Source organism: Sporosarcina sp. G11-34 (genome assembly GCF_026931025.1).
The window spans coordinates 1-50,555 of the sequence record NZ_JAHNZW010000019.1 but is presented as its reverse complement, the minus strand read 5'-3'; the positions used below and the strand labels follow the sequence as shown (position 1 = coordinate 50,555).

Genomic DNA, 50,555 nt, shown 5'->3' with positions numbered 1-50,555 from the left:
TTAAAGGAGCAAGCTCCTTTAAAGATTCGCTCGACTTGCATGTATTAGGCATGCCGCCAGCGTTCGTCCTGAGCCAGGATCAAACTCTCCATAATAGAAGAAAATGAATAGCTCATTTCTTGCTAGCAAAGAGGAATTGAATTCCTCTTCTTTGTTTCTGTTCGTTCGACGGAAATCGACTTACTTGGAAACGTTTATACTCTGTTCACCGAAGTGTTCCGAGTTGTAAGCTATTTAAGTGGAAACCACTCAAACGCTTTGTTGACGTTTTGCTGTTCAGTTTTCAAGGTTCATAAGATTCATTATAGTAAGGAACCGAACTGCATTCCTTCTCTATTTCGTTACTGGTTTTCCACAGCAACCTTTACATCATATCAAGTTACATTCAACTTGTCAAGAACAATTTAAAATTTCTTTTTCATCGTTTGTTTCAGATGTTTGTTTCGGTTGATCGGACAACTTCTTAAATATAACAGCTTTCATTTCATAATGCAAGCTTATTTTTAAAATTAGTTTCAACTTGCATACTAATAAAAGAGAAACCACTATGCGAAGCCCATACAAGTCGCTTCACATAGCGGTTCTGGTCATTATTCTTTCGGGCGCATTTGTGGAAACAGCAAGATATCACGAATTGATTGTGCGTTCGTCAACAGCATAACAAGACGATCTACACCAATTCCAAGACCGCCAGTTGGTGGCAAGCCATATTCCAATGCTTCAATAAAGTCGTTATCCATATCATGTGCTTCATCATTACCTTGTTCCTTCTCAACAAGCTGCGCTTCAAAACGTTCGCGCTGATCGATTGGATCATTCAGTTCAGTGAATGCATTGGCATGTTCACGGCGTACAATGAATAATTCAAAGCGGTCTGTGAAACGACCGTCTTCCGGATTCTTTTTCGCTAGTGGTGAGATCTCCACTGGATGTCCGAAGATAAATGTAGGTTGTACAAGCTCTTCTTCTACCTTCTGCTCAAAGAACTCATTCAAAACATGTCCGACTTCCATCATTGATGTTACTTCTACATTATGTTCTTTCGCAAGAGCGTGCGCTTCTTCTTTCGTCATCTCTTTCCAGAAGTCGACGCCGGTATATTCTTTTACTGCATCGACCATGTGAAGTCGTTTCCAACCTGGAGCCAAGTTAATGATATCATCCCCGTACGTTACTTCAGTTGTCCCAAGCACGTCTTGTGCAATGTGAGCAACTAGATTTTCAGTTAGCTTCATTATATCGTTATAATCCGCATACGCTTCATATAGTTCAATCATCGTAAACTCTGGGTTATGACGCGTTGATGTTCCTTCGTTACGAAATACACGTCCGATTTCATATACCTTCTCGAGTCCACCTACTATTAACCGTTTCAAATGAAGTTCAATCGCAATCCGCAAATAAAGTTCCATATCTAACGCATTATGATGAGTGATGAACGGGCGTGCAGATGCTCCGCCAGCAATTGCGTGTAGCATCGGCGTCTCCACTTCGAGGAATCCTTGATCATCGAGGTAGCGTCGCATTGATTGGATGATTTTACTTCTTAAAATAAACGTCTCTTTACTACCCTCTGTTGCGATCAAGTCCAGATAACGTTGGCGATAGCGCTGTTCAATATCTTTCAACCCGTGAAACTTCTCTGGTAATGGACGGAGTGCTTTTGTAAGGAACGTGAATTCTTCCGCCTTAACAGACAATTCACCGACGTTTGTTTTGAATACTGTTCCTGAAATCCCAACAATATCGCCCAAGTCTGCGCTCGTGAATAGCTTGTATGCTTCTTCACCAATTGCATCTTTTCTTATGTAAATTTGGATTTGACCATCAAGGTCTTGGATATGCGCAAAGCCGGCTTTTCCTTTTCCGCGCTTCGTCATGATTCGTCCTGCGATACTTACTTTGTGTGAAGCTGCTTCAAGTTCTTCTTTCGTGAACTCTTCATAACCTTTATGGATCTCTCCGGAAAGATGCGTACGTTCATATCTTGAACCAAACGGATCAAGTCCACCTTCCCTTATATCTAACATCTTCTGACGCCTCACCAGAAGTTGATCATTTAATTCGTCGATATTGGACATTTCTTTCACTCCTTCATAATAATAAGTTTGTTAATATTTTTTATATGTTCCTATTGTACACAATTTACATTGTTCAAACACACTTTACTTACTTCTTTCATAATAAAAAGGACTACCACATTGTGCGGCAGCCCATCTTTCTTCTTAATTAGACTGCACTTACTTTCAACCGTCCCCCGTTGCGCGCAAGTACATCTTCAACAAAACCATTAAGGAGACCTGTTAATTCCGCAGCAGTTTCCGTTCCATTAATTAACTTACAGACATGCGCATTGCGGGAGGCATCCCCCCTAGCGCCGAAAGGGAGAGGAAGTTCACTCTCTTCTTATTGTAAGGAGGATTCTTTAGTTCAACCTATATATATTTAAGGTGGTCTTCCTTCTTAAGAAAGAAGCCCAATGCCGTCAACTGTCTTCCAAAGTATTACACCACGATCACGAACTGCCTCTTCCTCCGAATAGAACTTCTCAGTTACCGGATTCCTAATTGCAGGTGCGATTTCAAGTAGCGGAATAAGAACAAACGCCCGTTCACTCATACGTGGATGGGGAACAATCAAGTTCTCCGATTCAATATTGTCGTTATTATAGAGCAAAATGTCAAGGTCCACAGTCCGCGGGCCCCACCTAACTTTTCGGACACGCCCCAGTTCATTTTCGATTGCTTGACAAACACTAAGCAATTCCGGGGCATCCAACACCGTTTCAAGGCATACGACTAGATTCAAAAAGTCGGCTTGGTCTGTATATCCGACAGGCACCGTTTCATAAATTGACGACACTTCTACAACGTTAATCGATTCGTACGCATGAAGTGCACGCACCGCCCCTAGCAAATGGTCTTGTCTGTCCTCAATATTCGACCCAATGGAGAGGTACGCCCGGTTCAAACGAAGCGCCCTCTCGTAACATCAACCGACACGGACGCATAATGACCTGGGATTGGTGGATCTGGCTTCACAAGGACCACCCGAATCCCCGATACTTTTTCTGGGTAACTCTCCAAAATGGCAGTCGCAATAATCTCCGCAACGGTTTCGATTAACTTTACAGGTTCCCCTTCGACAACCATTTTGCAAAGATCATACACTTCTGCATAGTTCACCGTCTTGTCGAGATCATCTGACAGACCCGCGTCTTCTAAACTTGTTGCAAGCGACACCGTCAATCGGAAGCGTTGCCCCAATTTCTTTTCTTCCGGAAGCGCTCCGTGGTATCCGTAAAACTCCATTTCATTTAAATGAATATAATCCATACTTCATCCCTCCAACTTTTCAAAGACTGATTTACCTACTAGCACATCCATCATTTTTACCATTCGCGTAATTTCTTTCACGTCGTGAACGCGCATCATATGACTTCCGTTTTCAATTCCGTAACAAACGGTCGCACCTGTACCTTCAAGTCGCTCTTCCACAGGCAGGCCAAGGACGTTCCCTATAAGCGACTTTCGTGAAGTTCCTAGTAAAATGGGATGCCCCATTCGCGCAATTTCTTTCAGACCTTGCATAACTAAAATATTTTGAGTTGTGTTTTTCGCAAAGCCAACACCCGGATCAAGCCAAATGTTCTCCTTGGCAACACCTGCCGCCTTCGCAATTCTAACGCTCTCTGCTAAATCAGCAAGCACTTCATCCATAAACGATCCTTCATACACCGCCGGTTCTCGGTTATGCATAAGGATAATGGGCACACCGTGACGTGCTGCAACATCCGCAATCCTCGGTTCACGCTTTGCACCCCAGACGTCATTGATAATATGTGCGCCTGCTTGAATCGCCGCTTCCGCAACATCTGCTTTATATGTATCGATTGACACCGCACAACCGAATTCTTTCGTTATCGCTTCAATAATCGGTACGGTCCGCTTCAATTCTTCTTCCAATGATACCGGGGCGTGTCCAGGTCTGGTCGATTCCCCGCCAACGTCAATCATCTTCGCACCGTCACGGATCATTTCTTCCGCGTGTTTCAACGCTGCGTCAACCCGGCCATATTTACCACCGTCTGAAAATGAATCCGGCGTGACATTCAAAATGCCCATAATAACCGTTTCTTTTCGGAAGTCAATTACAGTTTCCCCGAAACGATAGACATCCTTTGCATATGCCAATTCCATTACCTATGACCTTCTTTCATTTCGCTTATTGCTCGCACATACAAATCATGCAATCGGTTATAGTAAATTCCCGAATTTCCCGGGAACACGCGATTCCCTACTCTGTGTATCGGCACCACTTCTTGTACCGCATTCGTTACAAATAACTCATCGGCATTTTCTATATCTGATTTCAAATAAAATCCTTCTTGCACATCTATTTTGACCTGTTCTGCAAGTTTCATGACAAATGCACGAGTTGTTCCCGGTAGAATTCCGGTTGCAATGTCTGGAGTGTACAAACTTCCGTCTTTCACCCAAAAAATATTAGACGTGACTCCTTCGGCTACAAAACCTTCCTCCGTCACAAAAATCCCTTCAGTGTCTTTTAACGATGGTAGTTCCAGTCTTCCCCGAACATTGTTCAAAAAGTTATGCGATTTGTGACGCACCGCACTTTCAGGGCGATTACGCGGTGTTTCAAGCCAAACCGCTTCTTTTTCCGCACCCCGAGTCGATTGTGGTAAAGCTTTTCGAAATAAAATAACGTTCGGCGTTGCATACGAAGAAGGCGCAAGACCGATATCTTGAACGCCGGCAGATACGTTTAATCTAAAATAACCGTCGGCGTTACCGGACAAGTCGTCTAATTTACGAACAACGGCTAAAATCTCCTCTTCATTATACGGCATTGCAATCCGATATTCAGCAAGCGCTTCGTTTAACCTGTCCATATGTTCTTTAAACAACAAAACGTTTCCAGCGTACGTTCGAAATGTTTCAAAAAAACCGACACCGTATAAAAACCCATGATCATATGGCGATATTTTCAAATCCTCATCCCGTATGTATTCATCGTTCATCCAACACCACATATTATCGACTCGCTTTCCCTTCCGCCATTTCTTTCGCTTGCCAAAGCGCTTTTGCTTTCGCAAGGGATTCAATATATTCTTCTGTTGGTTCTGAATCCGCGACAAGTCCGGCACCCGCTTGAATGTACACAATTCCTTTTTGGATGAAAGCCGTTCGGATGACGATATTCAACTCAAAATCACCATTAAAACCGAACCACCCAATCGACCCTGTATATAACCCTCTACGTGCCGGCTCCAACTCTTCTATAATTTCCATCGTTCGAAGTTTTGGGGCACCCGTAATCGTTCCGCCCGGGAAGACACCTCGCACAATATCCGCGTTTGAAATCCCTTCGGTCGCTGTCCCACGGACGTTTGAAACGAGATGCATGACGTGTGAATATTTCTCTACGATCATAAACTCATCTGTTTCTACTGTTCCAGATACACAAACACGCCCCAAGTCCTCACGTTCAAGGTCAACAAGCATAATGTGCTCGCCTTTTTCTTTTTCATCCGATAACAAGTCTAATTCGAAGGCTGCATCGGTTTGTTCGTCTAATCCTCTTGGTCTTGTTCCCCCAATTGGACGAGTACTTAACTCACTTCCCCGCTTTTTCAAAAGCAACTCAGGTGATCCCGAAACTACATTGAATTCCGGGGAACCAATTGACGCCATATAAGGTGATGGGTTAAACGAACGAAGTGCCTCATACATATGTAAAGCATTCGCCGACAGCGGTTTCGATTGTCGGACAGATAGATTGACTTGAACAACGTCACCTTGTGAAATATAACTTTGCACATCACGTACCATTTCTTCGAATTGCGGCCCCGTCACCGAAACTTCAAGATCCCCTGTTTCTTCTGAAGTATCGGTCGCTTCACCAGGTGTAAATAACTGTTCTTCCAATCCGATTACCGCAGCGGCCATCCACTCATTTTTCATATCCATTAGGTCTAGCTGGCTTTCTGGAAGTGCGATAAAATACACATTTTCCGTTTCTATATCAAGTACGGCCCATTGATCGAAATGATAGAAAAACAAATCTGGTGTCCCTAGATCATCTATCGTGTCAGAAGTAATATCTTCATAGCGCCTTACGTAATCGTAACTTATAAACCCAGCAACCCCACCTTGGAACTCAGGTAATTCTGGAATGGTTTTGAATTCATACGAACGAACAAAATCCGTTAACAAATTGAGCGGTTCGCCTTCTCGGATTTCTTCTGTTCCATTACGCCATTGGATGAGTAGTGCATCTTCCTTCATCGCACGCAGTGTAGCTAACGGATGAATCCCCGCTATACAAAGGTTGCCCCCTCGACCACTCTCCAAAAGGAGATGACTTTTATCGTTTTGCGCTAATTGTTTATATGCATAAAAAAACTGCTCTTTCGTCATTTTAGCTCTTGTGTAGGATAGTTCCCTTTCCTTCATCGACCGTACCCCCGTAACTATTAATAACTACATCTTACCGCGAATCCATCGTTTTATGCTACCCGGAAAAGCACACATAAAAAAAGAAGGAGCGTCGATGCCCCCTCTCCTTAAATATTATTCTTCGTCGTAGTTGTAAAGTGGTGTACTTAAATATCGTTCACCGTTCGAAGGAAGAATTGCAACGACTTTCTTCCCTTTACCTAGTTTTTTCGCAAGTTGAAGCGCTGCAAAAATGGCAGCTCCAGATGAAACCCCGCCAAGAATTCCTTCTTCACGCGCTGCGCGTCTTGCCGTATCATATGACTCGTCGTTTGTGACTTGAATGATTTCATCGTAAATCTTCGTATCAAGAACTTCTGGAATAAATCCAGCACCGATTCCTTGAATTTTATGCGGTCCTGGCTTGCCACCCGAAAGAACAGCCGAATCCGTCGGTTCAACCGCAATAATTTTCACATCTGGAAAACGTTCTTTCAATACCGTACCTGCACCCGTAATCGTGCCACCTGTACCAATGCCCGAAACGAATGCATCGACACGGTCCAGTGCATCTGCAATTTCAGGTCCTGTTGTTAACCGATGGATTTCTGGATTTGCTGCGTTATTAAATTGTTGCGGCATAAACCAACCATTTTCTTCGGCCAACGCACCCGCTTTTGCAATCGCACCTTTCATCCCTTCAGCCCCGGGAGTAAGAACAAGTTTAGCTCCATATGCACGCAACAACGTACGTCGTTCTGTACTCATCGTATCCGGCATGACAAGAACTGATTTGTACCCTTTAGCCGCAGCAATCATCGCAAGGCCGATTCCCGTATTTCCACTCGTCGGCTCTATAATTGTACTGCCTTCTGTTAAATCACCAGACTTTTCTGCTGCTTCAATCATTGCAAGCGCGATTCTATCTTTGACACTAGAACCTGGGTTAAAATATTCTAATTTCAAATAAACTTCCGCATCTTCTGCACCTGTCATTCGATTTAACTTAACAAGGGGTGTACGTCCAACAAGATCTGCAATAGAATTTCCAACTAAACTCATATGATCCACTCCCAATCCCTAGTATTTTGATATGCTTTATTGTATTGATAATACTATTAATATGTGCGGGATGTCAACAATAATGTCCAATGCTTTTATTCTTTTTCCTTACCTAAGTTCGATTATTCCTGAAGATACGAAAAAACTGTCTAGAACCCCGATTTACGTCGGCTACTAGACAGTTTCGATTCATTTACCGTAAAACCATTTCGCGTCGAACTCTTTCCAAAATGCCTCTGGGTTTATCGACTCAGGAAGTTGTTCGAGAGCCAGTTCGCGGCGAATATGCTCGGATACTTCTTTAAACTTGAAAGATCGCCCTTTTACAATATCGCTCACACGGATAATTGCGAAGGTGCCATCTTCAAGTTCTATAACTCCACTCACTTTTCCCGCTTTCGTCTCGGCAGCGGTTTTTACAATTGCTTGGTCAATACTTTGCGTCGTATCATTTATGTAACCAATATCTCCGCTAAGGTTTGCCGAACCAACATCTACAGAGCGCTCTTTAGCTAACACGTCAAAGCTTGAACCTCCGGATAATTCACCAAGTGCCTGCTCCGCTTCATCTTTTGACGGGAGAACAATAATAGCTGTGCGATAAGATGTTGGCAAATTATAAAGCGATTTATTTTCATCATAATTCGATTTAATCGCCTTGTCTTTAATGACTACATCTTTCGTTAATACTTTCTCAAGTATTAAATCGGAACGAATCATCTTCCGCACTTTCTCTTCATCTACATCCGTATACGAAAGACCGTCAACGGATCGAATAAGCGCAAGTTCAAGATCTATTTCCTTATCCTTCACATTAATCTTGTACTTTTTTGCGGCTGCTTCCATTACATTCTCGTTGACGAGGTCAAGGAGTACTTCGCGGCCGACTTCTTTTTCCATCGCCGTCATCCACTGCCCTCTAGTAATGGCGACTTTTCCTACTGATGCAACCTTTTCACCGTCTTGCTCCATCTTATTAGGAATAAGCCAAGCAATAAACCAGATCACGTTGCAAAGAAGTAAAATCCCAACCAAAATGAGAAGTGGCTCTGCCTTCAACTTTCGTTTTAGCATACTTTCTTTTTCAGGATTACGACCGCGTACGGATTTCATGGATAAAGCCTTCCAATTCACTCTTAGGATAAACATAGGTCTCTAGGCAAAAGTGGCAATGTGCCTCAGCCTGTCCATCTTCATCTATCATATTTTGAATTTCCTGCTCGCCAAGACCAATAATTGCATTTCCAAAACGTTCTCTTGAACAATTACATTTAAACGAAACATCCATTTGACCTAAAATCTCAACATTTTCGGATCCAAGAACTTCATTCAAAATCCCCTCGGGTGTTAAACCACGGGCAATCATCGACGAGATCGGTTCCATTTTTGATATTCGATCTTCTAGCGCGGTAATCGTTTCGTCTGTCGCACCCGGCATCACTTGGATAATAAAACCACCCGACGCCTGAACTGTATTATCCGGATTGACAAGGACACCTAGTCCCACCGCTGAAGGGGTTTGTTCCGATACGGCAAAGTACTCCGTAAAGTCTTCCGCAATTTCACCGGAAACAAGAGCTATGTGACCCGTAAAGAAATCTCTTAAACCGAGGTCTTTCACAACTGTTAAGGCACCTTCCGTTCCGACCGCACGACGGACATCCAGTTTACCCCGTTCCTTCGCCTCAAAATCTGTCTGTGGATTTGCTGCATACCCGCGAACTTCTCCATTCGCATTTGCATCAATGACCATCGAACCGAGCGGACCGTTCCCCTCAACCTTTACTGTTAACTTGTCTTCGCCCTTCATCATTGCACCCATCATTACTGTCGCTGTCATTGCTCTACCAAGTGCAGCAGTTGCTGTTCGCCACATATCATGTCTACGCTGCACTTCCGATACCGTTTCTGTTGAACGTACTGCGTACGCTCGAATCGTTCCGTCAAATGCTAGTGCTTTTATTAAATAATCATTCATTTTTTTCCTGACTCCTTCTAAACGTTATACTTTTACATATTTCTTTCATAAATTAAGTGAAGCCCTTTTAGCGTAAGAAAATTATCGACAACATCAATGATTGTTGTTTCACTGGCGATTAAATCTGCTAATCCTCCGGTTGCAATAACAGTCGGTTCTTTCTTACTTTGCGCTTTCATCCTTGTAACTATTCCTTCAACTTGTCCAACGTAGCCGTAAACAATTCCGGACTGCATTGCGACAACTGTATTTTTACCGACGACATGCTCTGGACGAGCGATTTCAATACGCGGTAATTTCGAAGCCCGGTCGAACAATGCTTCCATCGAGATTCCGATACCTGGTGCAATTGCACCGCCCATATATTCACCGTTCTCATTTACATAACAAAACGTTGTTGCAGTTCCAAAATCAACAATAATTAGCGGACTATCATAATCATGAATAGCAGCAACCGCATTGACGATTCGGTCTGCGCCTACTTCGTGCGGGTTTTCGTATTTAATATCCAACCCTGTTTGAATGCCAGGACCGACAATAAGTGGTTTTTGATTGAAGTATTTTCTGCACATTTGTTCCAGCGGGAACATCACCGGTGGCACAACGGATGAAATGATAATGCCATCTATCTCATCAAATGAAAGACCGACATGAGTAAAAAACGATTTCACTTGCATCGCATATTCATCTTCCGTTTTTTGACGATATGTTTCCATACGCCAGTGATACTTTAGTTCACCTTGATCATATACACCTAGGACAATATTTGTATTGCCAGTATCCATTACTAAGATCATTTAAGTACCTCGCTAACATCAATATTTTCATCACATCATACCATATTTTACTTAAAAAAAGCTGACTGCTTCAAAAAGAAACAGTCAGCTTTTATTTGTATTTTACCCTTTTCGGTCCTCTTGAATCGAGTTGTTCGGAACGTCTGGAGTAGACTCTTCCGGCAAGTCACCAATTGATGGATCCGAAGGTGCCCCTGTTACATCGGCGATGACAGTTCCGTTGTCTTCAACAACAACTTCTTCAGCTTCAACAGTTATAATTTCTTTGTTGCCATTATTATCATATGGACGATCAGGTAATGTACCATGATCTTTCAAATGGTTAATTTGTTCTGCATCGAGCGTTTCAACTTCTAGAAGCGTCGTTGCGATCAAGTTAAGAAGATCGCGGTGCTCCGTAAGAATTTGGTGCGTCCTAGCATACTGTTCTTTAATAATACGTTGCATTTCTGAGTCGATTTCATAAGCAATTGCTTCAGAATAGTTTTGTTCAGAGTTAAAGTCCCTACCAAGGAACACTTCACCTTGTGATTGACCAAATTGTAAAGGACCGAGTTTGTCGCTCATTCCATATTCGGTCACCATCGAACGCGCAATACCTGTAGCACGTTGGAAGTCATTATGTGCCCCAGTCGATACTTCACCAAGAGCAATTTCCTCGGCGACACGCCCTCCAAGAAGTCCAGAGATTTTGTCAAGAAGTTCAGGTTTCGTCATGAAGTAGCGATCCTCTTTCGGAAGCATAACTGCATAACCGCCAGCTTGCCCACGAGGAACAATCGTTACTTTGTGAACAATATCCGCTTCGTCAAGCATAAGCCCAACGACAACATGACCCGCTTCGTGGAATGACACAATATCTCTTTCTTTCTTCGAAATGACGCGGCTTGTTTTCGCAGGACCCGCAATTACCCGGTCCGTCGCTTCGTCAATATCAGCCATATCAATTTTCAACTTATCACGTCTTGCCGCTACAAGTGCAGCCTCGTTTAACAAGTTCTCAAGATCCGCACCAGAAAAACCTGGTGTACGTTGAGCAAGAGCTTTCAAATTGACCGTATCGTCTAATGGTTTGTTACGAGCATGCACAGCAAGAACTGCTTCCCTACCTTTTACATCCGGACGACCTACAGTAATCTGACGGTCAAAACGTCCCGGACGAAGAAGCGCGGGGTCAAGAATATCTGGACGGTTAGTAGCGGCAACGATAATAACACCTTCGTTTTCACCGAATCCATCCATTTCAACAAGAAGTTGGTTAAGTGTTTGTTCACGTTCATCATGACCGCCACCAAGACCTGCGCCACGTTGGCGTCCAACTGCATCAATCTCATCAATAAAGATGATACATGGTGCATTCTTTTTCGCGTTTTCGAAAAGGTCGCGTACACGAGATGCCCCAACCCCAACGAACATTTCTACAAAGTCAGAACCTGAAATTGAGAAGAACGGTACGCCCGCCTCACCTGCAACAGCACGTGCTAGTAACGTTTTCCCCGTACCCGGAGGTCCAACTAACAAAATACCCCTTGGAATACGTGCGCCAACTTTATCGAACTTACGTGAATCCTTAAGGAAGTCAACAACTTCCACAAGTTCTGCTTTTTCTTCATCCGCTCCGGCTACATCATCGAAGCTAACTTTTTTGCGATCATCCGTATGAAGTTTCGCTTTACTTTTACCGAAACTCATTACTTTACCGCCGCCCCCACCTTGCGATTGGTTAAGCAAGAAGAAGAACAAGATAAAGATAATGATGAAAGGGAAAAGGCCAGTGAAAAATGTTGCCAACGCACTCGGTTTCGGCGCTTTCTCATACTTCACTTTTGTTTTTGCCTCAATAAGTGCTTGCACACTTTCATTGTTTTGCGGAACATTCGTAACGTATGTCTCGCCTTCCGCATAACCTTTCATTTTACCGGTCACTTCATAGACTAGTTGGTCTGGCTGCAGTGTTGCATCGACCACTTTTCCATCTTCTAGTGCAGTTATAAACTCGTGATAAGTAATTGGTTTTACTTGCGGGTTTGGATTATTAAATGAACTAAAGATTCCCATGATTGCTAGGAAAATTAGTCCGTATAGTAGAAAGTATCGAAGTATTCGATTCATCCCCAGGCCTCCTCATCTCATTAAACAGAAAACTATTTTAAATCTTATCATAGGTAAGTTTCAACCTACAACGAAAATGCCTTATCGGAATTTGCTTTTAAAAGGAGTAAATTTCCTTTTTTAGTACGCCGATATAAGGTAAATTTCTGTATTTTTCTGCGTAATCAAGTCCGTACCCGACAACAAATGCATCCGGTACGATAAAGCCAATATAATCAGCCTTTAAATCCACTTTCCGGCCAGTTGGCTTATCGAGGAGAGTGACAATTTTTATAGAATTTGCTTTTCTATATTTCATAAGATCGACTAAATAGCTAAGTGTCTTACCACTATCGATGATGTCTTCAATAATTAGGACATCCCGTCCTTCAACGCTTGTGTTTAAATCTTTAACAATTTTTACTTCGCCAGATGAAACTGTCGCATTGCCGTAACTCGACACATCCATAAAATCGAGTTCTATGTAAGCGTCAATTTTCTTAATAAGGTCACTCATGAAAGGTAATCCGCCTTTCAAGACGCCAATTGCGAGCGGAAACTTGTCTTTGTATTCCTCCGTAAGTATCGCTCCAAGCTCATTAACTTTTTCTTGGATTTCCTCTTCCGAAATTAACGTTTCTTCAATATCCTTGGAAAGCATCAAATTTCCTCCTTTTTTCAAACCTATTTTATATCTCTCCCCGTAAAAATATGTATTTGCCTGCCGCTGTACGATTCCGCGTAAAAGCGGCGCCATACCGTAATCCAGGCACAGCACATACTTCATCTTGCGCTGTTACAACGATAGGTAAACATAAACGCTTTGACTTACTGACCTTTTCGTCGATGAATAGCCTAGATAAACGCTTCGAATGAACCATTCCCGGCAGCAATATCCGGTCGCCGTCATTTCGGCGCCTAACCTGTAAAGGCAATGCTGGTTCGGGTAAATCGAAATACATTACTTCTTTAGCATTTGTAAGTAAGTCTACGTCGACATTTTCTACTTCCGACCAATAAAACCAAACGTCATTTCCCCAAAAAAATTGCTTCCCTTTAGGCACGGTCTTTTGTACGTTCGATTCAGGAGAAGTTTTTTTCTGTACGAAAGTAATGTTCCCATATTCCCTTAAGAATTGGTAGCCAAAAGGCAAGTCTATGGAAACATTTCCTTCCTGTGAACCGAGGTGCTTTAAGAGCTGTCCAATGAGTCCGGATTTGTATTCCACGGGTAAGTTTTTATTATTGTAAAGATAACCTAATAGTAGTGGAATCATCCGTCTTTGTAAAGCAGTTGGCATATCCATAAATGCACGACTATCTACAAATGGAAGTCCTTCATCCGTGAAGTCAACAATCTTTTCAAGGCGGGCTTTTGCCATTGATCCAAGAAACTCTTCGTCTTCTTGCACTTTACTAGACAGCGTAACTGCATTTTCTGCGGCTGTTGGATTTTCTTTCAGAATGAACGGAACGATTTCCTGACGAAAACGATTGCGCATATAAGCGTTGCTGTTATTACTCGGATCTTCGCGAAATTTCAACTCGTGGCGCCTAGCATAGGAATAAAGCGCATCTTTCATGGCGGGTAAGAAAGGTCGGATAAGGATACCGTTTTCAATCATGCGCTTAATCGGGATACCGGTTGGAATGCCACCTTTCGTAAGCTGCATCAGTACTGTTTCAAGCTGATCTTCTGCGTGGTGGGCTGTCGCCAGTACATTGAATTGCTGCTCACGCATTGTTTTTTGAAAAAATACGTATCTGCCCTCCCGGCAAATAGCTTGCACATTTCCTCCGTCTTTCTTAATAATTTCAGGGACTGGAACGCTTCCCCCGAAAAACGGAATTCCGTACGTTTTGCATACGCTTTCAACGAACGTTCCATCTTCCTCTGATTCTATGCCGCGCAACATATGGTCGACGTGAACAGCCGCGACTTCAACGCCCAATTTTTCACGGTTTATCGCCACAAAGTGTAGCAGTGCAACCGAATCGACACCACCTGAACAGGCGATAAGAATCCGGTCGCCCTTCTTAACAAGCGACTTCTCCTTGATGTATTGAAAGATTTTTTCGTCGAAGTTATCCATTGACACACCTTCTTTTCCTTATCCATTTACTTTTTCCTTTGCACCTACTTGCGAATATGGAGTGAAACTAGACCATTCAGGAAGCACATGATCCAGTTTCATCACGAGCACTGTCCGATCGTCTGCTACCGCGCGGAATCGCCTTTCCATTTCGCCCATTACTCGGTCCGCAATTTTTTCACAATCTAGATGACCGTATCTTCCAAGTATACCGTACAATGCCTTCTCTTGCTCTTCTAGGGAAACTTCCCCTTGGAACATCCCGTCTGTCATCATGACTAAAATATCCCCCGATTTTAAATCTTCATGTTTTGCTTCCACTGAAAAAGCCGGCAAGAAACCGACCGGGACTGATTGGCTGTCAAGTCTTAAAAAGTCGTTCCCACGCTTAATATACGTACTCATCGATCCAGCCTTCCATGACCAAAGCCGCCCGTCTTGTAAATCGATTAAAGCAAGATCCAGCGTCGCGTACATATCGTCAAGCCCATTTAGTGACATCATGTAATGCAGTGTATGCATAGCCGTTTCTGGATTCATTTTTCGGTCTAGACATTCCCGCATTAGCCGAATCACCTTACGACTTTCACGATATGCATGAATATCCTGACCCATACCATCTGATAATAATACCGCGGTTAATCCGGCATGGATTGGAAACACTTCGTACGCATCTCCTGCATGGAAAGCTTTTTCGCCAGATGTCGCCACAATTCCATAATCCAGCTTAAAACGAACGGCCGAGCCCAATGTCAGACGAATATGCGGAAACGGATCTTGTTTGATTCCGGATTTGACGACTTGAAACGGCTCGTCATACATTCTTTCAAGAACGGGTAGGATGAATCGCTCCGCCATAGTTGTGTTCGTTTCGAAATCCGATCTTTTCTCCGGAATACAACAAATAACTTTCCGTGCTCCCTTTTCTTCCGATAAAACATCTATTTGAAAAAACTCGATACCTTGCTCTTGAAACCGTTTCTCTATTTCTTCCTCGGCCGGTTTGTAGACGGACAAGTCCTCTTTAATTTCCCCCATAATTTTGTCGAGGTGCGTGCTTACGTCACGCAACTGGAGCGCCAACATTTTTCTTCCATGCTGAAGCTGCCCGCTTAATAATTGGGATGCCGATTGATCTTCAAGTTCATTTATTAGACCCGTGAATTTAATACATTTATATTTTATCTTTTCCTCTACTCTGTGCCGGGCAGACTTTTTTGACAACGCATAAGTTACTTCCCACTCATTAAGAAGCCTGTCCATATCATTATCTTCACTTTCCCAACATCGTGAATAACGGAAACACGATTGACAAACGTTAGGGGTTTTAAGCTCTTCGCTCTTTATAAAATTTCCACTATGGGGTGATTGCCCACCTACCAACGTAGACATAAACTCGGCGAACTTTTGAAAATCGGATAGTTGATCGTCGAGCCGCTCAGCTAACCATTGCTGACGCTTTTCCGAAACATCCGTACTTGCGGGGAAAAAGATGCGTTGAAATGGCTCAATCTTTCTTGTCGGGATTAGTAAAAAAATTACAGTTGCGGCCCCTATTGTCACAAAATGTGTCTTGTCTAGCGGTAAGGTAAGATCATACATGAAAAAGAATGCGGAAACGACGATTCCCCCCGTAGCGATGCCCACTTTTCCGAATCGTCGGAACGCACCCGCTACAAAACCCGTCATACCATACACAGCCATCATTCCGGTGAAAGATAATTCCGCCAAACCTATTATTGCTGCGATAATCATTGCGATTGTCGTTGAAAAAGAAAGCCCCCCTGCTGAAGCGGCAAGAAGAATGGTCAAATGAATGAAAAACCCAGCGAGTGACAAATGGCCGACAAGAATTCCTTGCATCCCAGTCATTGCTAACGCCCCTATAATACAAGCCGCCCTGAGTCGTTCAGATGTCCATTCTCCAAAGTAAATTCGGTCTGCTGGTGGAAAGGCCATGAATAGAAAAAACGTCACAAAAAAGGCCAGTATTGCCTCAAACCCAATAAACAACTGCACTTCTACCGGGATAACCCCCGCGTATGCTATGAGTTGCCAAATCACTTGAATGACAACAATCGAGCTCACAACAGTTAGAGGAACTGATTTTCTTGCGAACGGGTATCTAATTACTGCGTTGAAAAGTAGCAGTTCTAACAGATGAATTACCGCTTGTCCCACACCGAGAAATGAACTTCCAACCATTCCTCCGATAAACACCCAAATTAAGTATTTTCTAAAACGAGCACGTGCAAGTGCCCAAATTGGTAAAAAGAAAGGTACTGCCGCGTCAAATAACACAGCTTGCGATAAAAAGAATGAACCTAGTAAAAAAAATGTCGCAACAATGATTTGCATTTTCTTTTTTCCAATCGCCTCGATATACATTCGAATCGGTTGTTCAACTGGACCTTCCATGTTGCCTGATAGTTTCATCTCCTAACCCCCTTATGCCGACGTATATTTGAGTATACATAGACGAGGCACAAGATTATGTCTGTTCATGGCACCCGGATAACAAAATCTTTCGACTCTTTCCGAACTCTTTTTCTTTATTAAACGATAGGTTGACACGGTTTGTCTTCACATGTATTATATAGATTGTTGTTCCGAACATCGACTTTCTTAAGTTAGATTTTCTAAATCCACGGCGGCGTAGCTCAGTTGGCTAGAGCGTCCGGTTCATACCCGTAAAGTCGGGGGTTCGAATCCCTCCGCCGCCATTAAAGATTTTTCAAAACGAAGTTTTGAAAAGATCTTTCCATACGTGCACGGCACGGTTCAAGAGTTATTAAAGATTTATAAACAACCTTATATTAAGGCCCCTTGGTCAAGCGGTTAAGACACCGCCCTTTCACGGCGGTATCACGGGTTCGAATCCCGTAGGGGTCATTAGAGATTTTTCAAAACGAAGTTTTGAAAAAATCTTTCCACGCATGCAGAGCATGCCCATACACTTTAATAACTACTTATATTGAATACATACGAAGTTAATGCCCCAAAATAGTTTACCTTGTATCACTCCATAAATGTATTACTATTTTATAGCTCAATTTCATCAAAAAAAGCAGTGGACTAGGGTTTTTCCCTAATCCGCTGCTTTTTTATACTTTACTTTTTCTTAAATTGAAACAGCTAGCAAGTTACCCTCTACTTGAACCGCGGCCACCGCGTTTTGATTCTGTAGCTTTTTTCAAAGTAGATAGACGTTCTTCGCTATCTTTCATGAATCGTGCCATCTTCTGTTCGAAGTTCTCAGGACGGTCTGTAGTAGGGCGACCGCCGCTTTGACGAGGACGTTGTGGGCGTTGTGGGCGTTCTGGACGTTGCTCAGATTCAGGCTTCGCCTTTCTAATTGACAATCCAATTTTACCGTCTGTCCCAACGTTCATCACCTTTACTTCAACCATGTCGCCTACTTTAAAATGTTCATTGATGTCCTTGACATAATTGTCCGCAACTTCACTAATGTGGACCAGGCCAGTCGAACCATTCGGCAGCTCAACGAATGCCCCGAAGTTTGTGATTCCTGTTACTTTACCTTGTAGCTTGCTACCTACTTCAATTGACATAAAAAAAATGCTCCTCCTTAAGATTTAAGCAGGCCTCCATGTTTTGGAAGCCTTTCAACCATTTTCACGAGTCCTGATATGATCAAGATTCTTACTTTCATTATAGCCAAAAAAAAAAGAGTGTCGAAAAGATGATTTCATTGTCATCCGATAAAAAGTAATTTTTACGTGCAAGCTTGGCAATATAGTCGTCGTCGTTCAATTTCACAATTTGACGCGTCAATTTTTGCTGTTCAACGTTCACTTTTTCTAACTCGGCAACGAGCTCGATTTTCTTTTGTTCTTTCACTGCAAGTGCCTTTTTTTGATGTAAATTAGTCTGTATGAGCCCGCCAAGGATAATCACCGCGGCAATAGCGTAAACAGCTAATCGGCGGTATAGCCGAACTTTGCGTGCACGTATCCTTGCTTCTTTCTTTTGTTGGGAGCGGACATATTCAGTTTCAATTGAGGAGACTGTAGCAGGAGACTTCCCTTGTTTTCCCCGTTGCATGTCACGCACTTCCTTTCTATATAAATCACCCATTTTGTTAGTTCATAAATTATAACTCACTTCTCTAGTTTATTAAAGTAATTCCCAAAATACCTCGAGAATAGTTTAGCTATGGGCCTGAAAGGAAGTGTAATGACTTTTATTAAAAAGCGAAAAATTTGTCGGATAATTAACAGAACAAAATTAATTAAAAACAAAACCGGTTTGATAATAAGTTTTAATAAAATTCCTCCAAAAAAACGAAAAATCTTATGAAAAAAGCTTACGTATAGTAGCATTCCGCTTAGTTGGGCAAACGGATCATAAATTCGCCAAGCGCCATCTCTGACAAGATAAAGAATATAAAAGGTCCAGCAGCCCGCTATTATCCAGCCGATTACTTCAAACAAGGCCGCACGCCTTCTTATCATCGATTTTCTTCCAGCATGCGTAGTTCCTGTTTGAATGATATCGATAAATGCTGCCGCCACAATGCCCGTCCCAATCATCGCTAGAAGACTAAGAAACTGGACAGAAAGGCTCATCCAAATAATTTATGGAGGAAATTGCGGGACCCTGAATCTTCTTCATCGTACTGGAGCGTCGTAACCGTCCCTTCCAATGTAAGAAGCCCTTTATCTACATCTAAATGGACGATGCGTAGTTCCTCTCCCCGTATTTGAAGTACCCCTTGCGATGTGCGAACGAAAAATTCCTCCTGATCAAACCGATCAATTGATTTTACCGATGTGATATCCATTCGCTTTCTATTTCTCATTGTTACGACATGATCACCTGATGGAATTGCGTATGTGGGACTGTCCGTCTGGAATTGCATATGCTTCCCCCTCTGCTTGTACGTTCACAGCTATCTTATGCGGGAATATATCATTTTATGTTAAGACCGACATGCAAACACGGTCAATTTTCATCGTCGATAAATTCTGGCTCCACCTTATCAAGCATCTCTTCTTTAAGTATCGTAAACATGGACTCTGCTTCATCTTTTTTAGTCGTATTTTTTATTTGGTTGATTTTCACAGTGACAATTTTTTGCCCAAAACGAATCGCTAATTCGTCGCCTATCTTTACAGAAGACGAAGCTTTCGCTACTTTGTCATTAATCGTAATCCGACCTTGGTCGGCCACTTGTTTTGCCAATGTTCTTCTTCTAATTAGACGGGATACTTTTAAAAACTTATCAATTCTCAATGGGTATCTTCCTCTCTTTTTGCCTGTTGCCAAAACGATTCCAGCTCATCTAACGTATAGTCCACAAATTCGCCGCCCTCTTTTTTCACACAAGTTTCCACGAATGTAAATCGTTTTTTAAACTTACGATTCGCATGAATCATTGCTTCTTCTGGAGATATTTTCAAGAATCTTGAAATGTTCACGATTGTAAATAACACATCACCGAGTTCATCCAGTTGGCGCTCGTCCGTTCCATTCACCACTTCAACTTTTAACTCGTCTAACTCTTCTTCTAATTTTTGAATGGCTCCTTCGATAGTCGGCCAATCAAACCCTAACTTTGCCGCCTCTTTTTGATAGTTCAACGAAGTTAGCAGTGATGATGAATAACGATCTTGTCCATCCAATGTCGAATCTGCTTGCGGTTTTTCATCTTTTTTAATGTCTTGCCAATTTTTTAGAACCTCTTCTGAACTTGTCACACTGCTATCACCAAATACATGCGGATGGCGGCGAATCATTTTGGAACCAACCGCTTCAAGCACATCCTCCATCGCAAAATAACCATCATCTTCCCCAATTTGAGTGTGAAGGAATACTTGCAGTAAGACGTCACCGAGTTCTTCGATAACTGCTTCATCATCTTCGCTTTCAATTGCTTCAAGCAACTCATGCGCCTCTTCGATTAAATACCGCCTTAGTGACCTATGGGTCTGCTCGCGGTCCCATGGGCACCCATCAGGTGCACGGAGCGCTGCAATAATTTCCCGGAGCGCTGACCACTCCTTTAAGCGGTTTTCAAGGTTTTTAACAGGCGGTACATAAACCGTCGTCAAATTATCGATTTCCGTTACCCGATCGAGCTCAAATAGCGGGACAGTCCTCAACTTTTCTCCTACTGAACCAGCTGCTGTCACAATTGTAATTTGATGGTCGAACGCATACTTTTCCATCAGTGATAACTTCACCTCGGACGCAACAAACGCATCGTAGACTTGTCCAATTAGCACGTGCTGAGTCATATGAACATCGTCCCGCTTCATATCCGTACCGTCAAGTAATTGAAAACCTTCAATTGGATCGATTCTTAACGCCGCAAACATCGGGTCAAGAAAACTATTCCCACCCACGATTTCAAGTGTAATAAGACCTTCTTTTTCTTTTTCAACTAACAATTGCACGGTTCGTTCAGCAACGAGTGGATGTCCTGGAACGACATATGTAACCGGCTTTTCTAAACTCATAGAAACGAGTTGATCCACAATTTCTTTATACACTTGTTGGAATGAATCATGGCTTTCATAGACTTCATCGAAACTAGTCATCGACATGCCTTCTGCCCTTAGTTCGGCGATTACGGGGTGTTGGTCCGTTCGCGCGACAATGACATTCGCCTCTTTTAACTTTCTGTATACCCCGATTGATAACTGATCGAGATCTCCTGCACCAAGACCGATAATTGTTAATGTATGCATTGTATTCACCTTTTCTTTTTGGACTTCGTCAAAAACATTTGTACTGTAGCAAGCCGTTTACCAAACGGCAATAGAAACCATTCTTTTTCTGCCATAATTCGTGATTTCATAATAACAACAAGAAATATAACGCCCCCCAACAACACAGAAGTTAGCGCAATAAGAGACGCTTCAATTCGCGCCGGTAAACCATCGAATAACCAACTGTCCGCCACAACCATCCAAGGCAAGACAACACCTACCATAAGCATCGTTGCCGTCATCAACCAAGTGTAAAAACGGAGTGGTGCAAGTCGAATAGGCCACACTTTTTTAAAGTATATTAAAAGCCCAACCGTCACTACTAAGAAGCCAATATTACTAGCAATTGCCGCCCCAGTTACATCAAATACGGGTACAAGAAGATTATTTGCAAGTACTTTTATAACAAGTCCAACTGCTAGTAAAAGCACTGGAACTTTCACCTTGCCCGCCCCTTGCAAGATTGCGGTCAATGGCAAGATAAGCGATAACCAAAAGATCTGAATGACAAAAATAATTAATGGGATCGAGCCATCACGCGTCTCAAATAACATTTCATTCACATAAGGTAAGACGAGTGCGAGCCCTATCGCCGCCGCCCAGCCAAATAAAAAAGCGGTTCGGAAAGTCAATCGAATAAACGGTACCTCTCCACGTCCCGTCTTTTTCACGGCATGATGGGCAATAAGTGGGACAATCGCGAGCGCGAGCGTGGAAGCAATCATTATCCCCATTTGCACAAGGGGTTGTCCCCGGTCATAAACACCTTTCGTTTCCATCGCTACTTCTTCCGCGAAACCGATTGATAACAAAATACGGAAAACAGTGAACGAATCTACGAGCTGGAACAAAAGGAGTATGAGTGAACTGGCACTTACGCTTAGACTTACAATCGTCAGCTCTTTTACCACTTGCCAGTTATTCACTTTAACCACCGGTCCGCCAAACCGATTTCGGAAATACCATGTAAGGATCAAAACACCTGCGAATTCTCCTACAACAGCACCCCACATGGCTACTTCGCCTGTCGCATACAACGAAGCACCCGCTTTTACCGCAATCCATGTCCCTATAAGAATAACGGCCACACGAAAAGCTTGCTCACCAACGCCTGATATAGCGACGGGTACCATTTGTCCCTCTGCCTGAAATGCACCTTTGAGAACGGCAAGAGCCGGCATGAACAAAACGATGTACGCCCCTGCTCGAAGTAATGACGCCAAATACGGGTCACCCATTGAATGAGCAAAAAATGGGGCAAATACTGTCAGCAATACAAAAAAAGTTATCGATAGAATGGCAAGATAGATAAACGCCACGCGCATAATCGCTTTGGTCTCGCTATGACTTTTGCTTCCAGCAAGTAGTTTGGACACTGCTACCGCAAAACCATATGACGTCCAAATAATAAAAATACCGATAAATGGATACACTTGTTGATAAATGTAAAATCCTTTGTCACCGACAAGGTTTTGAAAAGGAATCCGGTAAACAGCGCCGAGTAATTTTACAACAATCGCGGCGATGGTAAGGATAGATGCACCTTTCATGAATGTTTTCATATTCCATTGTTCTACCATTCAATAAATCCCCGTTCTCTTTTTTCAATGCCATCATTATAGCATGTCGGGTTAACTCTCTTCAAAATCCATGACATCGACCAAGGAATTTGACTTTATACAGCTGGGATTCGCACATTCATTGAATGAAGATCAAAATGTGTCGGAAAGAAGTTTACTTATTCGATGATTAGGGAAGGCAATAAAATAGGAAAGCACATCTTCGCATAGTAGTATTTCAATTTCAAACTACTCACGCCGGCAAATTAAATGTAAAACCAATATAAATTACAATGGAGGAAAAGGCATTATGAAAAAAAATATGCTTTTAAGTAAAATAAAAGTAAAGCAACGAATCATGTACGTGAAAGCGAAATACTTAGGACGAACCCACCCTTGCGTCGTTAGGAGCAGTCAAGAGCTCGATACTTTATTAAATAAATACCAGGGTATTTAATAATTACACATAATAAAACAGCCTTCCCTTACCGATTTGCGACGGTAAGGGAAGGCTGTTTTTTCGTTACTGTTCCATTTGTTTCGCTAGGAAGTGGGCGGCGGTTTCTGCGGCTTTTTGTTCTATTTCGCCAATAAAATGTACTTTCGATAGCAAATAGATAGCCCCAATTGCGTCGCCCCCGGTAATAATAGGTGCGATGCAATACGACTTAACTTGTTCCGACTGCCCGGGAACCCACTCGATTGTTTGTTCAAGTTTCTCTGTGATAATTTTACGCCCTGTAATAATTTCCTCCACGTCTGGTGATAACTGACGGTTCAAATAGTCTTTCTTCGACAATCCAGAAACCGCAATCATTTCATCTCTGTCGCTTATTAGAGCCGGGGTACCAAGTGTTTCGTATAGTGTTTCCGCATACTCCCTCGCAAATTGCCCAAGTTCAGATATTGGAGAATACTTCTTTAAAATTACCTCACCGTCTCTGTCGGTAAAGATTTCAAGTGGATCCCCTTCGCGGATTCGAAGTGTCCTCCGAATTTCTTTCGGAATAACTACCCTTCCTAGGTCGTCGATTCTGCGGACGATTCCCGTTGCCTTCATATCATGATGCCTCACTTTCCAAGAAATTAGAAATCAACTTCGTTGCTGTTGTAGTATGCATCATATGTGGGTAAAATATGCAACACGTCCTTTAGACGGTAGTAGAAGTAGTTGTTTCCTTGGAAGCAGTCGGAAGAAGCCTCATCATAGCTTCCAAAACATCGAATCCTGTTTTCTTTCCTGTATGACGTTCGTCGACAGTTAAGAGCAGTTGGTCAGCATCCATTGAAAAACCAACAGCACGACCAAACTCCATCGATTCTGCTATGAGTTTTGCACCATCTGTTTTTGCCGTTCCTTCTGGGGATAACCTAATTTCAATTTGCGTGCCTTTCTTTTTAATCGACTCAACACCACCAATAAGTCCCCATGCTTTCAAACGTGCAACGCGCAGCAGCAGATCTGCCTCAAGCGGTAAATCACCAAATCGATCCGTCATTTCATCGACCAACTCGGAATAATCCACTTCACTTTCAATCGCCTTCACACGTTTATACATTTGAATCTTTTGGAATCCGTCACGAATGTATTCGTCAGGTAAATAGGCATCGAGTGCAAGTGAAATTTCTATCTCCTTGACTTCCGACTTCACGACACCTGATTGACTTTCTTCAATTGCTTCTTGAAGCATTTGCGAATAAAGATCAAAACCAACCGAATCGATAAATCCATGTTGTTGGGAACCTAACAAATTTCCCGCCCCACGAATCGATAAATCCCTCATAGCAATTTTAAAACCAGAACCAAGTTCAGTGAACTCTTTAATCGCCTGAAGACGACTTTCTGCGACCTCTGTCAGTACTTTGTCCGGTTGGTACAGAAAGTAAGCATATGCCACCCTATTCGAACGTCCTACGCGTCCGCGTAGCTGGTAGAGTTGTGATAAGCCCATTCGATCTGCATCGTGGACGATAAGCGTATTCACGTTGGGAATATCAATTCCTGTTTCAATAATTGTCGTCGTAACTAATACGTCATATTCCCCTTCTAAGAAGCTTAAAATAACAGATTCCAGTTCCCTTTCACCCATCTGTCCATGCGCAAATCCTACACGAGCTTCTGGAACAAGTTGTTTAATTTCATCGACCCGGCGCATCATATCTTCCACCCGATTATACAAGTAGAATACTTGACCTCCTCGTCCCATTTCACGCTCGATTGCTTCGCGGATTAGGACAAAGTTATGTTCCATAACATAGGTCTGCACAGGAAATCGATTAGCAGGGGGCGTTTCTATAACCGACAAATCACGGACACCTAGCATCGACATGTGAAGGGTACGCGGTATTGGTGTTGCCGTCAACGTCAATACATCAACGTTCGTCTTCAACTGTTTTAACTTTTCTTTATGCGTCACGCCAAATCGTTGTTCTTCATCAACGACTAGTAAACCAAGGTCGCGGTAAGAAACGTCTTTAGATAAAAGCCTGTGCGTACCAATAACGATATCAATCGTTCCGGCTTTTAATCCTTTTAACGATTCCGTTTGTTCTTTTTTCGTTCGGAAACGGTTCAGTAGGGCGACTTCAACAGGAAATCCAGAAAACCGTTCTTTCATCGTTTCATAATGCTGTTGGGCGAGAATTGTTGTTGGCACTAGAAATGCAACTTGTTTCCCATCGGAAACCGCTTTGAAAGCTGCTCGAATCGCGACTTCTGTCTTTCCATATCCAACATCCCCGCAAAGCAGTCGGTCCATTGGACGGATTTTTTCCATATCCTCTTTAATTTCTATAATTGAACGTAGCTGATCTTCTGTTTCGTCGTATGGAAACGCATCTTCAAATGCCATCTGCATATCGTCATCTGCTGCAAATGCGTAACCTCTTTCTAATTCTCGTTCCGCATAAAGCTTAATAAGATCTTCTGCAATGTCCTTAACCGCCGCAGATACTTTACTTTTCGTTTTCTTCCAAGCCGCACCACCGAGTTTGTGTAACTTCGGCTGTCTTTCTCCAGACGCTATGTACTTCTGGATAAGATCAATTTGATCGGCTGGAACGAAAAGCTTGTCATCACCTTCATAATGAATATGCAAATAATCTTTATGATTTCCACTTACTTCAAGAGTCTCCAACCCAATAAATCTACCAATTCCATGATGCACATGAACAATATAGTCCCCTGGTTTTATTTCCGAGTAACTTTTAATGCGCTCTGCATTTGAAATTTGTTGGGGTCTTGATTTTCTTTTCGGCTTCCCTTGAAATAATTCGGCATCTGTAACGACCGCCAACTTTTGAAAAGGAAGTTCAAAACCTGCAGACAAATCACCATTAATGACAAATGTTCCACCAGAACTTGAAGGTTTACCCCCTAACGAAGATTCCACGTCATAGTCTTGGAGAATAGCCTGCACTTTTTGCATCCGTTCGCTACCATCGGCGATAATCATTATAGTGAAACCGCCGTGTTGCCAACGCTCCATCTCATTTTTAAAGAAGTTCATTTGCCCGTGGAACTGTTGCATCGGCTTACATGAAAATGTCATCGTTTTTTTCACGACAATATTAGGCACCGTACGAACGAAAAGTGACAAATAGAGTTTTTTCTGTGAAAGCATCTTGTAGGTTTCTTCAAATGAAAATGAAATTTTTGCATTATGAACAATTTTTCCTTCTTCGAGTAAATTGACGAACCAGTCTTCCTCTTCTTTCTCCAGCGATTCAATCACTTCAGTAACTCTTCCAATTTCATCGAACATGACGATGCCATCCCTCGAAAAGTACGTTGCAAGAGAAGTCGGTTTGTTTTCGGAAAAAGATGCATACTTCATGATGTTTTCAGGGGCATTTCCGGACTTCATAAGGGTAATATCTGGCATGATGTTCATTGTCATTCGTTCTTTTACTTCTTCATTGCTTATTCGTTTTAAGCTAGAACTGAGTTCAATCTCTAGTTTGTCCGCCATTGCCAACATATCTTCTGAAGACCACACAAATTCAGATGCAGGGAGGATAGATACTGAATCTAATTTATCAATTGAGCGTTGATTGTCTGCTGAAAATGTCCGAATCGAGTCGATTTCCGTGTCGAATAACTCAATTCGAACTGGGTTTTCCATATATACCGGGTAAAGGTCGAGAATTCCTCCGCGTAAAGCAAAGTCTCCCGGGGCTGTCACCATTGGCTGTCTCGTATAACTCATCGCTACAAGACTTTCAAGCCAACTTTCCATGTCTATTGTATCCCCGGTTTTTGTTGTAAGACAATTTTCAAGCCAACGTTCTTTGTTCGGCAAAAACTTTCGAAGTCCAGCAATAGGTGTAATATAGATACCTTTTCCAACCCTCGCCATATGATCTAGTGTTTCAATGCGTTGGGCACGTAGTTCATAGCTAGAAAATGAAAAGTCAGCTGCAATAAGCTCTTCTGCTGGATACAAATGAACGGAAAATTCACCTGCCATTTTCACTAAGTCTTCATATGTACGCTGAGCTTGGAGCAAGTTCGGAGATACAATTAGAATGGGTTTGTCAATCGATTGCCGGATTGCTTTAAAAAATACCGGTTTTGCACCCCCGGATAGCCCGGTGATAAATTGGCCATCTACTCCATTCTTTAATTCTTCAATTAGTTCACTAATATTGTTATCTTGCAATGTTAAATCTATTAGCATTTCCAATGCTACACATCCTTTTTTTCGTCTATATATGTTGAATTAAAGACTCTACCTTGAAAAAGTCCAATGATAATCGCTTTACCAAGCCGTTGATTTCCGTTTCGAGCGGACGCTTCCCACTACAATCAACTAGGCGGTACATTCTTAATTTCAAACTATATATACGTGTATTGAAATTAAGAACTCTATTAAACTTATTATCCTACTTTTAAATCAGAAAAAGCTTTGGAAGCCTCTTGGCTCCAAAGCGAATATCTTATTGCAACCATTTACTTAGTGCGTAGTAGTCCGGAAACTTTTGAAGTGACTGTTGACACTGCTCACAAATACATTGCACAGCCATAGCCCCATCCTTCTCATACGTTAGAAAGTGCTCTTCTTCCTTTTCATCCAACTTTTGAAGCAATAGTATCGTATCTTTTACAGATTCAAACGGAAGTGAACCAACTTCCGTTTTACAATGTCGGCATTTATAACGGACTGTCATCTAGTTCCACCCCTTTTTAAAAGTATAGGCTAGAGACCGGTCCATTATTCCTTAAACGCCATTAAAATTGTTCATAACATCAATAAAAGGTTTTTCAAGCCATGCTTCACAAGCCGAGGCACTTTTTTCAACAATTCCAGAAATAAGAGGTGCTTCGTCTTTATTGAATGGTGAAAGGACATAGTCCGATACTTTCATTCCACTTACTGGTCTTCCGACCCCAATTCGAATCCGATTGAACTTGTCTGAACCAATATGTGCAATAAGTGATTTCATACCGTTATGGCCACCTGCACTTCCCTTTTGGCGAAGTCGAATACTTCCAGGGGCAAGATCCAAATCGTCGTAAACGACGGTAATGTCTTCCAAACCCACATCATAGTACTCCATTAATGGACGAATACATTCGCCTGAAAGGTTCATGTATGTGAGCGGTTTAACGAGCATCACTTTTCCTTTAGGTCGATGGATAACTGTAAACATTCCATTGAATTTCGATTGCATTGCTGGCGCGTTTAGACGTGCAGACAGTTCATCAATGACATGAAACCCGACATTATGTCGCGTTTTTTCATATTGTTTGCCCGGATTACCGAGTCCAATAATCATTTTCAAAATAATCCTCTTCCTTTTCCATTAGTCAGGCTGCTTTGAATGAATCCCAAAAAGGTCCAACGCCTAAATTCAAGAAAAACAGAAAAAAGGCGTACGGTAATCCGTACGCCACTGTATTTTCTTACGCTTCTTTGTCTGCACCAATTACTTCTGTTTCTGCGCTTGCATCCCCAACTTCGGCATCAAGTGCTTCAAGATCTTCTTCAGTACGTGGAGCAGAAATTAGAACTAGTGAGAAATCATCGTCATTCAAAATTTCGTATTTTGATTTCGCGCGAATATCGCCAACTGAAATCGCTTCTCCGATTTCTAGTGCTGCAATGTCAATGTCAAATGATTCCGGAATATCCGAAGGTTTAACTTTGATTGTCAATTCACGGTTCGGCTGTTGTAGAACGCCGCCTGCTTTTTCACCTACAGATTCGCCTACAAGATTGACTAAAACGTCAACTTCAAGTTCTTCTGTCATGTTAATAGCAAGGAAGTCCGCGTGTAACACATCGCCTCGTAACGGATTAAGTTGGTAATCGTTTAAAACAACGTTAATTTCCTTGTCGTTTACTTGTAGTTTCATAACACCATTACGTCCAGTTACACGTAATGTTTTTAGAAGGTCGCGCTCTTTTACAGAAATAGAAATTGCCTCTGTTCCATATCCGTAAACGACTGCCGGTACGAAACCGCCTTCTCGTAATTCTGTAAGTGCCGATTGCTTAGTTATTTCTCTGATTTCTGACTGAATTGTAGTGCTCATTTTATTTTATCACCTTTCCAGATAAGTTTATTATGCTAATTTGGCTACTCTAAAGGATACGCTATAAAGCCGCCTTTTGTCAATCGAACAAGATGCTTACGGACTTTTCTTCAAATACCCGAACGATTGCGTCGCCTAAAAGTTTTGCAATCGAAACTTGTTTAATTTTAGGGGATTGTTTATCGGCAGTTAGTGCAATTGAATTCGTAATCACAAGTTCTTTTATTTTGGAATTGTCGATTCGCTCAATTGCAGGACCTGATAATACCGCATGTGTACAACAAGCGTATACTTCTTTTGCTCCACTTTCGATTAACGCACTCGCCGCAACAGTAATCGTTCCAGCCGTATCAATAATATCATCGATAAGAATTGCAACTTTTCCATCTACGTTACCAACAATGCTCATTACTTCTGCAACGTTTGGACGTGGACGACGCTTGTCGATAATTGCAATTGGTGCTTTCATTCGGTCCGCCATTTTTCGTGCACGCGTTACTCCGCCGTGGTCCGGGGATACGATAACTAACTCATCCTGAGCATAGCCTTTTTGACTGAAGTATTCAGTAAGAAGTGGTTCCGCCATCAGATGATCGATTGGAATATCAAAGAAGCCTTGGATTTGAGGTGCATGAAGATCAATTGCGATTACACGGTGTGCTCCAGCTGTTTCTAATAAGTTTGCAACTAGTTTAGCTGTAATCGGTTCACGTGATCGCGCTTTACGGTCCTGACGTGCATACCCATAATACGGCATAACGACATTTATCGTACGTGCAGACGCACGTTTCAATGCATCAATCATAATAAGTAGCTCCATGAGATTGTCATTGACAGGGTTAGACGTTGACTGGATTACGAATACATCACAGCCACGGATACTTTCTTCGATATTAATTTGGACTTCTCCGTCACTAAATCGTTTCACAGAAATTTCTCCGAGCGGGCGCCCGATTTGTTTCGCAACCTCTGTTGAAAGTTGCTCGTTGGAATTCAAAGAAAATATCTTTAGTTTGTCATTCGGATAATGATTAGTCATCATGGTCCCCCTGTTTATTTGAGTTTTAGTTTTGTTACGTATCCTTCTTTGTTTTCTTGACGCGAACGCGCGATTGCTAACGAATTTTCTGGTACATTTTTTGAAATCGTTGAGCCCGCTGCCACATAAGCACCTTTTCCTACGTTTACTGGCGCGATAAGGTTCGAATTGCATCCGATGAATGCTTCGTCTTCGATTGTTGTTACATACTTATTCATGCCATCATAGTTAACAGTAATTGTACCACAGCCAACATTGACGCGCGATCCAATCTCTGCATCACCAATATAACTTAGGTGTGATACTTTACTTCCTTCTCCCAGCGTCGACTTTTTCACCTCGACGAAGTTGCCAATTCGAACGCTATTTCCAAGGCTAGATTCTGGTCGGATATGGGCAAATGGTCCAACGCTTGTGTCAGCGCCTATCGCACTTGCAAGAACAACTGAAGAGTGAATCGTTGTACGGTCTTCGATCGAACTGTCGACAAGTTGACTATTTGGACCGATTACACAGTTTTCACCGATAATCGTTTTCCCTTCAATCATCGTACCTGGTTGAAGAACAGTATCACGTCCGATTTCAGCATCTGCGCTTATATACGTATTTTCAGGACTAATAATCGTCACACCGTTTCGCATATGTTTCTCAGCGATTCGACTACGCATCACACGTTCCGCTTCAGATAAAACGACGCGGTCATTCACACCGAGTGTTTCGCTAAAGTCATCCGTTATATAAGCAGAAACAAGTTCTTTTTCGGCTTGTAAAATACCGATCACGTCCGGTAAATAGTATTCACCTTGCGCATTATCGTTTTTCACTTTTTTCAACGTAGCGAAAAGTGCTTCATTATCAAAACAATACGTTCCCGTATTAATTTCGGATACTTTTTGCTCCTCGGCTGACGCATCTTTTTGTTCGACGTTGCGCAAAACTTGGCCGTTTTCACCACGAATGATGCGGCCATATCCTGTAGGATCATCAGCTACCGCTGTAAGTATTGTTGCTTTGGCACCTATTGCATTATGGTGTTCTATAAGCGACTTCATTGTTTCTGGTCGAATAAGTGGTGTATCCCCGCAAACTACAATCGTTGTACCGGAGAGACTACCAATAAGCTTTTCTGCCTGCTGGACAGCGTGTGCAGTTCCAAGTTGCTCTTCCTGCAAAGCATACTCACTTTTTTCACCAAGCGTTTGCTCAACCTTTTCCGCTCCGTGACCAACAATTGTCACGATTCGATCTGTTCCAAGGTCAATTATATTGTCAATAACGTGTGCGACCATCGATTTTCCGCAAACAGGGTGGAGCACTTTATACAAATCGGATTTCATCCGTGTACCCTGTCCCGCTGCGAGGACGATGGCGTATGTATTCGTCATTAATACGGCCTCCATCAATGAGGGAATAAAATAAGTCCCTCTCCATTGTTTTCACTATTGACTATAGCCGAAATTCATCTTTTTTTCAACCTGTTACATCTTGACAATTTCATTACAATCTTTTAGCATTAATTATTTGCGTTTCTAGCTATCGTTTTAGTATTATCCATAACACCAAAATTTAGGCCAAAAAACTGCCTTCTATGTGAACGAGGCAGCTATCCAAAATTATATAAGCAATTATACTGCTCCTATTTCTTCGAGTGTCACTTTTTCATTGGCAGATTGATGATAAGCAGCTATTACTACATTCTGGATTTTCATGCGTGCATCTGAATTGATTGGGTGCGCTACATCCCGGAACTCACCGTCTGGTGTACGTTTACTTGGCATTGCAACGAAAAGCCCTTCATTCCCGTCAATCACACGAACATCGTGGATAACGAATTCATTATCGAATGTAAGGGAGGCTATTGCCCTCATTCTGCCTTCCGTTTCCACCCTCCTTAGTCTTACATCTGTTACTTCCATCTGACTACCACTCCTAATCTTTTTGCATGAATACTATATTCTATAAAAGTAATCGTTTCCCTCCTTTAAGTTGCATAATCTTTAAAAGAATTAGGCAACTCATTTCGTAATCTGAACTAAAGAATCCGCCTTCGCTGGAGATTACGTGGAAATCATAAGTTCAACCTATATGGGAATAATTGATAAAAAAATAAAACCCGCACCAGTTTTCTGGGCGGGGTATCCATTATTTTGTTGTTAGTGCAATTACTTCAATTTCAACGTTTACGTCTTTCGGAAGCCTACTTACTTCAACGCATGATCGTGCGGGTGTATGCGAACCAAAATGTTTTGCATACACTTCGTTAATTGCTGCAAAATCATCCATATTCGTAATAAACACAGTTGCTTTCACTACTTTGTCTAAAGAAGAGCCAGCCGCTTCGAGAACTCCTTTTACGTTTGCAAAGACTTGGTTCGTTTGGTCTACAATCGAACCTTCAATTAACTGTCCTTCTGGTGTAATTGGAATCTGCCCTGACGTGTAAATAAAGCCGTTCACAGTTACTGCTTGTGCATATGGACCGAATGCTGCTGGTGCTTTGTCTGTTTCTACGTAATTCATATCATTTTCCACCCTTCTCAAAATAGTTTCCTTTACTTAATTCAATTGTACGGTCTTTCTCATTGACTGCGCGGAGTTTCACAAGAGATAAATAATCATCGACTAGAACTTCTTCGTGATGCCCGGCTTCGACCAGCACCGCCGTACCGGCAAGTTCGCAACCGAATTCTTCAAGAAGATTCTTCATACCAGCCATTGTGCCGCCAGCTTTCATGAAATCATCGGTAATCAATACCCTCTGCCCGCTTTTCATACTTCTTTTTGATAATACCATAGTCTGAATACGTCTTGTTGAACCCGAGACATAATTAATACTTACAGTAGATCCTTCTGTCACTTTACTATCCCGACGAACGATAACAACAGGGACATTTAAATGACGCGCAATTGAATGTGCAATCGGAATTCCTTTTGTCGCTACCGTCATAATTACGTCAATATCCATATCTGAAAACCTCGAAGCAAACACTTTACCAACGCGGTCCATAATACGTGGATTTCCAAGAAGATCGGCCATAAACAAATAGCCACCTGGTAAAAGTCGGTCCGAGTGACCAAGTTCCTTCATAAGAAGGGAGATTACTTCCTCAACTTCTGAATCAGCCATTTTAGGAATAAACTTCACCCCGCCAGCAGCTCCCGTGACAGTTTTAAGTTCCCCTGTCCCTTTTTCTTCAAACGTTTCTTTTATAATCGTCAAGTCTTCGCTAATTGAGGACTTTGCAGATTTATATCGTTCAGAAAAAAAGGTAAGGGGAATTAGTTCATGTGGAGATTCCAACAGGTGTCGGGTCATATCAACAAGTCGTTCGCTTCTTTTCCACTTCATGCAACCAACTCCTAAAACACGAATGTTTTAATAGTACATTACCATTAATATACGTGTTTAATCAAATGAATGCCGTTCACCCATCATTCGAATGGCGTAAACTTCTGGACAAAATCCTTTTAGACCATTATAAATTCTTGGTACCCTCGATTCGTGTTCTACAAGACCAAACACAGTTGGTCCGCTTCCACTCATCAGCACTGCATCCGCACCAAACTTTTTCATCTGTTCTTTTAGGACCGCCACTTCTTTATGAATTCCTGTCGTAACAGGTTCAAGAACGTTTCCAATTGAACGGCACATTTCATTATAATCCCCATATTTCAAAGCTTGAATCATACGCTCCGTATTCGGGTGCTCAATGGACGATAAACTTAAATCTTTGTATATGTTGCCCGTTGACACAGAAATTGCAGGCTTTGCCAGGATAACCCAACAGTTCGGCGGAGCTGGAAGGTCGTGAATAATTTCCCCGCGACCAGTAGCAAATGCTGTGCCACCGTACACGCAGAACGCTACATCCGATCCAATTTCAGCGCCAAGTTCCGCAAGCTTGTCTGCACTAAGACCTAACTTCCACAACTTGTTTAAACCTCGCAGCGTTGCAGCTGCATCCGAACTACCACCTGCAAGGCCGGCTGCCACCGGAATCCTTTTCTCAAGCGTAATTTCAACGCCTTGCGTAATACCGTATTTCCGTCTTATAAGTTCTGCAGCTTGATACGCAAGATTTTTTCGGTCACTTGGAACGTACCGCACAGATGACTTAATTTTAATTTGTCCGCCTTTTATTTGACGAATCCACACTCGATCAGCAAGATCCACCGTCGTCATGATCATCTCGACTTCATGAAAGTCATCCGGACGTTTATGTAACACATCGAGCGTTAAATTTATTTTTGCTGGCGCCTTTTCGTAAAGCATCCGGCTCCCTCCATTAACAGCATGTCTTAGTTCCCTATTTTACCATAGACGCTGAATATTGCACGTTGATTTATCACTTTTTAAATATGTACAGTGCCCATGTAACAAGGACAGGGACTACCCCAGCATCACCTGACTCGATGATGTTAAGGGCACTCCCTGTTTTTTGTCAGCCGAGCAGTGGACTCAAGCAGTTTTCAATAATTATTTACCTTCTGAATGACTACGTTCTGCCATTTCAATCGCACGTTTCACCATATTACCGGCATCGCGTGACTTGATACCGCCCCAACCTTCACGTTGAACAACATCGTAAAACCCAAGCTCTTTCGCAATTTCTTCCTTCAAGCGCTCAGACATAATACTACGTTTTTTCGCCATTCGGTTTTCCTCCTTTTGGCTGACGTTTCTAGTATGAGCAGAAGAAAATAAAAAACACCTATCCAACAGACATTCCATTGCTGGATGCTGAGAATAGGCGACTGAAAAGTTCATAACTATTATTATTTGACGATAAAGGCAGTATTATCTGCACCGTCGAGTCCATCTAGAATTGTTATTTCAACCGCATCGGTTAAAATATCCGCGTAGCTGTAAGATACTCTTTCAAACGCATTATCTTCTTGGTCTAGTTCCACTACGAAAACTGCACGATACGTTTCACTTAAGACTCCCGCTCTTTCGATTGTTCGTCTTCGGCCACCGTTCACTTTCAAATGCAAACGTTTCCCAAGATGAGAATCCAATGACTTCTTAATGTCCGCTAATGTTTTTGGCATGTCGCTTACACCTCACTAAGAATAATCATAACACATTCAAAGAGTTCTGTCAATTAAAAGTTTCATTTTAACAATTAAGCAATCGTTTTGTCAATTGTTTTATCAAATAAATAAGTATTTAAAATAAATGAACTAACTTTTTTCACCTTTACGTTCTTTATAAAAGTCGGCATATAACTCGTTCGATAAGCGCGCAAACTCCTCTATTGACAACGTTTCGCCACGTCTGCTCGGAAGAATTTCGGAGCGATTTAGCGCATCAATTATTTGTTCTTTTTTTGACTTTCCTTCCGGCAGCGAAGACTGTAAATTATTAAAAATAGTTTTCCTGCGTTGAACAAATGAGCCTCTTGAAACTTCAAATAAAAATCCTTCATCTTTTACTTGGGCAGGTAACTTTTCTTTCCTTGTCAAACGTAAAACAGCCGATTCAACATTTGGTTGAGGCATAAAAACAGTTCTTGGCACAATCATCGCTACATCTGCATCCATATAATATTGAATAGCAATTGACAGTGAACCATATGCCTTTGTACCAGGACTCGCGGTGATTCGATCTGCGACTTCTTTTTGCATCATTATTATCATGCCTGAAATAGGAACTTTCCCAAGCAAAAACTTCATAATGATTGGTGTTGTCACGTAATAGGGAAGGTTTGCAACGACAACAACGTCCTCGTACTCCGCAAACTGCTCTTCCATCACTTCTAAAAGATTCACTTCTAAAATGTCTTGATGGATAATCGTCACGTTGTTGTACGGCGATAACGTGTCTTCTAACACTGGAAGAAGGCGCCCATCAATCTCAAACGCAACAACCTTCCCAGCGCTCCTTGCAAGGTGTTCTGTAAGGGCACCAATACCTGGACCGATTTCAATGACGCCGGTTTTTTCCGATAACCCCGCATGAGAAACAATATTCCTTAAAACATTAGGATCGATTAAAAAGTTTTGTCCAAGACTTTTCTTAAAAGAAAACCCGTGTTTTTTCAGAATTTCTTTTGTTCTGACCGGAGTCGCAATATCTTTATTCATTTTCTTCCTCCTCGTCTAGAACTTTTAGCACTTCATTCAACTTATCTTGGTCAATTCGGAACATTTCAAGACGTTTTTTGAGTCCTTTACCATTCACTTGACCGATGCGTAGCAACTCGCTTAGTTTTTCACGCCTTTTTCTTGCATCCGGATGACCAATTAACCTCGCCGCCATTAAATAGGCGAGTGGGATATCCGTAACTTCATCGTTATCCGTTGTATAGACTGAACGGATCGCTTCACGTATATCCTCATCTATCGCATGTTCAATTCCAAGCCCTTGCCCATTTTTTGCGATTGTTTTCTTTTTTTCCAAAAAGGCGTGTTTTACACCCACAACATGCTCTTCAATAATTGCACGTATTCTTCTTCCCGGATAATCGGGATCTGTAAATACAATGACACCGCGTGTCTCTTGGGCATGTTGTATTCTTACAAGGGTTTTTTCATCGATTGCAGAGCCATTCGTTTCAATCGTATCTGCACCCGTTGCTCGTTTCACCGCGATTGTATCCGATTTACCTTCAACGACAATAATTTCTTTAATCTTCACAAATAGTCCTCATTCCACTGCATTCTTTACTCAATTCTACTATCCATGTACATTGTTGTACAGAAGACTCCCCTAAAAGGCGTATTATAAAAAAACAAAATAATCCGTAGGACACATAATCGTCCTACGGATAGTCATTAATTTAGAACTTTGATTTTAACTTGGCGTCTTCCAAACTTATAAGCCGCTTCTTTAGTTGGTACATGAAGATCAATCTTCTTCCCTTTAATCGCGCCGCCTGTGTCCCCTGCAATTGCATGGCCATAACCTTCAACCCATACTTTTGAGCCTAGGGGAATGACACTTGGGTCAACAGCAATCACTTTCAAGTTCCGATTCGCATTTAAGTTAATACCTGTGGCAGTAATTCCTGAACACCCGTTACAGCCTGCCGTGTACGCCGTAGCGGTCACGTAAAACTCTTTGCCACCCGAAGGTGCTGAATTATTATTACGGGATACACTGACGTTCGATTTCGCTGCACTCGTATTGTCTTTTGTATTTGTGTTTGCACTCGCTACTGCTATCTTCGATCCAATTGCTACAATTTTCTTCTGTGGTTTTTTAATTACTTTTTCTTCAAGCATTTTGCGGGAAACTTCTGTCCCGTTTTCTTTAAGAACTTCAAACTTCCGTGAAACAGTTCCGTTTTCTCCCGCCTGGACGACTTTTTCTCGACCTTTAAGTAAAGAAGAATCAGTACGTGTTTCAGTTGCGAAGTTTGCAGATTCCTCTACTACATCAGTAACCTTTTCCACACGGACAATATTGACCACGGAATTCGGCATAATAAGTTCTTCTATATGCGCTTCTAATCGGTCAAGTTCATTCAACTGAATGTTTTCCCTTTTTAAAAAGTCAGCGACTGTAATCGAAGTGGACCAGAAACTTTGCTCTTCTCCACCATCGTTCAGCACAACTTGAAACGCTTTTTCAATGGTAATGATTTGATCGACTCCTAGTTGCTCATTCAGACTAGGTGTTACGCGATCGTGTTCGGAAATTTCAATACCGGCTTCTTCCAACACTTCATCTATATTACTTTGTGTTGTCCATAGAGATGTAATCTCTTGGTCAACTAATATTGCAACTTGTTTTGCTTGTTCCCAGTTAATTGATAGACCTTCTTCAACTGGTGTATTCATTGGGGGTGTTACTATATCATTTTCGGAAACTACTATTTCTTGTTCGGAAAGTAGTTTGCCAACTGTATTTGCGTGTGTCTTGATTTCTAGTTCTTCACCATTCGCATCTAAAAGAACCGTTTTCTTTGTTCCTTCGTAGAAAACGAGTGAAATTACAGTGATAAATAGCATAAACGAAATGACAGTTAACGCTATCCCTTTACTCCTCAATGACCCCAAGAATAGACTTTTCATGAATCTATTTGACATGAAAAAAACTCCTCCTTCATCACTCGTGTGATTATATAGGTTACTTTTCTGAGTGTCAACTCTTTCGAATTAGAATAATAGCAAACTTAGAAAGGTACCTTTAGTCCAAAGTACGGAAATTTTTTCAGTCTATTAATTATTTAATATTGTAAATTTCCATCGCATTTTCCGTTGTCTTTTTTGCTACTTCCTTGATTGGCAACCCTTTAAGCCTTGCAATCTCTTCTGCCACAAGGGTGACATAGACTGGTTCATTTCTTTTTCCACGGTACGGATGTGGTGTCAAATACGGTGCATCCGTTTCAATAAGCAAATGCTTCAGTGGAATTTCGGTTGCGACTTGCTTCGGCATTTTGGCATTTTTAAATGTTACTGGCCCTCCAAGTGAAATCATAAAATTCATGGCAATGCATTCTTTCGCTGTTTCTACGCTACCGCTAAAACAATGCATGATTCCTCCCGACTTCTCCGCCTCTTCTTCTTTCAATATTCGAACAACATCCGCCGTAGCGTCACGATTGTGAATAATAACGGGCAAACCAACTTTTTGAGCAAGCCGGATTTGTTTTCTGAACAATTCCTGTTGAATGTCCTTCGGTGACTTATCCCAATAATAATCGAGTCCGGTTTCACCGATACCGACGACTTTCGGATGTTTGGCCAAGGATTCAATCCACTCCAAATCCTCTTCTGTGCAATCAATTGCATCAACCGGATGCCACCCGACAACTGCGTATATAAACGGATACTGTTCTACAAGTTCCATCGCTTTGTTAATTGTTTTCCGATCAAAACCAATAACAATCATTTTTTCAACGCCTGCTTCAAAAGCCCGTGAAATTACCTCATCGACGTCATTTTCGTATTGATCTGCGTTTAAGTGTACATGGGTATCTATATACATTTTCTCTCTCCTTAAGGTTCTCTTATTATATTGCAGTCCATTGTTACTTTCCCCGCATTTATATTACAGGAGTGTTACAGTTTAAAGTTTTATTGAAATAATAGGATTAATCATGTTGAATTCAGAGCGGATATAAATAAAAAAGCGGCGTTTCCAATAAAGGGACGCCGCCACTGTTTCATAGTTTAAGTTATTTTACTTGAGCGCCATTTTCAAGCGCTGAATCGACTGTTGCAAGTTTTAAAATACCGTCCGACTGTCCTGCCAAAATCATACCTTGTGACAGTTCACCCCGTAATTTAACCGGCTTTAAGTTTGCGACGACAATAACCTTTTCGCCTATTAACGCTTCAGGTTCGTAATGTTCTGCGATTCCTGAAACAACTTGCCTTTGCTCATAGCCAAGGTCTAGTTGAAGTTTCAGCAGTTTATCCGCTTTTGGAATCTTTTCACATGCAATTACTGTTGCCACACGTAAATCTACGTTCATGAAATCATCGATTGTGATTTCTTCACTCGCTGGTTCCGATTTCGGCTCCGGCTTTGTCTTTTCCTCGTCTGGCGCAGATACAGCCATTTGATCGCGAATATAAACGACTTCAATTTCTGGATCTAAGCGCGGGAAAACAGGTATACCTTTTTCAATCACTTTTGTTCCTTTGGGTATCGCATTGAAATCACCAAGCGTCTCCCAGCTAAGCAAACTTTCGTCTAGTCCAAGCTGACCGACAATTTGTTTAGGTGATTTAGTCATAAACGGTTGCAGAAGTACCGCGATATGCCGTAGCGAAGACGCAAGATTTGCCATAACAGACGCAAGCTGCCCAAGGTCCTTCTCATCCCTTGCTAGTACCCAAGGTGATGTCTCATCGATATACTTGTTCGTTCGAGAAATCAGCGCCCATAACTCACCTAAGACAATGCTGAACTGCATATCTTCCATAGAGGACTCGTATTTTCCAACTGTTTTTGTAATGAAGTCCGTCAAACTTGTATCATATTCAGTTGGTACAAGCCCTTCAGTCGGAATTACACCTTCGAAATATTTATTGATCATAGAAATTGTTCGATTTAGTAAGTTACCAAGATCATTCGCAAGATCATAATTCGTTCGTTCAACGAATGTTTCTGGAGAGAATACACCATCTTGTCCAAACGGCAGTTCTCGAAGAAGGAAGTACCTTGTTGCATCCAGACCGTACCGTTCAACAAGCATTTCCGGGTACACAACGTTTCCTTTCGATTTCGACATTTTACCGTCTTTCATCATGATAAAGCCATGTGCAAATACTTTCTTCGGCAATGGTAAATCCAAAGCCATAAGGAAGATTGGCCAGTAAATCGTATGGAATCTAACAATATCCTTCCCAACTACATGTACATCGGCTGGCCAATACTTGTTGAACAATGAATCGTCATCAGATTGGTAACCAAGTGCTGTAATATAGTTTGTCAACGCATCAACCCAGACGTAAATCACATGCTTCGGATCTCCAGGTACTTTAATACCCCAGTCGAATGACATCCGAGAAACAGAGAGATCCTCAAGACCTGGCTTAATAAAGTTATTAATCATTTCATTTTTACGTGATTCTGGTTCAATGAATTTAAGGTTGTCTTCGTAATATTTCAATAATCTGTCCGCGTATTTTTTCATATTAAAGAAATACGATTCTTCTTTTACCTTTTGGACAGGGCGTCCGCAATCTGGGCAGTTTCCATCGTCAAGTTGGGCTTCGCCAAAATACGATTCACAAGGTATACAATACCAACCTTCGTACTCCCCTTTGTAAATATCACCATTGTCGAGGAATCTTTTGAAGATCTTTTCAACCCCTGCCTTGTGGCGATCTTCCGTCGTACGTATAAAATCGTCGTAGGAAATATCCATTGTTTCCCACACCTTTTTTGCGCCTTCTGCTATACCGTCAACAAACTTCTGTGGCGCCAGACCCGCCTCATCCGCTTTTTCCTGTATTTTCTGGCCATGCTCGTCCATCCCGGTTAAGAAACGTACATCGTAACCGCGTAAACGCTTGTAACGCGCCATCGCATCCGAAGCTACAGTCGTATAAGCTGTTCCGATATGGAATTTTCCGCTAGGATAATAAATTGGCGTGGTAATATAAAATGTTTCTTTCTCTTTAGTCACGAAAAACTCCTCCAATATTAATATATAATCTCTATTCTATCGAAATATCAAGAACGATACAATGAAATAACCTAAACAAGAGCATTGCCACCGATATTACCGATTATCTTGTACACTACTTTCAATTGTTGTAAATGAATAAAATCATTATTGTTTTTATCATAATTTTGGGTTTATTCCATTGACGTTAATTGGAAGACTTGGTATGATACATTAGACAGAGCGAACCATGTCGTACTTTGTCGAACACCACATTTGGAAAGGAGATTGATCTCGTGAAATCAACTGGTATCGTAAGAAAAGTAGATGAACTTGGACGTGTAGTTATTCCAATCGAGTTACGTCGTACGTTAGGAATTGAACAAAAAGACGCTTTAGAAATCTACGTTGATGAAGATAAAATTATCTTGAAAAAATATATGCCGAATATGACTTGCTCAATTACGGGCGATGTTTCAGACGATAACTTAAGTCTGATTGGTGGTAAACTAATTTTAAGCCCCGAGGGTGCACAACAATTAATCGAAGAAATTCAAAACAACTTGAAAAATCAATGAGTAATTCAACATCCTTCTGGAGCGGGACTGCCGTTCCGGATTTTTTTATTCATTTTCACTTTCGATATGATATGCATTATAAACTTCCCGTCGACCGATTCCACGGGCATTCGCTACTTCGCGAATTGCATCTTTCGAGCGAATCCCCTCTTTTTCCATTACAGCTGTTACATGATCATATAAAGACAAATCTTTCCACCAAATAATTTGCTCTTCCTCTATAGTTCCATCGCTACCGTCAATAATAATACAAAACTCGCCCCTTATAGTATTCGATTCTGCCCAATTAACCGCTTCTTCAAGCGTTCCACGCAAAAACTCTTCGAAACGTTTTGTCAGCTCTCTAGCTAGGACAATGCGGCGCGTACTTCCAAGTTGTTCGCGTAGTGCACTTAGCGTTTCTTTCAATCTATGGGGTGCCTCATACAAAATTAATGTTTCTTGCCGTCTTTTCAACAAATCCAACTGGATACGCCTGTCCTTTTTATTGCGTGATAAAAAACCATAGAACAGGAATGGCTGTGGGGTAATTCCAGAAGCAACAAGTGCCGTAATAGCTGCATTCGCGCCAGGTACAGGTACAACGTCATACCCTTCGTGGACCGCCTTTGATACGATATCCACGCCGGGATCGGATATGCACGGCATACCGGCATCACTAACAAGCGCTACATCTTTTCCCTCCATAAGAAAGGCCAAGATTTTGTCCCCGCCAACTTCTATATTATGCTCATGATAACTTATTAACGGTGTTTTAATTTCAAAATGATTACATAACTTAATCGTATTACGTGTATCTTCCGCAGCGATTACATCTGCTTCTTTTAAGATGCGAATTGCCCGATACGTTATGTCTTCGAGGTTTCCAATGGGTGTTCCAACAAGATACAGTTTTCCGCCACCTAATTCAGCACTCTTTTGTGATTTCATTCAGACTTTTCCCCTTTCCAATATGGATTTCTTTCTCGTTTCTTTTAAGTTGCTTAAATTTATACTCAGCCTGCATCGCTTCACGTTTAGTTCCATACGTCTCGTGGTATATACAGTGTACTGGTCGTTTTGCACGTGTATACTTCGCACCTTTTCCATCATTATGTACACGAACACGCCGTTCTAAGTCATTCGTATATCCAGCGTAATACGAACCATCGCCGCATTCAAGGACGTAAAATACATGTTCACTTATCTTCTCCATAAAGTAACTGCCTCACTTCTTCCGTATATTCGCCATCCGCCCCGTACACATAGAGTGGAGGTAATACTTTCAAGTCTGGCTTGCCATCTTTCGTTCCTTCAATAAGAAGCGTGTTGGCGGGTTTTCCTTCTTTCGGATAAACAAATCGAATTCGTTTCGGTTCAATCCGATTTGCCCGCATCGCCGTAACGATATCAAGCAAGCGTCCCGGACGATGGACAAAGGCCGCTTTACCGCCTTGCTTCAAAAGTTCACTAGCCGATTGAATGGCTTGCTCAAGCGTAAGATGAATTTCGTGCCTGGCGATCGCCATATGCTCGCTTATGTTTTTCTCGCTCGCTTTGTGTGCTGGAAAGTACGGAGGATTACATGTCACCGTATCGTACATATCATAACCAATTTTCGACGCAATCCCAATGACATCATCATTTAAAACTTGAATACGGTCTTCTAGTCCATTATAATAGACGCTTCTTTTTGCCATTTCCGCAAGACGTTCTTGAAGTTCTACAGCGGTTATTTCTGCACCTGTTCGTGCACTTAAAAAAAGGGGGATTGCCCCATTTCCCGCGCATAGATCGACAATCTTTCCTGATCGAATGGGAACGTATGCAAATCTGGCAAGCAAGACTGCATCAAGCGAAAAAGAAAAGACTGAAGGGCTTTGAATAATTCTCAAATCCTCCGCCAGTAAATAATCAAGTCGTTCATCGTCTTTTAATAGTTCATTCACACTAATTCCTCCCATAAGAAAAGCCGAAACCTACATTACAATAGGATCGGCTTAGTTTAGACGTTTTGTTTATTTAAAAAAGACAAGCAAAAAAGACAGTCTTCTCCTTTACGGCTACTCCCGTAATGGACATTACAAACGTGAAAGCCCTCGTTGTAAAGGCGGGCCAAGTTGTCGACTCCTTCTCCAACATCAATTGTGTGTGATCTTTTTCCTTGTTGTTTCTGTTTCTTTGTTGATTTTTGTACTTGTTCATCTATTTCTTCGAGTCGCTTGCGCAGATGATGGTTTTCAAGTTGAAGCGAATTGTTCTTTTCCGTCATCTCGGCGACGAATCCCATCAAGTCACGAAATTGTTTATGCATGGATCCGAGTTGTTGTTCGAATTCCATTATTCTGTCCAGAAAGTTTCCTTCTTTCAACAAACCCACCTCATCATTTCATCAAATGAACCATATTATTTTTAGGATCCATTATTTCTTCCAGCGTATACTCAATCACAAGATCTTGTTCCTTCAAACTTACTTGGAGAAGACGTTCAAGAAGGTTCAAACCGACAACTCTTCCCGTGCCTTCTGGTGTATCGATTTTTGTACCAATATCAGGCATTAATGCTTTTGCTTCTTCATAATCATCGTTCTCATACTTTAAGCAGCACATAAGTCTTCCACATAATCCAGAGATTTTAGATGGATTGAGCGACAAATTTTGATCTTTGGCCATTTTAATTGAAACCGGTTCGAAATCCCCCAAAAATGTAGAACAACAAAGCATTCTTCCACAAGGACCTATTCCTCCGAGCATTTTAGCTTCGTCACGAACTCCAATTTGACGCAGTTCAATACGTGTGCGGAAAATAGAAGCAAGATCTTTAACTAAATTGCGAAAGTCAATCCGGCCTTCTGCAGTGAAGTAAAAGACCACTTTGTTTCTGTCAAACGTATATTCAACATCGACGAGTTTCATGTCGAGTTGATGTTCTTCAATCTTACCAACGCCAGTTTCAAAAGCCCGTTCGGCTTCGTGTCGATTTTCTTCCACTCTTTCTATGTCCGCAATTTCTGCTGGGCGAACGACTTTCTTCAGTGGCAGAACGACATCATTTTTATCGACTTCTCTGGCACTAATAACTACTTTCCCATATTCTACTCCTCTGGCCGTCTCAACGATGACATAATTATCTACCTCGAGTTCGTAATCCAATGGATCGAAATAATATATTTTACCCGCTTTTTTAAAACGGACACCTACTACTTTATACAACAAGTAACCCCTCCTGCATATTGAGCACCAATTGCTCCATAAGAAGCGTGCGATTCATATTGCTGTGCAATTGTCTTTTCGACTGTAGCACCGTCTCCATTATCGCAGACAGACGACTGTACGTCATCCTCATTGCAAGTCCTTCGAAAAGTTCTTTTTGATCGGGGTAAGCCGGGGTGGAATTTAACCCTGCTTTTATCGCTACAATGTCCCGATAAACATATAAAAGTAAATCAAGTCCGCGATCGACTTCTTCCTTTTCTTTCAAAACTTGTATCCAATCGGTTTGAATGAACAACAGCGCATCTTGAACGCTACTATTTGATGCTTCAACTAATTTTAACACTGTTTTTCGTATATTTGCAAATTGATCACCGCTCGCTAGTTCAAACGCTTCGCTTACAGTTGCGGTAACCATCGTTGCAGTCGCCGCCATAGACATAGTTATTCCCTTTTCTTCAAGTTCGGCTATCATCGCTTCTCGCGAAGGGGGTAGAAAGGAAATACGTTGACAGCGTGACTGAATAGTTGGAAGTAATGATTGATAGGAATTGGTAAGTAGAATTGCCGTGACATCGCCCTCCGGCTCTTCGAGAAATTTCAGTAGTGTATTTGCAGCCGCAACATGCATCCGATCCGCGGCAGTAACAATATAGATTTTTCTACCCGGTTCATAACCTTTTCGAGTCATTTTGAATATCAAATCAGACATTTGTTCTTTTTTTATATTTTGACCATCGGGACGAATTAAAGTAATATTTGGGTGATTTCCGGAAGTGACTCGTCGACAAGAACTGCATGTTTCACATGGAACATTCTTTTGGGGTTCCTTACAAAGAAGAAGTTTAGCGAAATGCAGTGCAATCACTTCTTTTCCTGTCCCATTTTCCCCGTCAAATAAGTAGGCGTGTCCAATTCTGTTATTCTTAAACATAGACGAAATTCTATCTATAACTACTTTTTGATTTTTAAAAACTTCGGACTTCAATTACACACACCTCCATGTTTCAAAAAACCCGTGTTTCTTTTAAGACAGAAATCACGGGATTCGGGTATATAAATTGTTACAATTCCTTCATTTAACGAAAAGATTAAAAGTGATGAAAATGTTCGATAGGAAGTACAAATACTGTTGCTCCACCAACTTCAACTTCAACTGGATATGGAATATATGAATCGGCATTCCCGCCCATCGGAGAAACTGGTGCAACCATCTGATCTCGTGAACGACAATTTTCCCGGATAAGTTCCAGCGCTTTCGGAACGAGACTTTCTTCAGTCCCTATAAGAAATGTCGTGTTTCCTGATCTGAGAAATCCACCTGTACTTGCTAATTTTGTTGCTCGAAAATCAGCTTTGGTCAACGCAGCGGACAACCGATTACTATCTTGATCCTGTACGACTGCAACAATCAATTTCACGATTATCTCTCCTCTGTTTTCTTACTTTTCTCCATTATACCATGAATTCTTGTATTAGATAAACCGAGTGCTAATGATTTTCCAAATATTTTCCGTAACATCCCTTTTTGAAGGACGTGCATCAATTGTAACGATTCGTTCCGGATAACTTTCGATAAGTTCCATATATCCTTCGTAAACTTTCTTATGGAAGTTAATGCTTTCTTTGTCCAGTCGGTTTTGTTCGCGATCACTGTTTTTCGCGATGCGTTCAAGCCCTTCTTCGGGACTAATATCAAAGAAAATTGTCAAGTCAGGCATTGTATCTCCAATTGCAAACTGATTGATTGAAAAAACATCTTCCATACCAAGTCCTCTGCCATGTCCTTGATAAGCTAGCGAACTATCGACGAAACGATCACATAAAACAATCGCCCCGGCATCGAGTGCAGGGATTACCTTCTCTACAAGATGCTGCCGTCTTGCGGCCGCATATAGAAGCGCTTCCGTCCTCGAATCCATTTCCTGATGTTCATTATCAAGAATAATTGCTCGGATCTTTTCTGCTATTGGGATACCCCCTGGTTCACGGGTTAAAATAACAGTTTTCCCCTCTTTTTGTAACCTTTTATACAACTCCATAATAACAGTTGTCTTACCTGCACCTTCCGGACCTTCAAACGTGATAAAAATACCTTTCTGTACCATGTTATTCCTCCGTTTCTCTTCTTACTACGACTATTTCTTTTTTGTTTAAGTCAATTGCTCCTTGGAATTTTGCCCCCCGTGCGATTAGTGTAGAAAGCGACTGTACATGCTCTTTCGTCACCATTTCGCCCGCTAGTAAAAGTGGAATGCCAGGTGGATACGGGATAACTGCGGCCGCGGCAACCGAATCAACAGCGGCTTTATAAGAAATCCACTCGGTTTCCAAACCCTCAAGTTCTTTACTTGAATAATACAATTTAGAAATACCTTGACCAAGTAGTAGTGGCTCGGTTGTCAATTGTAGGTCCGTCGACTCGTTTACGCCGGCAAATGCTTTCCTAATCTTGTTACTTATTTCTTCGAAAGGGTAATTATGTTCACACTTTAATAGCGGTAAGACTAGCAAAACTTGAAAAGGGTCCGCAAGTTCTACGTAAACCCCTTCCGCTTCTAGTCGTTTTTGTATAGTAAAACCCGAGCAGTTTTTCGAACGTATAATGAGTTTTAATGGATCGTCTGTTTCAATCATTTGAAGACTTGGTATTTCTTCAAGCCTTTTCATGAATTGACTACGCTGCTCCACGAAATTTATTTTATCATCTTTATTATAAGTTTCTGCATAATCTCGCGCATCATCAAGCGATGCCATAAGAAGATAAGATGGACTACTTGACTGTAACATGTGTAAGTAGTGGGCAATTCTTTTGGGGCTTATTAAATTAGATTTCACATGTAAAAATGAAGCCATTGTCATTGCGGGTAAGGTTTTATGTGCTGAGTGCACAACAACATCGGCACCCATTTCCAAGGCAGACTGTGGAAACGGATCTCCTATGACAAAATGTGCCCCGTGCGCCTCATCCACAAGGACTGGAACTTCGTGTAAGTGACAAATCTTAATTACTTCTTCCAAATTTGTTCCGGTAACCCCATAATACGTAGGATAAGTTAAAATAACGGCTTTTGCATTCGAATGCAACTCCAATACTTCTTGAATCTGCATAGCCGTCACTGCTCCGACCGTCCCTGATTTGTTATCCCATGATGGCATAACGAATATTGGAATTGCCCCCGTCAATTCAATTGCGTGAAATACAGACTTATGAGCATTGCGTTGCACAATAACTACATCTTCAGCACTGCATGTTGCGTAAATCATAGCCAAGTTTCCGACCGTTGACCCATTCACAAGAAAAAAGCTTCTGTTGGCTCCATACAAAGTCGCTAACTTCTGTTGCGCTATTTTCAATACACTTTCGGGCTCATGTAGATCATCCAGGCCTTCAAGCTCAGTGAAATCGTATTGAAGTGCCGACCGTAGACCTACAGGTAATCCAGATAAAGTTCCATTCTTATGTCCTGGAACATGAAATGAAATCGGGGTTGATTCTTTGAATTTTACTAACGCTTGAACTAGGGGCTTGTTATGTTTTTTCATTAAAAGTCCACTTCCTTTTTTAGCTATGTGAGTTAATTTCATAACGGAAGATTTAGTGTTGAAATACGAAAAAGGTTGATTTCTGCTTCGGGGGGACGCTTTCCGTGGGCACGGCTTCAACCTCCTCGTCACTGTGTTCCCGCGGGGCTTTCAGCTCGCGCTATTCCCACTGGAGTCGCCTCGAAGGAAGCAGCTCGGTCCTTGCCCGCGCAACGCGTCCGCTTGCAACAAAAATCAACCTAATTAACACTGCTAATCGTATAAAATTGGGAAGGTATCTACTTTTACACGTTTTTTTTAAATTCAATATATATAAAAAAGCCACTACCTATTTGGTAATGACTTAAGTGCCTGGCAATGTCCTACTTTTATAGGAGTTAGCCTCCAACTACCATCGGCACTTGAGCTTAACTACCGTCGATTCTACTTTTTGAATACAAAAAAAGCCACTACCATAAAGATAATGACTTCTTTAGTGCCTGGCAACGTCCTACTCTTGCAGGGGGATACCCCCAACTACCATCGGCGCTGAAGAGCTTAACTACCGTGTTCGGTATGGGAACGGGTGTGACCTCTTCGCTATCGCCACCAGACTCTTTGAGCTTGTTCGCTCAAAACTGGATAAAACAGACATTAGTGTATTAAAGTTTGTAACCAACTAGACCTTTTTAATTGTAGTGGTTAAGTCCTCGATCAATTAGTATCCGTCAGCTACGTACGTCGCCGCACTTACACCCCGGACCTATCAACCTCATCTTCTTTGAGGGATCTTACTTACTTGCGTAATGGGAAATCTCATCTCGAGGGGTCTCAAATTTCCTGCGCCCGCGACGGATAGGGACCGAACTGTCTCACGACGTTCTGAACCCAGCTCGCGTACCGCTTTAATGGGCGAACAGCCCAACCCTTGGGACCGACTACAGCCCCAGGATGCGATGAGCCGACATCGAGGTGCCAAACCTCCCCGTCGATGTGGACTCTTGGGGGAGATAAGCCTGTTATCCCCGGGGTAGCTTTTATCCGTTGAGCGATGGCCCTTCCATGCGGAACCACCGGATCACTAAGCCCGTCTTTCGACCCTGCTCGACTTGTAGGTCTCGCAGTCAAGCTCCCTTATGCCTTTGCACTCTACGAATGATGTCCAACCATTCTGAGGGAACCTTTGGGCGCCTCCGTTACTCTTTAGGAGGCGACCGCCCCAGTCAAACTGCCCACCTGACACTGTCTCCTGCCCCGATAAGGGGCATGGGTTAGAAGTCCAATACAACCAGGGTAGTATCCCACCAACGCCTCACCCGAAGCTGGCGCTCCGGAGTCTTAGGCTCCTACCTATCCTGTACAGGTTGCATCGGAATTCAATATCAAGCTACAGTAAAGCTCCACGGGGTCTTTCCGTCCTGTCGCGGGTAACCTGCATCTTCACAGGTACTATAATTTCACCGAGTCTCTCGTTGAGACAGTGCCCAGATCGTTACGCCTTTCGTGCGGGTCGGAACTTACCCGACAAGGAATTTCGCTACCTTAGGACCGTTATAGTTACGGCCGCCGTTTACTGGGGCTTCGGTTCGAAGCTTCGCTTGCGCTAACCTCTCCCCTTAACCTTCCAGCACCGGGCAGGCGTCAGCCCCTATACTTCACCTTGCGGTTTTGCAGAGACCTGTGTTTTTGCTAAACAGTCGCCTGGGCCTATTCACTGCGGCTCTCTCGGGCTTTAACACCCTACCAGAGCACCCCTTCTCCCGAAGTTACGGGGTCATTTTGCCGAGTTCCTTAACGAGAGTTCTCTCGATCACCTTAGGATTCTCTCCTCGCCTACCTGTGT

Annotated in this window: 50 protein-coding genes, 2 tRNA genes and 3 rRNA genes; 4 read left to right on the top strand and 51 right to left on the bottom strand. The window is 42.1% G+C overall.

Annotated features, from left to right (window positions below; genetic code table 11):
* From KSU66_RS19290 to KSU66_RS19220, 15 genes are all read right to left on the bottom strand, one after another.
* Window positions 1-95: ribosomal RNA gene (locus tag KSU66_RS19290) — 16S ribosomal RNA — on the bottom strand; the annotation flags it as partial.
* Window positions 96-590: 495 nt separating this feature from the next.
* Window positions 591-2,081, bottom strand: a complete 1,491-nt coding sequence (gene lysS / locus KSU66_RS19285) for a lysine--tRNA ligase (RefSeq protein WP_269053091.1) — start codon at window positions 2,079-2,081, stop codon at window positions 591-593.
* Window positions 2,082-2,463: 382 nt separating this feature from the next.
* Window positions 2,464-2,970 carry a 2-amino-4-hydroxy-6-hydroxymethyldihydropteridine diphosphokinase gene (folK, locus tag KSU66_RS19280; RefSeq protein WP_329958861.1) on the bottom strand — a complete coding sequence of 169 codons (507 nt, stop codon included), beginning with the start codon at window positions 2,968-2,970 and terminating at the stop codon, window positions 2,464-2,466.
* On the bottom strand, window positions 2,967-3,335 hold the full coding sequence (gene folB / locus KSU66_RS19275; protein WP_269053090.1) for a dihydroneopterin aldolase: 369 nt from the start codon (window positions 3,333-3,335) through the stop codon (window positions 2,967-2,969). Before folB ends, folK begins: the two co-directional genes overlap by 4 nt.
* Before the next feature lie 3 nt (window positions 3,336-3,338).
* A complete protein-coding gene (gene folP, locus KSU66_RS19270) occupies window positions 3,339-4,199 on the bottom strand; it encodes a dihydropteroate synthase (protein WP_443029009.1) in 861 nt (286 codons plus the stop codon).
* The gene (gene pabC, locus KSU66_RS19265) at window positions 4,199-5,041 is read right to left on the bottom strand and encodes an aminodeoxychorismate lyase (RefSeq protein WP_329958860.1); all 843 of its coding nucleotides are present in this window, start codon (window positions 5,039-5,041) and stop codon (window positions 4,199-4,201) included. The genes folP and pabC overlap by 1 nt, the downstream gene beginning before the upstream one ends.
* 13 nt (window positions 5,042-5,054) lie before the next feature.
* A complete protein-coding gene (locus KSU66_RS19260; RefSeq protein WP_269053088.1) occupies window positions 5,055-6,476 on the bottom strand; it encodes an anthranilate synthase component I family protein in 1,422 nt (473 codons plus the stop codon).
* Between the two features lie 117 nt (window positions 6,477-6,593).
* The gene (gene cysK / locus KSU66_RS19255; RefSeq protein WP_269053087.1) at window positions 6,594-7,520 is read right to left on the bottom strand and encodes a cysteine synthase A; all 927 of its coding nucleotides are present in this window, start codon (window positions 7,518-7,520) and stop codon (window positions 6,594-6,596) included.
* A 189-nt stretch (window positions 7,521-7,709) separates the two neighbouring features.
* Window positions 7,710-8,633, bottom strand: coding sequence for a peptidyl-prolyl cis-trans isomerase (locus KSU66_RS19250; RefSeq protein ID WP_269053086.1), 924 nt, complete (start codon window positions 8,631-8,633; stop codon window positions 7,710-7,712).
* On the bottom strand, window positions 8,611-9,498 hold the full coding sequence (gene hslO, locus KSU66_RS19245) for an Hsp33 family molecular chaperone HslO (protein WP_269053085.1): 888 nt from the start codon (window positions 9,496-9,498) through the stop codon (window positions 8,611-8,613). Before hslO ends, KSU66_RS19250 begins: the two co-directional genes overlap by 23 nt.
* Before the next feature lie 32 nt (window positions 9,499-9,530).
* Entirely contained in the window at window positions 9,531-10,295 is a 765-nt protein-coding gene (locus tag KSU66_RS19240; RefSeq protein WP_269053084.1) for a type III pantothenate kinase, read from the bottom strand.
* Between the two features lie 102 nt (window positions 10,296-10,397).
* Complete coding sequence (ftsH, locus tag KSU66_RS19235; RefSeq protein ID WP_269053083.1) at window positions 10,398-12,407, bottom strand: ATP-dependent zinc metalloprotease FtsH; 2,010 nt, start codon at window positions 12,405-12,407, stop codon at window positions 10,398-10,400.
* Window positions 12,408-12,504: 97 nt separating this feature from the next.
* Complete coding sequence (hpt, locus tag KSU66_RS19230) at window positions 12,505-13,047, bottom strand: hypoxanthine phosphoribosyltransferase (RefSeq protein WP_269053082.1); 543 nt, start codon at window positions 13,045-13,047, stop codon at window positions 12,505-12,507.
* Between the two features lie 28 nt (window positions 13,048-13,075).
* Window positions 13,076-14,479: a tRNA lysidine(34) synthetase TilS gene (tilS, locus tag KSU66_RS19225; RefSeq protein WP_269053081.1), complete on the bottom strand. Its 1,404-nt coding sequence runs from the start codon at window positions 14,477-14,479 to the stop codon at window positions 13,076-13,078.
* Window positions 14,480-14,497: 18 nt separating this feature from the next.
* A complete protein-coding gene (locus KSU66_RS19220; protein WP_269053080.1) occupies window positions 14,498-16,915 on the bottom strand; it encodes a SpoIIE family protein phosphatase in 2,418 nt (805 codons plus the stop codon).
* 213 nt (window positions 16,916-17,128) lie between these two features.
* Here KSU66_RS19220 and KSU66_RS19215 point away from each other — a divergent pair.
* Together KSU66_RS19215 and KSU66_RS19210 are read left to right on the top strand one after the other, a co-directional pair.
* Window positions 17,129-17,202: transfer RNA gene (locus KSU66_RS19215), tRNA-Met, on the top strand.
* 97 nt (window positions 17,203-17,299) lie between these two features.
* A tRNA-Glu gene (locus tag KSU66_RS19210) sits at window positions 17,300-17,371 on the top strand.
* Between the two features lie 251 nt (window positions 17,372-17,622).
* Here KSU66_RS19210 and KSU66_RS19205 read toward each other — a convergent pair.
* From KSU66_RS19205 to KSU66_RS19175, 7 genes are all read right to left on the bottom strand, one after another.
* Window positions 17,623-18,051 carry a S1 domain-containing RNA-binding protein gene (locus tag KSU66_RS19205; protein WP_269053079.1) on the bottom strand — a complete coding sequence of 143 codons (429 nt, stop codon included), beginning with the start codon at window positions 18,049-18,051 and terminating at the stop codon, window positions 17,623-17,625.
* A 100-nt stretch (window positions 18,052-18,151) separates the two neighbouring features.
* Entirely contained in the window at window positions 18,152-18,544 is a 393-nt protein-coding gene (locus tag KSU66_RS19200; protein WP_269053078.1) for an FtsB family cell division protein, read from the bottom strand.
* A gap of 56 nt (window positions 18,545-18,600) precedes the next feature.
* A complete protein-coding gene (yabQ, locus tag KSU66_RS19195; RefSeq protein WP_269053077.1) occupies window positions 18,601-19,068 on the bottom strand; it encodes a spore cortex biosynthesis protein YabQ in 468 nt (155 codons plus the stop codon).
* On the bottom strand, window positions 19,065-19,361 hold the full coding sequence (gene yabP, locus KSU66_RS19190) for a sporulation protein YabP (RefSeq protein ID WP_269053076.1): 297 nt from the start codon (window positions 19,359-19,361) through the stop codon (window positions 19,065-19,067). Before yabP ends, yabQ begins: the two co-directional genes overlap by 4 nt.
* Window positions 19,362-19,444: 83 nt before the next feature.
* Complete coding sequence (locus tag KSU66_RS19185; RefSeq protein ID WP_269053075.1) at window positions 19,445-19,735, bottom strand: RNA-binding S4 domain-containing protein; 291 nt, start codon at window positions 19,733-19,735, stop codon at window positions 19,445-19,447.
* Entirely contained in the window at window positions 19,732-21,192 is a 1,461-nt protein-coding gene (mazG, locus tag KSU66_RS19180) for a nucleoside triphosphate pyrophosphohydrolase (RefSeq protein ID WP_269053074.1), read from the bottom strand. The genes KSU66_RS19185 and mazG overlap by 4 nt, the downstream gene beginning before the upstream one ends.
* Before the next feature lie 5 nt (window positions 21,193-21,197).
* Window positions 21,198-22,793 (bottom strand): putative polysaccharide biosynthesis protein, encoded by a 1,596-nt coding sequence (locus KSU66_RS19175; RefSeq protein WP_269053073.1) that lies wholly within the window; start codon window positions 22,791-22,793, stop codon window positions 21,198-21,200.
* 289 nt (window positions 22,794-23,082) lie between these two features.
* Between KSU66_RS19175 and KSU66_RS19170 the strand changes: the two genes are divergently transcribed.
* Entirely contained in the window at window positions 23,083-23,229 is a 147-nt protein-coding gene (locus KSU66_RS19170; protein ID WP_269053072.1) for an aspartyl-phosphate phosphatase Spo0E family protein, read from the top strand.
* Window positions 23,230-23,295: 66 nt separating this feature from the next.
* On the opposite strand, the gene spoVT is transcribed toward KSU66_RS19170, so the two are convergent.
* From spoVT to metG, 18 genes are all read right to left on the bottom strand, one after another.
* Entirely contained in the window at window positions 23,296-23,832 is a 537-nt protein-coding gene (gene spoVT, locus KSU66_RS19165; protein ID WP_269053071.1) for a stage V sporulation protein T, read from the bottom strand.
* 91 nt (window positions 23,833-23,923) lie between these two features.
* A complete protein-coding gene (gene mfd, locus KSU66_RS19160; protein WP_269053070.1) occupies window positions 23,924-27,457 on the bottom strand; it encodes a transcription-repair coupling factor in 3,534 nt (1,177 codons plus the stop codon).
* 253 nt (window positions 27,458-27,710) lie between these two features.
* Window positions 27,711-27,941 (bottom strand): anti-sigma-F factor Fin, encoded by a 231-nt coding sequence (locus tag KSU66_RS19155; protein WP_269053069.1) that lies wholly within the window; start codon window positions 27,939-27,941, stop codon window positions 27,711-27,713.
* A 51-nt stretch (window positions 27,942-27,992) separates the two neighbouring features.
* The gene (gene pth, locus KSU66_RS19150; protein WP_269053068.1) at window positions 27,993-28,556 is read right to left on the bottom strand and encodes an aminoacyl-tRNA hydrolase; all 564 of its coding nucleotides are present in this window, start codon (window positions 28,554-28,556) and stop codon (window positions 27,993-27,995) included.
* Between the two features lie 121 nt (window positions 28,557-28,677).
* Complete coding sequence (locus tag KSU66_RS19145; protein ID WP_269053067.1) at window positions 28,678-29,310, bottom strand: 50S ribosomal protein L25/general stress protein Ctc; 633 nt, start codon at window positions 29,308-29,310, stop codon at window positions 28,678-28,680.
* A gap of 79 nt (window positions 29,311-29,389) precedes the next feature.
* On the bottom strand, window positions 29,390-30,349 hold the full coding sequence (locus tag KSU66_RS19140) for a ribose-phosphate diphosphokinase (protein WP_269053066.1): 960 nt from the start codon (window positions 30,347-30,349) through the stop codon (window positions 29,390-29,392).
* A 14-nt stretch (window positions 30,350-30,363) separates the two neighbouring features.
* Window positions 30,364-31,734: a bifunctional UDP-N-acetylglucosamine diphosphorylase/glucosamine-1-phosphate N-acetyltransferase GlmU gene (glmU, locus tag KSU66_RS19135; RefSeq protein ID WP_269053065.1), complete on the bottom strand. Its 1,371-nt coding sequence runs from the start codon at window positions 31,732-31,734 to the stop codon at window positions 30,364-30,366.
* Between the two features lie 240 nt (window positions 31,735-31,974).
* Window positions 31,975-32,265 carry a septation regulator SpoVG gene (gene spoVG, locus KSU66_RS19130; protein ID WP_269053064.1) on the bottom strand — a complete coding sequence of 97 codons (291 nt, stop codon included), beginning with the start codon at window positions 32,263-32,265 and terminating at the stop codon, window positions 31,975-31,977.
* 226 nt (window positions 32,266-32,491) lie between these two features.
* Window positions 32,492-32,869, bottom strand: coding sequence for a RidA family protein (locus tag KSU66_RS19125; RefSeq protein WP_269053063.1), 378 nt, complete (start codon window positions 32,867-32,869; stop codon window positions 32,492-32,494).
* A 1-nt stretch (window position 32,870) separates the two neighbouring features.
* On the bottom strand, window positions 32,871-33,698 hold the full coding sequence (gene purR / locus KSU66_RS19120) for a pur operon repressor (protein WP_269053062.1): 828 nt from the start codon (window positions 33,696-33,698) through the stop codon (window positions 32,871-32,873).
* A 57-nt stretch (window positions 33,699-33,755) separates the two neighbouring features.
* The gene (ispE, locus tag KSU66_RS19115) at window positions 33,756-34,622 is read right to left on the bottom strand and encodes a 4-(cytidine 5'-diphospho)-2-C-methyl-D-erythritol kinase (RefSeq protein WP_269053061.1); all 867 of its coding nucleotides are present in this window, start codon (window positions 34,620-34,622) and stop codon (window positions 33,756-33,758) included.
* A gap of 204 nt (window positions 34,623-34,826) precedes the next feature.
* Window positions 34,827-35,003, bottom strand: a complete 177-nt coding sequence (locus tag KSU66_RS19110) for a small, acid-soluble spore protein, alpha/beta type (RefSeq protein ID WP_269053060.1) — start codon at window positions 35,001-35,003, stop codon at window positions 34,827-34,829.
* A gap of 122 nt (window positions 35,004-35,125) precedes the next feature.
* Window positions 35,126-35,401 (bottom strand): biofilm formation stimulator Veg, encoded by a 276-nt coding sequence (gene veg, locus KSU66_RS19105; RefSeq protein WP_269053059.1) that lies wholly within the window; start codon window positions 35,399-35,401, stop codon window positions 35,126-35,128.
* A gap of 132 nt (window positions 35,402-35,533) precedes the next feature.
* Window positions 35,534-36,436, bottom strand: a complete 903-nt coding sequence (rsmA, locus tag KSU66_RS19100) for a 16S rRNA (adenine(1518)-N(6)/adenine(1519)-N(6))-dimethyltransferase RsmA (protein ID WP_269053058.1) — start codon at window positions 36,434-36,436, stop codon at window positions 35,534-35,536.
* Entirely contained in the window at window positions 36,429-36,989 is a 561-nt protein-coding gene (rnmV, locus tag KSU66_RS19095) for a ribonuclease M5 (RefSeq protein ID WP_269053057.1), read from the bottom strand. The genes rsmA and rnmV overlap by 8 nt, the downstream gene beginning before the upstream one ends.
* Window positions 36,990-37,126: 137 nt before the next feature.
* On the bottom strand, window positions 37,127-38,383 hold the full coding sequence (locus KSU66_RS19090) for a G5 and 3D domain-containing protein (RefSeq protein WP_269053056.1): 1,257 nt from the start codon (window positions 38,381-38,383) through the stop codon (window positions 37,127-37,129).
* Window positions 38,384-38,519: 136 nt separating this feature from the next.
* Window positions 38,520-39,287, bottom strand: coding sequence for a TatD family hydrolase (locus KSU66_RS19085; RefSeq protein WP_269053055.1), 768 nt, complete (start codon window positions 39,285-39,287; stop codon window positions 38,520-38,522).
* A 190-nt stretch (window positions 39,288-39,477) separates the two neighbouring features.
* A complete protein-coding gene (metG, locus tag KSU66_RS19080; protein ID WP_269053054.1) occupies window positions 39,478-41,439 on the bottom strand; it encodes a methionine--tRNA ligase in 1,962 nt (653 codons plus the stop codon).
* Window positions 41,440-41,714: 275 nt separating this feature from the next.
* On the opposite strand from metG, the gene KSU66_RS19075 reads away from it, so the two are divergent.
* A complete protein-coding gene (locus KSU66_RS19075) occupies window positions 41,715-41,996 on the top strand; it encodes an AbrB/MazE/SpoVT family DNA-binding domain-containing protein (RefSeq protein ID WP_269053053.1) in 282 nt (93 codons plus the stop codon).
* A gap of 45 nt (window positions 41,997-42,041) precedes the next feature.
* Here the strand turns inward: KSU66_RS19075 and rsmI are convergent, their stop codons facing one another.
* From rsmI to KSU66_RS19020, 11 genes are all read right to left on the bottom strand, one after another.
* The gene (gene rsmI, locus KSU66_RS19070; protein WP_269053052.1) at window positions 42,042-42,926 is read right to left on the bottom strand and encodes a 16S rRNA (cytidine(1402)-2'-O)-methyltransferase; all 885 of its coding nucleotides are present in this window, start codon (window positions 42,924-42,926) and stop codon (window positions 42,042-42,044) included.
* On the bottom strand, window positions 42,904-43,191 hold the full coding sequence (locus tag KSU66_RS19065; protein ID WP_269053051.1) for a GIY-YIG nuclease family protein: 288 nt from the start codon (window positions 43,189-43,191) through the stop codon (window positions 42,904-42,906). Before KSU66_RS19065 ends, rsmI begins: the two co-directional genes overlap by 23 nt.
* Window positions 43,175-43,924 (bottom strand): tRNA1(Val) (adenine(37)-N6)-methyltransferase, encoded by a 750-nt coding sequence (locus KSU66_RS19060; RefSeq protein ID WP_269053050.1) that lies wholly within the window; start codon window positions 43,922-43,924, stop codon window positions 43,175-43,177. The genes KSU66_RS19065 and KSU66_RS19060 overlap by 17 nt, the downstream gene beginning before the upstream one ends.
* Before the next feature lie 56 nt (window positions 43,925-43,980).
* Window positions 43,981-44,346 carry a DNA replication initiation control protein YabA gene (gene yabA, locus KSU66_RS19055; protein ID WP_269053049.1) on the bottom strand — a complete coding sequence of 122 codons (366 nt, stop codon included), beginning with the start codon at window positions 44,344-44,346 and terminating at the stop codon, window positions 43,981-43,983.
* 13 nt (window positions 44,347-44,359) lie between these two features.
* Window positions 44,360-45,187, bottom strand: a complete 828-nt coding sequence (locus KSU66_RS19050; RefSeq protein WP_269053048.1) for a PSP1 domain-containing protein — start codon at window positions 45,185-45,187, stop codon at window positions 44,360-44,362.
* Window positions 45,180-46,175 (bottom strand): DNA polymerase III subunit delta', encoded by a 996-nt coding sequence (gene holB, locus KSU66_RS19045; RefSeq protein WP_269053047.1) that lies wholly within the window; start codon window positions 46,173-46,175, stop codon window positions 45,180-45,182. The genes KSU66_RS19050 and holB overlap by 8 nt, the downstream gene beginning before the upstream one ends.
* A 103-nt stretch (window positions 46,176-46,278) precedes the next feature.
* Complete coding sequence (locus tag KSU66_RS19040; RefSeq protein WP_269053046.1) at window positions 46,279-46,608, bottom strand: cyclic-di-AMP receptor; 330 nt, start codon at window positions 46,606-46,608, stop codon at window positions 46,279-46,281.
* 54 nt (window positions 46,609-46,662) lie between these two features.
* On the bottom strand, window positions 46,663-47,295 hold the full coding sequence (gene tmk / locus KSU66_RS19035; RefSeq protein ID WP_269053045.1) for a dTMP kinase: 633 nt from the start codon (window positions 47,293-47,295) through the stop codon (window positions 46,663-46,665).
* A 1-nt stretch (window position 47,296) separates the two neighbouring features.
* On the bottom strand, window positions 47,297-48,733 hold the full coding sequence (locus KSU66_RS19030) for an aminotransferase class I/II-fold pyridoxal phosphate-dependent enzyme (RefSeq protein WP_269053044.1): 1,437 nt from the start codon (window positions 48,731-48,733) through the stop codon (window positions 47,297-47,299).
* Between the two features lie 477 nt (window positions 48,734-49,210).
* Window positions 49,211-49,326: ribosomal RNA gene (rrf, locus tag KSU66_RS19025) — 5S ribosomal RNA — on the bottom strand.
* Between the two features lie 84 nt (window positions 49,327-49,410).
* Window positions 49,411-50,555: ribosomal RNA gene (locus KSU66_RS19020) — 23S ribosomal RNA — on the bottom strand; the annotation flags it as partial.

What these genes read in the sequence shown, in the direction of transcription:
- lysS (WP_269053091.1), bottom strand. Translation starts at nt 2,081, where the DNA reads ATGTCCAATATCGACGAATTAAATGATCAACTTCTGGTGAGGCGTCAG.
- folB (WP_269053090.1), bottom strand. Translation starts at nt 3,335, where the DNA reads ATGGATTATATTCATTTAAATGAAATGGAGTTTTACGGATACCACGGA.
- folP (WP_443029009.1), bottom strand. Translation starts at nt 4,199, where the DNA reads ATGGAATTGGCATATGCAAAGGATGTCTATCGTTTCGGGGAAACTGTA.
- pabC (WP_329958860.1), bottom strand. Translation starts at nt 5,041, where the DNA reads ATGAACGATGAATACATACGGGATGAGGATTTGAAAATATCGCCATAT.
- KSU66_RS19260 (WP_269053088.1), bottom strand. Translation starts at nt 6,476, where the DNA reads ATGAAGGAAAGGGAACTATCCTACACAAGAGCTAAAATGACGAAAGAG.
- cysK (WP_269053087.1), bottom strand. Translation starts at nt 7,520, where the DNA reads ATGAGTTTAGTTGGAAATTCTATTGCAGATCTTGTTGGACGTACACCC.
- KSU66_RS19250 (WP_269053086.1), bottom strand. Translation starts at nt 8,633, where the DNA reads ATGAAATCCGTACGCGGTCGTAATCCTGAAAAAGAAAGTATGCTAAAA.
- hslO (WP_269053085.1), bottom strand. Translation starts at nt 9,498, where the DNA reads ATGAATGATTATTTAATAAAAGCACTAGCATTTGACGGAACGATTCGA.
- KSU66_RS19240 (WP_269053084.1), bottom strand. Translation starts at nt 10,295, where the DNA reads ATGATCTTAGTAATGGATACTGGCAATACAAATATTGTCCTAGGTGTA.
- ftsH (WP_269053083.1), bottom strand. Translation starts at nt 12,407, where the DNA reads ATGAATCGAATACTTCGATACTTTCTACTATACGGACTAATTTTCCTA.
- hpt (WP_269053082.1), bottom strand. Translation starts at nt 13,047, where the DNA reads ATGCTTTCCAAGGATATTGAAGAAACGTTAATTTCGGAAGAGGAAATC.
- tilS (WP_269053081.1), bottom strand. Translation starts at nt 14,479, where the DNA reads ATGGATAACTTCGACGAAAAAATCTTTCAATACATCAAGGAGAAGTCG.
- KSU66_RS19220 (WP_269053080.1), bottom strand. Translation starts at nt 16,915, where the DNA reads ATGAAACTATCAGGCAACATGGAAGGTCCAGTTGAACAACCGATTCGA.
- KSU66_RS19205 (WP_269053079.1), bottom strand. Translation starts at nt 18,051, where the DNA reads ATGTCAATTGAAGTAGGTAGCAAGCTACAAGGTAAAGTAACAGGAATC.
- KSU66_RS19200 (WP_269053078.1), bottom strand. Translation starts at nt 18,544, where the DNA reads ATGCAACGGGGAAAACAAGGGAAGTCTCCTGCTACAGTCTCCTCAATT.
- yabQ (WP_269053077.1), bottom strand. Translation starts at nt 19,068, where the DNA reads ATGAGCCTTTCTGTCCAGTTTCTTAGTCTTCTAGCGATGATTGGGACG.
- yabP (WP_269053076.1), bottom strand. Translation starts at nt 19,361, where the DNA reads ATGCAATTCCAGACGGACAGTCCCACATACGCAATTCCATCAGGTGAT.
- mazG (WP_269053074.1), bottom strand. Translation starts at nt 21,192, where the DNA reads ATGCATACATTAACAATTATCGGTCTTGGTGCAGGAGATCTCGATCAG.
- KSU66_RS19175 (WP_269053073.1), bottom strand. Translation starts at nt 22,793, where the DNA reads ATGGTAGAACAATGGAATATGAAAACATTCATGAAAGGTGCATCTATC.
- KSU66_RS19170 (WP_269053072.1), top strand. Translation starts at nt 23,083, where the DNA reads ATGAAAAAAAATATGCTTTTAAGTAAAATAAAAGTAAAGCAACGAATC.
- spoVT (WP_269053071.1), bottom strand. Translation starts at nt 23,832, where the DNA reads ATGAAGGCAACGGGAATCGTCCGCAGAATCGACGACCTAGGAAGGGTA.
- KSU66_RS19155 (WP_269053069.1), bottom strand. Translation starts at nt 27,941, where the DNA reads ATGACAGTCCGTTATAAATGCCGACATTGTAAAACGGAAGTTGGTTCA.
- KSU66_RS19145 (WP_269053067.1), bottom strand. Translation starts at nt 29,310, where the DNA reads ATGAGCACTACAATTCAGTCAGAAATCAGAGAAATAACTAAGCAATCG.
- KSU66_RS19140 (WP_269053066.1), bottom strand. Translation starts at nt 30,349, where the DNA reads ATGACTAATCATTATCCGAATGACAAACTAAAGATATTTTCTTTGAAT.
- glmU (WP_269053065.1), bottom strand. Translation starts at nt 31,734, where the DNA reads ATGACGAATACATACGCCATCGTCCTCGCAGCGGGACAGGGTACACGG.
- spoVG (WP_269053064.1), bottom strand. Translation starts at nt 32,265, where the DNA reads ATGGAAGTAACAGATGTAAGACTAAGGAGGGTGGAAACGGAAGGCAGA.
- KSU66_RS19125 (WP_269053063.1), bottom strand. Translation starts at nt 32,869, where the DNA reads ATGAATTACGTAGAAACAGACAAAGCACCAGCAGCATTCGGTCCATAT.
- purR (WP_269053062.1), bottom strand. Translation starts at nt 33,698, where the DNA reads ATGAAGTGGAAAAGAAGCGAACGACTTGTTGATATGACCCGACACCTG.
- ispE (WP_269053061.1), bottom strand. Translation starts at nt 34,622, where the DNA reads ATGCTTTACGAAAAGGCGCCAGCAAAAATAAATTTAACGCTCGATGTG.
- KSU66_RS19110 (WP_269053060.1), bottom strand. Translation starts at nt 35,003, where the DNA reads ATGGCGAAAAAACGTAGTATTATGTCTGAGCGCTTGAAGGAAGAAATT.
- veg (WP_269053059.1), bottom strand. Translation starts at nt 35,401, where the DNA reads ATGCCAAAAACATTAGCGGACATTAAGAAGTCATTGGATTCTCATCTT.
- rsmA (WP_269053058.1), bottom strand. Translation starts at nt 36,436, where the DNA reads ATGAATAAAGATATTGCGACTCCGGTCAGAACAAAAGAAATTCTGAAA.
- KSU66_RS19090 (WP_269053056.1), bottom strand. Translation starts at nt 38,383, where the DNA reads ATGTCAAATAGATTCATGAAAAGTCTATTCTTGGGGTCATTGAGGAGT.
- KSU66_RS19085 (WP_269053055.1), bottom strand. Translation starts at nt 39,287, where the DNA reads ATGTATATAGATACCCATGTACACTTAAACGCAGATCAATACGAAAAT.
- rsmI (WP_269053052.1), bottom strand. Translation starts at nt 42,926, where the DNA reads ATGAAATCACAAAAGAGTGCTGAATTAGGTGGCGGAAAACTGTATCTT.
- KSU66_RS19065 (WP_269053051.1), bottom strand. Translation starts at nt 43,191, where the DNA reads ATGGAGAAGATAAGTGAACATGTATTTTACGTCCTTGAATGCGGCGAT.
- tmk (WP_269053045.1), bottom strand. Translation starts at nt 47,295, where the DNA reads ATGGTACAGAAAGGTATTTTTATCACGTTTGAAGGTCCGGAAGGTGCA.
- KSU66_RS19030 (WP_269053044.1), bottom strand. Translation starts at nt 48,733, where the DNA reads ATGAAAAAACATAACAAGCCCCTAGTTCAAGCGTTAGTAAAATTCAAA.